Origin of the sequence: uncultured Legionella sp. (assembly GCF_937871865.1) — a bacterium.
Classification (GTDB): domain Bacteria; phylum Pseudomonadota; class Gammaproteobacteria; order Legionellales; family Legionellaceae; genus Legionella.
The window spans coordinates 1-41,622 of record NZ_CALMPD010000077.1; the positions used below are offsets into that span (position 1 = coordinate 1).

The window sequence follows — 41,622 nt, forward strand, 5'->3', positions numbered from 1 at the left end:
CAATTGATGTACTCACTTCGTTCTAAATGTTTTATTATAATTACATCGGAACGATTGTCATACTCTTGCAACGCGTCTCTAATTAATTGTCCACCAGCATCAGAATTAGGTTCCAGGCAAAGGATCTGCAATCCTGCATTTAATGCGGCTTTCATCACATTGAGAAATTGCAATTTAATATCATTATATTCTTGCACCACAGGATGATAAATTAATAAAGCCGTCTTTTTCTTAAAATCGAGTTTATAGTGCTGATAAAATTGCTCGCGAGTTGAGGCTCGATATTGGTTGATTTCATCAAGTCCAGGAGCGCCAATCACAGAGATTGTATCTTCTCGTTCACCCATTTTGATCAGTCGTTCTTTTGAAGCATCAGTCGCAACAAAATGGTAATGAGACAATTTTGAGATAGCATGTCGAATCATCTCATCTACTGTCCCTGAGCGCTCTCCACCATGCAAATGGGCTACAGGTATATTCAAATGAACCGCTGTAATTGCAGCAGCAAGCATTTCGCCTCTGTCCCCTAACAATAAAACCAGATCAGGCTGTTCTCGCTTAAAAACCTCAGTCATTCCAATTATTTCATGGCCGACAGATTGTGCCATTGATTCATGAGTACTTTGCTCTACATCAACGGGTATAATGCCACATATTCTAAAATGGTCAGCTTCGATTTCTTTAATGGTGCTGCCATAAAGGCTGGAAAGGTGCATTCCTGTAACACAGAGAGACAACTCAATATCTTCAGCAGAATTCAGCTTTTTAAGCACTTCTCGCATAAGACCATAATCAGCTCTCGTTCCGCTAACATAAATTATTTTTCTTAAACTCATGCTTCAATATAATCCCATAATAAGGTGCTGCCCTCTGGTAAATTCAGGCTTACTTTAGCACCAATTACTTTAGGTAATTCAGCAGGACTAATTCCAAAACCAGGTCGCAGTAATATCAAATCATCTTTTGAAATCCGTGTACCCTTGGTTAATGCATGCCTTAAAGTAAGACTTCGTCGCACTAAGGCTCTTATAGGAAGTTCATTATCAGCTGGTTTTTTTATACCATTTCCTAATGCCAACTCTGCATCTCTTATAGCCTGCATCATCTGTTTCATTTCTTCAGGCGTCATTGACGCGTTGTGATCTGGACCGGGAAGTGACTTATCGAGAGTAAAATGTTTTTCGATAACACAAGCCCCCATGCCAACGGCCAACGTTGGAACGAGTAATCCCAGAGTGTGATCTGAATAGCCTACCGGTAAATTAAATTCCTGGGCCAAAGTATGCATTGCTTTTAAATTAACATCTTGAAATAAGGCAGGATAATTGGAGGTGCAATGTAATAAAGTAAGCTTTTCTTTAATATGCTCACCATAAAAAGGGCTTACTGTTTCAACAGCTTGTCTTACTTCCTCAAGATCGCACATCCCTGTCGAGATGATCAATGGAAGACCTGTTCGCGCAACATGCTCTAAATAGGGAATATTAGTAATTTCGCCTGATGGAATTTTAAGACGCTTGACGCCAAGAGCAATCAAAAAGTCGATTGTTCCTTCATCAAAGCCAGTAGACATAAACTCTATACCCAAAGCGGCAGCCAAGTCACTTAATTGATAATGAGCCTCTTCTGAAAGTTCCAGGTTTTTAAGCATTTCGTGCTGTGTTGATGAATTAGAAGCATTATTTTTTTGATATTCTGCTTTTTCAGCCGCTTTAGTAACGATCGTATCCGCTTTAAAGGTTTGAAATTTAACCGCATCAGCACCAGCCTCCTTTGCAGCGTGAACCAGCTCTTTAGCTAATTGAATATCTCCATTGTGATTGACACCAGCCTCAGCGATAACAAAGCAACTCATGTAAAAACCTCTTATTTATGTTTTTATAATAATATTAAAAACTGTTTATATCTAATAAAAATGAATTAACGCATTGCTTTTAATAAAATCCAGTTCGTACGAATTAAAGCAACGGCCGAGCCGCATATCAATCCACAAATCAATCCCAACATTAAAATCAAAGAACTTTTAGGTTGTATAGGTGATTCTGGTAAAAAAATTGCACCATCAAAACGAAATGACTTTATAGAGTCTTCTGTTACGTTCAGATTATTGTAAACTCTGTATTCATTTTCTAGTTCACGTAATCTCGGAGTAAACGCATCGTTCGATTTTCTTGCGAGCAAAACATCCAGCTCAGATTGTAACGACTTGCTTCCTCGCATATATAACATGGAATCATCATCAAGTGCTCTCTTGTTTACAGAATCTATAATTCCTGACGATTTTGAAATAACTAACGCGTCTTTCAATTGGACGATTCGGTCCTGTTTTGTCTTTTCAGCAATTACTCGAGCACTTTCTATTTCTTGTTTCGCATTTACAGCTAAAGCGTGATTTTGAGTATTTATCGCTTGCACAAGCTCATTCGCTGTTCTTTTTTCTATTATGCCAAAAAATTGTTCTAACCACGCCTTTGCTTTTTCAGGACTGTTTGCATCAGCAGTAACAATAAATTTAATTGGACTTGTTCTCGGAATTTCTTTGATAGTAATAATTTTTAAAAAATTAGCATAAAGTTTATCTTTAGATAATTTTGTTCTTTGTTCCTCTGTTAGAGAAGGCAAATAGATTTGATTAAATAAATCCACTCTGACAGCCTCAGACAAGAGAATATTGGCAAAAACACCATAAACATCTTTAACGGTCAACGCACCAAGAGGATAATCAATCAAAGAAGAACGACCAACGTTTAGTTGAGAAATATCGCGAAGAGTAGGAGGAACAGTAACAACTTTCGCTTCATAAACAGGTTTCTTTTGCGCAAGATATACTGCGCTTAGCCCAAAACAAAATACAGTAATAACCAAAATCCACCATTTTTGCTGCCAGAATGTTTCCATTTGGTGCATAAAGGAGAATTCATTATTTTGATTTCCCGTTTTCAGCCCGTCCATATCAACCTCAATCTAAATTTAATTTAAATGGTTATGCATTCATTTTATTATTAGGAAATGCAAAAGCATGTGTGCGGCAAAGTATAATATGGATATGCAGGAAAATATATATGTATAATATACAGATAAATTAAGAATGTGATCTTAACAATTTCCTAAAATATCCATCGCCAACCCCAGAGATTAGGGATATACTTGAAAAATAAGTATTAAACAGGAACTTTGCATGTCCTTGAAGGCCATGTATAACCAAATCGCTGAAAATTATGCTACTGCCAATCGCTTTGGGGCGATTAGTGAGAGCCATCATGTCGCTATTCAACAGATGAAGAAATGTAACCTGGGTTTAAAACCCAATTATAAAGTTCTTGATCTGGGGGTTGGCGATGGGGCATTTTTACGTGAACTCCAGCAAATTATGCCTCTGGCTGAATTTACTGGCATTGATGTTTCATCAGAAATGTTAAAGCATGCCAGCGAAACGCTCACCTTAAAAACGATTGAAAGCAGTGCTGCCGAAGCGAGTAAATATTTGCCGCCTCACAGTCAGGATCTGGTACTGGCACATTTTATTAATGCCTATATCCCGATTAATATATTATTTGATGAGGCCAAACTCCTCACACGTGCTACTGGTCATTATTCAATGATCACCACAACGTATGATTCCTTTCCGGTAGCACAACAACAATTGGCTGAGTTTATTGCGCAAGACTCATTACTTAGCACCGTAGTAGGGCATTACTATAAGTCAATCGTTAGAAATACTACTGTTGCTGCAAATCTTGATGAACTGATGCTGGCCTTTAAGCAACACCAGTTTGAAGTGGTAGAACATCAACGATTGGAAATACCAATTACACTTAACAATATAGATGAGCTGGCACTTTTTGGTATTGAAGGTACCTGGTTCCTGAATACGTTATCGATTCGAATGTTACCAAAATATTTTTTAATCCAAAGATTAAAACGATTATTCAGTAAAATTTTTACCTTCCCTTATCACGATACCCATATAATTGATGTAGTCCTCGCCAAGAAGTGATAATCTGATTATTTATTGAAGACTGGCTTATTTCAGTTTTATAAAAAAACGGAGCTTATTATTTGGCAGGCTTGAATCACGCCAGCCGAAAAGTCCTGATTATTTCACTGTGTATGTTACGGATGAGGTGCGCAATTGATTTCTGATGCATTTAAAAATTGTCTTCCTGAATTAACCCTGAGACAAAAACAAGCCAATAACATTATCTTCATTACCTTCTGGAGCCAATTTTCAGTTTATGCTCTTAACACCGTGTTAATTTTATTCTTAACTCGTCCTTTATTGTCACAAGGTTTGGGCTATAGCCAGGCAAAAGCTTACGCATTTATAGGAGTGACACAGGCGGCCGGTTATCTGATGCCAGTTTTAGGCGGCTATATGGCTGATAATATAATCGGCATCCGGAGGTCCATACTGCTTGGCAGTATCATGTTGGCCTGCGCGTATTTATTAGTAATGCTAAGCGGATATACTATAGGTACATTAAGCGATCAATTATTTATTGCAGCCTTTGCCTTTATACCAGCAACAAACTCCTTATTGATAGGAACTGCATCAAGCATGGTGTCTCATATTTATTCTGATGACGCGATAAAAGCCAAATCAGCCATGACATATTACTATATGGCAATTAATGTTGGGGCCCTGCTCGCAACCTTAATCGCCCCGACATTGCTAGACAGCCGTTATGGCCCCTTATCTGTTTTAACTCTGGCGTTTACAGGCAAATCAATTGCCGCTCTAAATTTTGCCAGAAAATACTCAATATACGATAGTGTAATCTGGGGTAAAGACACCTCGAGATTATCAAGACAAGGCATAACTCGTTTAATTATTTATATTACCGTCATTTATGCGCTTACGTTATACGCTTATTCTCATGTACACATTGCCAGTAGCTTGATTACCGTGGGCTGCGGGATGGGAATACTCTGGTTCATAAAAAAGACCTTATTACTTACAGGAGAAACACGTAGCAAACAGATGATAGCAGCGTTGCTTATTATCGAAGCCGTAGTATTTTTTATTATTTATAACCAGATGAATAGTACTTTAGTCTTATTCGCCAACAGTAATTCAGACCATAATTTATTATGGTTTCACTATTTCAGCAGCTCAATACCAAATGTTAAATCCGTTGTTAATTTTAATCATAGGCAGTCAATTACCTCGTTTCTACCAATACTTCTCTCGCTTTACCATTCCGTACCAATTTGCTGCGGGAACGATGCTTGCCGGTGTTGCTCTCTTAGTTATGGCATTTGCTGCTTGTGGGGCAAGCGAAGGCATAGTCAATGGTAATTATATTGCCTTGACTTACATTTTAATTACCATTGCCGAATTGTGGGTAAGTGCCATAGGCCTTAGCATGATTGGTCTGTATTGTGATGGCCGTGCCATTGCCTTCGCCATGGGAGTCTGGTATTTATCCAATTCCATGTCTAATGCAATATCTGGAAGAATTGCCGGATGGGTAGCAATCCCTGAGAACATCTCATTACCAATAGACAGCCTACCCTATTACAAAAACTATTATTCCATTATGGGAGTTAGTGCCTTGGGAATAGGGATATTCATGTACGTATTGGCTTATAGTTTACATAAAGTAATGAAAAAACGCGGTATTGATTTGGTATAAATACAAATAGACAGTGTCAGTACTCAAAAAATACCAAGAGACACATCAGAGCGGGAATGTTGCTTAGTAGCCCGCAGCTATTTTCTGTTCGCACCTATTATCTTCTAATATTAACGATTTTGATAGCGCACCAAAAAACGTATTTTTATTTGATGCTAATACTTGTGCTGCTCCGGTGGTATCCTCAATCTGGACTGCATTCACTGGCGAGAAACGGGAAATAGATCGTTGTAACAGATCAATTTTTCCACCAATATACTCCAAATACTGCTGGGCATTGTATACCTGCATAAAATTAGTATGTAACGCACATAGTTCATTACCGATAATAGTAGCAACCAAACTCTTCAATGAGAAAATAAGACAACTGCCTCCTTCCTGAACATATCTTCGTTGATTACATACTGTACGTTGATATATCTTGGATGAGTCCAGAGGATTCTTGCTGTAAAAGCTGACAGGGTGAAGATAAATCCGACCACTGAGATATTCTTTAATTGCATTTAGCCGAGCCCACTCACTGTTCTCAGGCCGTATGAGGGGTGGCTTATGAAATAATAACTGACGCTCTACCAAGATTAATCCTTTCAAAGTACACTCCATACCGTGCTGATATGCCGCTGCATCAGTATAGGGATCAATGTCTAATTTAATATAAGCGTTATTTTCTATAGAATGAGGCTCCAGTTTTGTAACATAAGTTCCTGTACATGTTTTATTGAATTCATCAATCTCATGAGCCCCATTTCCCAGATTATCTTCCACTTTATAATATTCATAAAAGTGTGGTATTTCATTAGGTAAGGCTCTCGAACCATTTTTAAGAATCCCCACTTTTATTATTCTAAATATTGCGGAATGCCCTCTCCTCCCTCCTCCCTGAAAAATGAGTTCATCTGTATCTGAGGGCCTTGGCCTTCCCGGAAGAAAACGCCCCATACTAATGCTGGCACCTTTTTCTAATGTAATACACGGAGCACCATAAAGTACCCCATTCAAATTTTGGCTTATTAAAGAAAAAATGAGCTCTTTCACCTCCTTGGGCAGCTCATCCATATAAGAGAGTGATTTTGAATTTGCCTTAAGAAAAGGGCCAATCAAAGCCAACTTTAGATAGGAAATGAATTTTGCATCAGTTATCAAACTTTGTTGTAGCCCTCCTTCCGGTGTATATGCGGCCAATAGTGATGCGGTATAGTTAAGATTATCATAGTGTATCTGAGCCAGATTATCCCGATTTACTTCTGCGAACACTTTTAAGGAAAGCGAATAAGCACTGACTGCCTGTGTAAATTCAAGGCATATACCATTTATAGGGGTATTACTAAAATCCATGGCCAGATATTTTGCGCCATTTAACCGCTGAGGACGTGAGATTAGTTGTTCTAATTGTAGCAAACTATCCATATGGATTTGCATGGAGGATAAGTTGCATACCTGATTTATTAGGGCAGAGTCATCACTGTAATACAATTGAAACAAGTGCTGGATGATACCAGAAGTTGCGAGCATAAGGGTTTCGGCTCCTGAAATGGGATGATTGTCATATTCAGGAGAAAAATTGTTGAATTGAATAGCAAAAGACTCTTCTGTCTCGCTGCCTTCGAAGGTTAGATGAATTGATGAGGGGTCTTTATATTCGTACAACAACGTGGGATTTAAACCTAAATTCAAGAAATACGAATTGAGCCACTCAGGATAGACTTCTTTTGATAAATTGAACGAATAAAATGCCTGTTTGAAGCTATTGATCATACTTAAAAGATTATCGTAAGGAATTATAATTCCGCGTGCATTTGAAGTCTCGATAAACCGTCCACCTGCTTTAGAAATGGCAGAAGATACAGTAACAACATGTTGAGGAAGTGCCGGAATGAACACACAATTAATGATCTTCCCCTCTGTAAACTCAAGAATACCAAACCGCTGATAACACCAATCTTTAAAATTCATTTTAGTCAAAATATCCTTAATGCAACCTAATTGCGAACATTATACTCAGGATCGACCAAAAACAAAACAAAATGACTTGTTTTTGGTGCAAAGCATTTATAAAAAGGCTTAATTAAATTGAAGATATGAGAGGTTCGCGTAAAAACAGCCGACAAACTTTAATGATAAAAGGATTTGGCCGTCATCCAGAGGAGCTAGCGACGAAGGATCCTCCTAGATTCAGGAGCTCCTTCACTATGTTCAGGATGACGTACTGTTCTTAACTTAATGACAGTGTCTCCACCAAGGAGATGAGAGGAAATCACGGACTTCGAATCAAAATGTTTTTTTAAGTTGGCGCCATTTTCCGTTCAAGGAAGGATGTTGAATATTGACACACGCGGACTAACGATTATTTTGCTTCATCCAAACCCAAATTATCACGTTTGAATACCCGATCAGCTCTATAACTCGATCGCACCAACGGGCCAGATGCCACTTCAAAAAATCCTTTCTGCAAACCAATCTGTCTTAATTCTGCAAATGTTTCTGGAGTGACGTATCGCTCTATTGATAAATGATTTTTTGTCGGTTGCAGATATTGTCCCAAAGTTAATATATCAACATTATGGGCACGTAAATCATCCATAGTCTGAATGATTTCTTCATCAGTTTCCCCCAAACCCAGCATCAAGCTGGTTTTAGTTAAAACCTCAGGTCGGTATTTTTTTGCAAAGGCCAGCACATTCAATGTCTGCTGATAACCTGCCCTGTTATCTCTGACTGGATGAGTTAACCGTTCGACAGTCTCAACGTTTTGCGCAAAAACATCAAGCCCACTGTCTAACAATACTGCCACATCCTTTTCAATGCCTTGAAAATCAGGAGTTAACGCTTCAACTTTAGTACGAGGAGAACGTCGCTTTATTGCTCTAATGGTTTGAGCATAATGATTCGCTCCGCCATCAAGTAAATCATCTCTGTTTACAGAGGTTAGAACAACGTAATCAAGGTTCATTAAGGCAACCGTATTCGCGGTATTTTCAGGCTCTTCTGAATCAAGCCAACCATGAGGATTTCCAGTATCTACAGCACAAAAACGACAAGCCCGAGTACAGACAGCCCCCATTAACATAATAGTTGCCGTACCATGAGACCAACACTCGGCAATATTAGGACATTTAGCTTCTTCACATACTGTGGCAAGGCGATGCTTCTGCACCTGCTCTTTGACCTGGTTATAGGCGGGCGTTGTATGATTTACAATGCGTAGCCATTTTGGTTTTGGCAGGCGCTCATGAGTAACTCCTGTGGATTTCACTCCATCTTTAATTGCAGTAACACCATTTGAAGTTTTATATTTCTGTCCGCTTTCAACAACAACTGGGATATCAATGAGTTTACTCATAGTACTACCTTAAAAACCAAGAACTAGGATAATCCCAAATCATCGCGGCAAGATCAAGTCAAATTTACAATGAGTACAGTGTCAGTATGGTTTTTACCAATAAGCAAACAATCCATTATAAAACTTCAATACGGTTCCGCCCGGCATTTTTTGCTTTATACATGGCTTTATCTGCCCTCATAAATAATGACTCGATATCATCCTCTTCCACTATGGTGGTTAATCCAAACGATACGGTAACATCTACTTTCTTATCTCGATAACAAAATTGACAGTTTTCTATCAGCTTTCGTAATTTTTCAAGAATACTGTGAGCTCTCTTACCACTGGTATCCTCAAATAGAAAAACAAACTCCTCACCACCAATGCGAGAAATAAAATCAAGTTCTCGAACAGAAGATCTAAAAATCGTCGCCACTTTTTTAAGTACTTTATCCCCTGCCAAATGACCGAAGTTATCATTGATGTATTTGAAGTGATCTATATCACCTACTGCCAATGAGATGACCCGTGAATGCATCTTCCAGCGCTGAAATGAATCCACGATATGTTCATCATAAGACTCTCGATTAGGCAGCCCGGTTAAACTGTCGTGATTAATTCGATATTTTTGAAAGGAAAGTAGATTTTTTATTTCCTCGGCATTTTGCTCTGATTCAGAGAGTTTGACTTGTAATGTAGAAACCTGATGCTCAAACTCCTGCTCGCGTAGTTGCTCTTTCTCACGATATTCTCTAAGGCTATCCCCTATCATCTTGAGGTTTTCACTGACTTTAGCGGATAGCTCCTCAACTGTCGTTGACGAATCCAGATGTCCTTTAATTTGATTGATATTGTCCTGAATCCCGCTTTCTAACTGACGGCTTTCTTTTGAAGCATTTTTTCGAGTAAGGGCTGATGCTTTTAAATAAATATCAAAATCGTGTAATTGATTGGTCAATTGCTGTAAAAACCCTTTAAATCGATTCTGTTCCACATTAAACGCATCAACAACCAGTTCGGTTAATCCATCAATAATTTTACTTAAATCGTCCCCTGTTAGCTGACGATCCAGGATGGTGTTTATCTGCTCTCTTTTTCCATCCAAATCATGTGGTATGGATAAATGATTCAGTAATTGATGCAAGCTGTCATTTATTTTTAAGCTAATGGCTCCCTCGAAAGACGTTCTTATTTGCTTTCCTTCAGGAGTTAAAGATAAATCATCAATTTCTTTTATAACTGACGACACGCACTGAGTCAGTACTTGATTAAAATGAATAAGGATAGTCTGACTTTCAACCTCTGTATCCAGCATTTGCTGGAGTTTGGTCACGGCTCGTTTATCTTGTGATGTATTAGCAAGTCTTCCGACAGAATCAACCCCTTGTTTAATTAAGTCGGAAATAATACGGGTACTTCCAGATTTTTTCTTTTGATTTTCTGTGAATAGCTCGACTAAAGTAGCGACCTTTTTTTCTATTGCTTCCTGATCAAATTCCTGATCGAGTTGCTCTCGAAATTGAGACAGTTGCTCATCCATTTCATAATCTATACCAAGGGGAGAAATAATGAGATTATTGATGACATTTTTTAGTGCGTTTATTTGCAACTGCATTTTGTCACATTTCAATTCATAACGACCAATAGTATTAACTATCTTTTTCTTTAGCTCTTGATCGATCATTTAAGAATTCCTTTTCTTAATTCATTTAAGCTGTCGCTTTTTCACTGCTTCAAGCAGTAATCGTGCATGTGATCCATCACACAACGGGGGAGTTCTTGTTTCTTTGCAATTACAAAAATAAACCATTTCACTAAGATCTGCTAAAAAACAAACTCGATTATCCCCACAATTTTCCTGGTCGCAAAACGGTTGATTTTTGCTATCACCACAACCACACCAATAGTATTTTTTACCTTGCTCAACCTCTACTCCAATAGGAAATAAATGTTTGTACAGTGACTCATCTTCCATTTCAGAAGTTCTCCAGATACAACACACTATTTAATCCATTACCCCATCTAATTGTATTATATAAAACCAAAAATATTCAACAGGGCTCAATTATTTTTTAGTTCTGTTCATAAATCAGTTGATGAATTTTTGTATCTATCTAAAATCCAGCCCGCTGTAAATAACGCAACGACAACAAATAATGACAATGCCAAATTAGCCAATGCCAATGGATAAACAATAAGAATTAATCCGATGGCCATAATATACAATAGCCCCACCATATAGAATTTTTGTTTGAATCGGGCAAAGAATTCGAAGCGGATTAAATAAACATATAAGAACAACAGCACCAATAAAGAGACCAGATAAATACTTTGATAAGCCAATTGGTAAACTAGGTGCTGGCCGAAAGTTAATGGTTGATTATAAAGCCATTGACCAAAAATATAAGACCAGTTCATCACACAGGTTTGTTGGTAGATCTGAACCATAAAGGCCAATAAAAATGACAATAAAAATAATAAATTAGCGGCAGTTCTTTTCCGGTAATACTGGCCAGCAAGATAGAAGGAAAATAAACCGGTAGCTACTGCGGGTACTCGCAACCAAGGTAAAAGTCCAAAAAAAGCGCTGGCATGCGCTTGTTGAAAATAATGTACGACACCTACTGCTGCGATGAATAACAAGCCGGTAATCATCTGCTTTCTTCTGTTATCTTGTAGAAAAAGAAGGGCGAAAAATCCGGTGATGCAAAAGAACGAACATGGGTTATAAGCATCCATAATTGCTATCGTGGCAATGTATCGAGCAGCAGAAGGCTCATCTACCATTGCTGAATCAAATAAATTAGCATTTCCCCAACGCTTCAAGACATTAACTGTTACTGAAGTTAAGGCGCCCTTTTTCTCTATTTGGCTTTTGCAATAATTCAAACCACGTAGAAGATCTTTTCCTGTTGTTTCATTTGAAGAAAAACCAACCCAACGAGAATTACAGAAAAATACTGCGGGAACACTAAAATCATACACATTTTCTTCAGCCAACAATTCATTGAAACGAATCAATGCCTGTTTATCTTCATTAATAACATAACGTGTTACATGCACCCAGGGTGTGGTTTTCTCAAGATCGGTAAAAAAGGCATCCGCTTTATGACAATATTTACAGGTTGAAGAAACAAATAATTCAACATTAAGAGCCACCTCTTTATCGCCTTGTTGAGTATACCAGGAAGTAGGAGATGTATTTGCCCATAGAGATGAACAAAGGCTTATTAGAAATAAAATCGTCCTGAATGCTGTAGTCATGGTTTTAACACGAATAGTTAAAAGTTTACTATAGCACTCAGCGTTGGTTTTAGAAATGATGCGCAGTATAATTTATGTTGGATGAAACCATGCTTTTAAGTAATTTAGCCAATTCAAGACACTCAAGATGCAATTATCACATAACAAGAGAGATATTCTGAACTACAACTTCTCTCACAGCATCCTTAAAGTTTCAGTGGTCTTTCTTTTGCCTCATCATCAGAAAATGAATCACTCCAACTTGAATCTGAGAATGCTTGCGAATTATTCAATGCATCTTTCGCATAACCAGAACAAAAAGTCATGCTAGAGCCCTTAGAGAAAAATGCCCCACGGTTATGGGAGGCCATAAATTGCTCCATTTCATCTGGAGTTATTATGTTGGGCCATTGGTGCCGGAGCCCTGACTCACAGGCGTATTAGGTGGCGCAGGTGTGCTAGAATCAGTACGTTCTAATTTAAGCTGTTCTAGCTGTTTATATTCATGTTTGCCTTCCATTTTTCCCTCTCTGAATAAAATAATAAATACATCCTCTATAAATAGAGCGTGTTGACAATTCATTCCTAACTACCCGCCGTGACTGCTTCGTTGCATCCATGAAACAGTCGAGTTAACGGCGAACCCCACTCATTACTCTAATTAATTGATAAACCCAGGTAAACTCATGATATAACTAATGGAATATTAAATATAAAATAAGCCTGCAATAGCAAGACCGAAGTTCTGTGATCAAACTGTTGCCTAAGCCAGAGACAATCATGCTACAACATCAGATTTATAACAAGTCTAATCTTGTATGATAATTAAGACAATGCAATACAACCCTCATGCCGGCTATTCTTGGCGGCAACACGTTTAATCAAGTATGGATGTAGTTTTCCAAATGCTCAATAACCCGAGCGTTGTCATCCAGTAAATGGAATAGCAAGTCACCTATTGATACTATTGCCAGAAACTCGCCATTTTCGCGAATTAAGACATGCCTTCTTTTCGTCTGAGTAATAACCTGCATCGCTTTGTCTACAGTATCATGCGGACTAAGAATACTCACGTTAGTATACATAACATCGGAAACTTTCCCAGTATTCAGATCAACACATTGATGCAAACAAGAACGCACAATATCCCGCTCACTTACAATCCCTGCTAATTTCTGTTCATGATCAAGTACAACCACTGCACCTATATCCAGGTCAGCCATTAAATCAATACATTTTTTTACACGTTCATCAGGATGAATAGTTACAATTTTTCGAGGTGGCATTGATAATACGCTATAAATTAACTGAGCCATTTCCACTCTCCATGAGTACAAATAATTAATTATGCTAGCTTACTGTATAAATATAGCACAAAAGGAATGTGTGATTGGGGACTGAGAAATATTATTTAATAGCGAAAAAAAATAAGAGTAGAACAGGAAAAAAATGTAACGAATGAAAGAGCTTCACCTTAATGCAGTGAAGCCCCGAAATTGTAGAACGGTAATTAAAAAAATTAATTCACTACACGCCATGAGCCATCAGCTTGGCGGCATGCTTTGCCGTAAATTTGCTGTGTTTTTCCACCAATTATTGCTTTAGTGATGTACTCGCGGCATGGTTGTTGTGATTGATAATAAGTTCTCGTTGGTTGAACGGTATAACGATTTCCATTATCAGGATTAGACCAAACTACCGCTCTTCCTGTAGGAGCTGTCTCTAAAGCTCTTTGCATTTCAAGTCGATCTTGTCTGTCCATAGTTTTACCTATCTGACCACCTAAATAAGCCCCTAGCAGCGCGCCTCCAGCAGCAGCCATCACTTTTCCTGAACCACTACCAAATTGGCTACCAAGTAATCCACCAACAACACCACCAGTCACAGTGCCGACACCTTCGTTATTGATTGGTGCACAACCAACTAATAAAAACGACAAAGACAATGATGCAACAATTAATTTTTTCATTACAGTTCACCTGATTAATGAGTTACAAATCGGTTGGCATTCTACCATCACGACCAGATATTATCCATACTTTGGGATCACGGTCCTTAAGTTAAGGATTTTGCCTGTCATCCTTAAGAGCCAACAATGAAGAATTGTCGGGGTTCAGGAGAACCTTCGCCAGGCTCAGGATGACATGTTTTTTTCAACTTAATGGTAGTGAGTGTTAGCGATTTTTCTTTGTTTTCTATTTAATAACTTAAAAAAACACTAGGTTATTTTCTTTGTACAGCACCTCTAATCATGACGCACTCGTTCAGAGATTTGACACAACAATTCATAACCAATGGTTCCTGCGGATTGAGCAATCCGTTCAACCAAGATATTCGGGCCCCAAAGTTCAACCGCATCCCCCAGCTCCACATCAGGATGATCGGTTAAATCTACCGCCATCATGTCCATTGATACCCTGCCAACAATAAATACTTCCTTACCTCGAATCCATACCGGAGTATTAGGGGAAATATGCCGAGGGTAGCCATCTCCATAGCCTGCTGCAACAATCCCTATAATCGAATCTTTGTTGCTTTTCCAGGTGCCGCCATATCCGACTTGAGCGGCAGGAGGATTATGATGAATCGCACTGATTGCAGACATAAAACGCATCACCGGGATTAACCCTAAATCAGGTGCTACTTGATGAGCAAAGGGAGAAACACCATAAAGCATAATGCCCGGACGTATGACATCAGCATGAGTCTCAGGAAAAGAAATAATGGACGCTGAATTCGCGATGCTGCGCTCACTAAATCCAGCTGTAGTGATCTGATTAAATTGAGTGATTTGCTGCACATTTTCTATTCTTCCTGATTCATCAGCACAAGCCAGATGAGTCATCAAGCCAATATCCTTTTCAACCCAAGAGCAGGATTGCAGTGTGTTCATGATGTCTTGTAGTTCGTGAACTTTAAAACCTAAACGATGCATGCCTGTATTTACTTTGATCCATAATTTAATTGGATGGGGTAATGGGGTATTAATGAGCCATGCCAGCTGGCTGGGGTGATGAAGAACGCAGCCGAATTGATGTTGAGCAACTACTGAATACTCATCCGCACTGAATACTCCCTGAAAAAGAATACATTGAGTTTGAGCACCCATTGCGCGAATAGCCAAAGCCTCCTCGAGACAGGCTACCCCAAACCCATCAACCTGACCTTCCAACACAGGTACTACAGCTTTAACACCACAGCCATAAGCATTAGCTTTAACCATGGCAATTATTTTTTTACCTGGTGCATAACGTCTGATTTGTATTACATTATGTAGCAAAGCACTTGGTTCTATTACCAGTCTGGTGGGTCTTGACACCTTAATCTACCCCTTGATACCCATTAAAAGCCAAATCTTCAAAACGGGTGTACTTACCAATAAACGCGACTCGAACTCTACCAATAGGTCCATTCCTTTGCTTGGCTATAATAATCTCGGCAACCCCTTTATCAGGGCTGTCATCATTATATACTTCGTCCCGGTAAATAAAGCAGATTAAATCCGCGTCCTGCTCGATCGCACCTGATTCCCTTAAGTCTGACATTACAGGGCGTTTGTCCGCTCGTTGCTCCAGGCTTCGGTTTAACTGAGAAAGAGCAATTACAGGAACCTGTAATTCTTTGGCCAAAGATTTCAAACTACGTGAAATTTCTGAAATCTCCGCAGTACGGTTATCCGCACCAAAGCCCGGTGCTTTCATTAATTGCAAATAGTCCACAACGATTAGGCCTAAAGCCCCATGTTCTTTTGCTAAACGTCTGGCTCGTGCTCTCATCTCCCCCGGACTTAAAGCAGGGGTATCATCAATAAATAATGGCGCTTCAGAAAGCATATGCACCGCTGAGGTGACTCTGGGCCAATCATCATCATCAAGCTTACCTGTTCTGATTTTATGCTGGTCGATACGGCCTAAAGAAGACATCATCCTCATGGCCAGAGAATCTGAAGGCATCTCCATAGAAAACACCAAAACAGGCTTCCCGGCTTTAATGGCGGCATGTTCTGCCATATTCATAACTAAAGTTGTTTTACCCATCGAAGGACGACCTGCAACAATCACCAAATCCGAGGGCTGTAAACCAGAGGTCATTTCATCCAAATCAGACAAGCCGGTAGCCATACCAGTGATGGCATCACCACTATGGTACAGAGCATCGATTTTCTCAACTGCACGTACTAATACCGATTTGATGCTCTCAGGTCCGCCATCACCGCCAGTTTGTTCACCAATCGCAAATACTTTAGATTCAGCCAGGTCTAATAACTCAGGCACTTGTCTTCCAACTGGGTTATATGCTGAATCAGCAATTTCTGTAGCTACTGCAATTAATTGTCTTTGTACTGATTTTTCTCTGACAATATCTGCATACGCTGATACGTTTGCAACACTGGGGGTATTGTTTGCCAGTTCAAATAAATAGGCTTCGCCTCCAGCATCATCCAACCCGTTATGAGTTTTCAATGCATCAAGTAAGGTCACTACATCGAATGGCTGTTCTTTTTTTGCCAAATCGACAATCGTTTTGAATAAAATTCGATGCTCCGTCCGATAAAAATCGGCCTCGCATAATTTGGTACTGATTTTATCCCAAACCTGATTATCCAGCATTAATCCACCGATAATGGATTGTTCTGCTTCCGCGGAATGGGGAGGGCGTTTTAATGGGTCAACTGATTTCTTGGGAGTTTGCTGATCGAGCATAGTAGTAACACAATAGTTAGGTTATAAATATTATTCATTGATACTATTGTAATGTGCTTTTAACAAAAAAGGCACACCTTAGTGCGCCTTTTTTAAATTAATACTTCAAAATAACTTATCTAACCCAAGTTTGAGTACGGCCTAGCATAGAAACACCAACATATCCTCTTACATAAAGCTTATTGCCTTGTAAGGTAACTTTAGCTTTGTATACTTTGCCAGTTTTAGGATCCAGGATAGAACCACCACCCCATACTCCATTACCTTCATCCTTCAAGCCCCAGATAAAACCAAGACCCTGGATTTTTTTACCTTTAAATGCACCTGGACATTTAGAGCAAATTCCAGTATCTCCAGCCTGTGGGTATACTTTAACGATGTATCCATTCAAAGTACCATCGGAAACTGAGAGTTTAACTATTGCTCTTTTCGCACCGGTTTTGTCATCAATTGTTGTCCACGTACCAGCAGGTGAACCAGCAGCTAACGCTAAAGGCAGGTAACATACAGCAATTACAAAACTACATAGTACTTTCCAAACGTTCATAAGTTCTCTCCATGATTTTCAATCAATAAAAGCATATGTCATGATTCTCACATTTGCCAATATTTTTTTAAAATTAACAAATTAAAATCCGATGCGACCAAATATACAGCAAATAATTCAGCGATAAATACTTAAAAAGCGTGCTTGCAGAATTATTTCCTTCAATCCAACTCCTCAAACAAAATTCATGGTATAATTGCACCAAAAATAGTCACATTGAATTGGATAAACAATCTGTTTGTCGTGAACACCCTGCAAATTTAAGGAAATATAATGAGTTTTTCATCATTGGGATTAATAGCTCCCCTACTCAAAGCCGTTAAAGAATCAGGCTATACCCAGCCCTCCCCTATTCAGGCTCAATCTATCCCTGCTGTTCTGCGTGGCAGTGATGTTCTGGCATCAGCACAAACCGGGACAGGAAAAACAGCCAGTTTTGTTTTACCCATATTACAAAAATTAAGCGATAAGCCACGAGCAAAAAATAATCGTACTCGTGTATTAATTGTAACCCCAACTCGCGAACTTGCGGCGCAGGTACATGACAGCATCATCCAATACGGGCGCCATCTGACGCTTCGTTCTGCCGTTGTATTTGGTGGAGTAAAAATAAATCCTCAAATGATGAAATTACGCAGTGGCGTTGAAATTCTGGTTGCAACTCCCGGACGCTTGCTGGATCTGCATCAACAACGAGCCATCCAACTGGATGAAGTAGATACCCTGGTTTTGGATGAAGCAGATCGCATGCTGGACATGGGCTTCATTCATGACATCAAACGCATCATCAAGCTGTTGCCAAGAAACAGACAGAATTTAATGTTTTCTGCAACGTTCTCTGAAGAAATACGCGCGTTGGTCAAAGGAATACTCAATCAACCTGTTGAAATTGATGTGGCGCCACGAAATACAACGGTTGTAGCCATTAAACAATTAGTACACCCGGTAGATAAAAGCCGTAAATCAGCGTTATTAAGCCACCTGATTCATACTAATAAATGGGGACAAACCCTCGTATTTTCCCGCACCAAACATGGTGCAAATAAATTAGTAAAACAATTGGCAGAAGATCATATTTATGCCGCAGCCATTCATGGCAACAAGTCACAATCACAACGAACCAAAGCGTTAGCTGAATTTAAATCAGGGGAACTGCATATTTTGGTAGCTACAGATATTGCAGCCAGAGGAATAGATATAGATCAACTCCCTTGCGTGGTTAATTTTGATTTGCCTCAGGTTGCAGAAGATTATGTACACCGTATTGGCAGAACCGGTCGTGCTGGAGCCTCAGGGCTTGCCGTATCGTTAGTAAGTGCGGATGAAATAGGTCAATTAAATTCAATAGAGAAATTAATTAAACGCAAATTAGAACGCATTGAAGTTGACGATTTTGAGCCGAATCATAGCTTGCCCAGCACGTCATCACCATCAGCTCCCAAAAGGAATTTCCCTTTTAAAAAGAAACCCGCTCAAGCAGCTAAAAAACCAGAAAGAAAACCTTTCGCAAAACGCGCGGGCAAATAATTGCACCCAGTTAATGGCCCCGCTTAGCTAGAAAATCGTTATAAAACTCAGGCTAAATAAAGATATTAGCCTGAGTCACCACTGTTTTCTCATGATACATCTTCCCAGGCAGAAAACCAGAAGGAGCAATAGCCCCCATAATCCAGCCCCAACAATGACCATTGTTTTATCCTTCATATAGTTCCCTGCAAGACCTATTGATCCTATTTGTGGGAACTGTGAAACCAAAATGAGATGCTATCGCGTTTGAGAAGCATCAAGATGTTCTTTTAAATGATACCACTTGAAACTGAACATCGTTGATAGCCCAAGAAAAAATGAGAACACTAACTCATCAGACAATTTTTGCGACAATACCTTATGACTGAAATTGTAAGGGTGTTATCTCATGCACTTGTTTGCAAAACGTCTCTTTTATAAAAAATAAACCTAATACAGTTCCAGCTGAAATTAAGACGATGAGCAGTGAGAAATTCTTTTGATAATGCATCAATGTTGATATATAGGGCGGTTTTTTATCCAGCATCCAACCAAGCAATGGTGCACTGAATGCGGTATAAAGCATGATAAGCATGTTATTAAAGGCCAATCCGATACTTAGGTAGCTGGATCGACAATTTTCACTCATTATGGAAAAACCAATGCTTTGGCCGCTGGCGCCAAATCCAAATAAAAAAAAGCAGGCTAGGAATCCCCACTTATACAATGAAACATAGATAATTGTCAGCAGGCTTAATAAAACAGAAAAGATACAAAATACCATCATCGGCTTTCGAAGCTGATATTTATCGGAGAAATATCCTAAAACAGGGCATCCTAACGCGTAGCCAAGCCAGGCAATAGAAATAAGATAAGCAGCAAATTGGATGGAGAGCCCCTTTGCCATTAAAAAAGTGATTCCCTCGCTTTCTGAAAAATATTCCAGAGAGAAATAAACGAGGGCAGAATACAGGCCTATATACCATACCTGCTTTTGAATTATTAATTGTCGTATGTTGGAATAAAAAGAAGCTGGTTTTGATAAAATGAAAAATGAGTCATTTTGAGAGCGATTGGATTCCACGCAATAAAAAACCAGGAGAGTCAAACTGGCACCAAGGCATGAGAGTATAATGAATAAACTGCGCCAAGCATGTAGCTGAGTAGCCAGAATGGAACTTAGAGGGCCTGCAGCAGCTAAGGGCCCCATCGTCCCGATAAATTGAGACAGCCCGATAAAAAAAGCTGTATTCTTTTTGGGTAACCAATCATACACGGAGAGTAACAGGCAGATAAATCCGAAAGAGGAACCTAATCCCATTAAAGATCTGAAAAATAAGGCAGAACCATATCCATAAGAGAAGGCAAATCCCAAAGTTGCAATAGAACAGGTAATAGTCGCGAAAAGTAAGGTCTTCTTTAAACCATAACGTATTACAATAATGCTTACTGGCAATTGCATTAGTCCATAAATTACCTGATAAGAAGTGGCGCTTAACGTAGCAAACTGGACTGCAGACAAGTGTAGTTCGCTCATGAGGGGAACCTGAAAAATTCCTAGCACTGTCCGCAAAAAGAATTCATAAAGAAAAAATAATGCGCAAACAAGCCATATAACAAGGCCTCGAAGAGTCATCTTTTATTCTCTCTATAATAATAGGGAAGCAATACGATATTTATTTTTCACTGTATTGCTCACCCCAAGCTTCAATGGCAGTTTCAGCTCTATTGTTATCCAAAAAGGAAGCTATTTTAAAAATTGATTGTCCTTCGTAAATCAATGGGTGGCGATTAATTCCAACCACAATACCGTCGGAAGATGACTTAATGGCTTCTGAATTTCCTGCACCAAAAGGATCATTAATGAGACCAATGACTTGCTTTTTGCGGATCAACTGCCCTAATTCTACTTTACTGGTTAAAACACCGCTCTTATGAGAATAAATCCAGTCTTGATCTTCTGAAAAAATCGGTTTGAATGGATCAGATAACAAATCAGAAGAAACTTCCAGCATGTCAAGGATATGCAAGACTCGATAAATTCCGTTAAGTCCTACTGAGATGGCTGACTCATTAAATCGTAATGCTTCTCCTGCCTGATAAATCAGTAAAGGAATATTTAATTTTTCAGTGGTTTGACGTAATGAATTTGATTTTACGGGGGTATTAGTAATTACTGGAGCAGCAAAATGTTGGGCTAAAGTCTTACATTGAATATCGGATATATCACAATATATTTGCGGTAAAATGTCATGATTGATTGAACCGCTTTGCAATTCAATACAATAATCAGCCTTTGATAATATTTCTTTAGTGAAAATATGAGCAATCCGTTCTCCATAAGTCCCATCTGCCTCTCCAGGAAAACATCGTTCAAGATGAATTTCGTACGATAAGGTTTTTAGGTGATTCACTAAAGACAATACATTGAGTACCGGAATGGCAATTAACGTACCTTTTAAATACCGCAGCTTTTCCGGATCAAGTAAGCGGTTAATGATTTCCAGGCCATTCAGTTCGTCACCTTTTAATGCAGAAAAGACAAGCACACAAGGACCAGCCTGCTTCCCATGCACTACTTTAATGGGCATGTAGAAGGAGGTACATGAATAAAGTTCAGGAAGAGGCAAAGCCAGATTTGCGATTTCACCAGGATGTATTGTTGCGTTACAGATTGTTAAATTCGAATTTTTCATATCATTAACGGAAGGAAATTAACCTCATAAAATTAAGGAACGTTGCAGGCATTGTAACAAAATGGCAGTGATGGTGCAAAAAACAGCAATTTAACCAAGACAACCTCCTCTTAATTAAGCCCTTTTATCAGTACCATACGCACATCATCATTAAGGGTTGCCATGCCTTTTGCGACAAAGCCCCAACCAATCAAAATTAAGAATTGATGATAAATTAGAAAAATACAACGCCCCAAATTGGCATCAACTTTTCAGGATGAACAAGCAGGAAAAATAGAGCCCTCAGGCTAGGTTCTGTGAACGAAATATTAGTTCGTTCACAGAACCTAGGGGATTTCTGTCTCAAAATAGCCTTGCGGCCGCGAAGTAATAACCATCCTGATATTTAATCAATAAAGTGTTCTATAATTAACGAAGCAGTATTCTTACTGATAAGGAAGCGCTTTGAACAGGATGTTATATGACTCACATACTGCTTATTTAAATCATACAGATACTGGACTGAGCCGCTGCTTTTGTGAAGACGGCCCATCGGAGCAAAACATCGTAAGTAAACGCTTAATAAAAACTACTCGTGGTTCAAATTATAAACAGTACAAAAAATTACAAGCAGTTCAGACAACACAACTAAAATACCTCAGTGGATTCACGCTCATAGAATTATTGGTCACTTTATGCGTGCTTGGTATTTTACTCATGGTAGCCATCCCTTCTTTTTGGACCATGATATTAAATAATCGTATTTCAACCAACGCAGACACTTTGGTAAATGCCCTTAACTACGCACGAGGAACCGCATTAACTCAGGCAATGAACATCAAAGTATGTCCGGTAGGTTCCCCTGGCTCGACAACCTGTGGAACAGATTGGAGTAATGGATGGATAGTAGTTGCTGAGCCCGCCTCCGGCGCATCGACTCTGCTCAAATGTCAACAGAATTCAGGAAACACTCCGTTAGTATCAGCCAGTTCTACTCAAGTATTGTTTGACCGATACGGACTATCAACGACTCAAAGTAATTTTACATTATGCGACAGTAGGGGCAGTGCTTTTGCTCGTTCTGTAGAAGTGCTTGCAACAGGCTATGTTCAGTCAGGAACCACCCCCGGACAGGCAGTTTGGAACAATGGTGCCTTAAGCTGCCCTTAATGGAGAGTTCAGTATGCATGAAGAATTACCAGCCTGGACACAACAAGATGGAATGACCCTTCTGGAAGTCCTAGTGTCTGTTGTAATTCTGGCGGTTGGTTTATTGGGTATAGCAAGTATGCTCATGCTATCAAACAAAGCGAACAATTCAAGTTACTCCAAGCTTCAGGCTGTTCAGGCAGTATATGATATATTTGACCGGATTCGCGCTAATTCGCAAGCAGCAATTAATGGTAATTATGATATAAGTAATATCGGGAGCAATGGATTGCCCACAGCAGTATCAGCCCCATCGGTGATGTGTAACACCTCAACCTGCACTCCAGCACAAATGGCTGCTTACGATACCTGGTATTGGTTGACCAAAGACGTTTCTCAATTACCTAATGGCAGCGGTTCAATCGCCACCTCTCTATCGGGAGTAGCCGGAAATACCCTCATTACAGTCACCATACAATGGGATGACAGCCTGGCACAAGATAAACTGGGAGCGGCTAGTGCTGCTTCATCAAATACTAACTTTGTGCAATTAAGTATACAGAGCCAAATATGAACAATGACTCCAGGCATCAAAGTGGTTTCTCTTTGGTTGAATTAATGGTAGCAACCGTTATAGGGCTTTTGCTTAGCTATGCCGTGCTGGAAATATATCTGGCGCAAAGCCAGTTATATAAAACAGCCAATAGTCAGGATCGCATTCAAAGCTCTGAAAATGCGATCGCCAATTTGATTGCTCCGGTTATTCGCTCCGCAGGCTTCACTGGATGTGGCAATATAGTCAATTCAGTATCTATTTTAAATGCTGGAGGCCCATCGCCGATTGGTAGCATTAATACCAACCCTACCATGATTGCAGGATACAGTGGTGGCACCTCAAGCATTACTCTTTCGCAAAGCAATCCTGCAAACAGCAGCAACGCAAATCAATGGACACCGACACTGGATGCATCTTTGGTAGGCTCCGTTCAACAGGGCAATGACGTACTTGTTATCCTGGGCTCAGCTCCGAACAGCATTCCACTTAGCATTGCAACGATTGATTCAGGAAGCAGTTCTCTTACAGTACAGAGCATGAATGGCACTACTGTAGTAAATGGACAATTTGGAGCAGTATCTGATTGTATTAAATCGGTTATTTTTAAAATTACAGGAATTGCAGGCACAACCATAGTTCATGATACGGGCACTGGTGTTTTGGAAAATTCATCAAGCAGTTTCCCGGTTAATTTCCAGGTCGGATCTCAATTTGTCCAGATGCAACAAACCGCTTTTTTTGTAGGACAAGGTCAGGGAGGACAGAGTGCTTTAATGCGTGCCCGGCTGGTTGGAAACAGTTGGAATGTCGAACCACTGATACCGGGTGTTAGCTTAATGAAAATTCAATACGGTATTGGCAGCAATGGTGTTGCAAATAGATATGTAACTGCCAATGCAATAACTGACTGGAGCCAGGTCTATTCTGTTCGATTAGGTTTTTTAATTGAAGGGCAAGTAGGTTCCGGTATGACTACAGATCAACATAGAGTACTGGATACCGTAGTCAACGTGCCAGCGGATCATCGGCTTCGTCATGTATTTGAAATGACGATTAATTTGAGGAATGCCATATTATGAGCACTTTATCGTCACAGAAACAAAAGGGTTATATCCTTATTACTACTTTAGTTCTGATGAGTTTACTCACTGTAATGGCCTTAACTCAAGCATCACATAATACAACTCAAACACGCCTGGCTACGAATGCTGTTGATTCAGAAATCAGTTTTGAGAAAACAGAAGGAGCTCTTAATGAAGCAGTAAACAAAATATTCAATGCAACATACACCCCTCAAAGCTTCCTTAATGACACGAATGGCCTTTATATTTTTGATGCAACAAAAGCTCCTGTCTGGAACACCGTAAACTGGTCAAGCAGCTCAGCAGTAATTAATAGTTTTCAGGGTAACTCAGGGGAGCAATCAAGCTATATAATAGAACAACTTCCTTCCGTCATTCAGCCAGGTCAAAATATGAAATCCCCTACTCGGGTTTACAGAATAACTGCGCATTCAACAAATGCAGGTGGAAATTCGTCTGTGTTAATCCAAAGCACAATACAACTTCGACAATAGGCAATCGAAATCATGGGCACGCGAATACAGAAGATGCACTACAGAAGAAATTCCTTCACGATGCCATGTCTGGCAATTGTGTCAGTCTTGATTTATTCATTGACGTCATTATGTTCATTGGCTTTTGCAGGTCCATCTTTAGCTATTCCCAACATCCCAATTATCATGGCCAGCCCAATACACCCTCAGGTATTTATCGCCATAGGTAATTCCGAATCCATGGACGGCAATTTAAGTGGTGCCATCATGACTGGTTCTGGTTCACTAGCGACGGCCTTAAGCTCATTGAGTAATTCCAGCTCGCCATTAAAATACTTGGTACCAACAGGTTTTACCCCCCCTGTACAGGCCGCTGATGGTACAGGACAAGCTCTTTATACGGTAACCCAAAGTGGGGTTCTTGTTGATAACAGTCCAAGCAGATTAAATGTAGCCAAGCAAGGAGTTTATGCTATTATAGAAAATTACATGCCAACCACCGATTTTGCTTTAGCAGCATACAGCACCAGTAATGTACAAACATATAATACCTGGGTTTATTATATGTCACCGACTGGTAGTGATTTTGTCTTTACTAACACAAAGATAAATGGAAATCGCTATGTTACCAATCCTTGTTATAATTACAGCTCAGCCTCTACTACGGTATCAAGTAATTGTGCCTCTATAGCTACATATTATGGTGCATCTGTGGTTTCGAACAATCAGTTCATGCAAATAAGTGCATCAAGTGATGATCCAAGTATTAGTGACGTACTTTATTCCTCTGGCACTCTTGCCGGGGTGTTTCTAACGTATAATGGCCCCAGCCCTGCGAGTCCCTATCCGCCTAATTTTTCTTTAGCCAACTACAATGCAGGAAGTGTACAGCTTTCCTATTCCAAATCATTACCCAATATAGGCAGTTTTGCGACAGGCCCGACCAATGCTGGTTTTGTTCCCTATTCCAAGCAGGTAATCTACGCACGTCGAGGATTTGGTTATTATGGCAACCAATCCGCATCAACAGGGAATGTGCTGGTACCGATGACTTCAGCGGGAACAACCCCAACTACAGCCAGTGTCACCAATGCAATTAATACGTTTTTACCTTACTTAAAACCAGAAACTAACTCGACGGCAACAACAGAAATAAAAGCATCGGCATTACAATCACCAATTGCAGGCTTGCTGAGTAAAGCAAATACCTACTTGACTACCCTTGGCTCAACCAGCGGAAACGGTTGCCCTCAACAAAAATTTGTTATTTTAATTTCAGATGGTTTACCTACAATGGATCTTAGTGGAAAGCGTTGGCCTCCCTTAGGGAGTGCAGCATCTACCGGCTATGGAGTGACAGCAACATTTAATGCTAATGGCTCATTAAACACAACAAATAATCAAGCATTAACTGACGCGATTAACACCATAAAAACATTAAAAAATAATGGAATTCTAACTTATGTTATTGGCTTGGGAGCTGGTGTTGATCCGACAATAAATCCACAAGCAGCTTCTACACTTACAGCAATGGCAGTTGCTGGAGGCACAGAAAATTATTATCCAGCAACTGATCCTTCAACACTGGTAGACAGTCTTAATACGATTATGGTTGCCATACAAAATGGGACCTTCACTACCTCCGCCGCAGCAGTCAGTTCAACTCATCTGAATGGAGAGACAGTAGAATATCAAGCTCATTTTGTATCCAGCGATCTCCCCTATCTGGATTGGACTGGAAACTTGTTTGCGATACAACTTGATCCCGATACCGGCACTCCAACATCAACAATAAACTGGTCGGCCCAAACTCTGCTTGATAGCTTGGTTGCAGGTATTGGTTGGTCAAGCAATCGCTTGATTGTGACCTGGAATGCAACAACCGCTAACGGAATCCCTTTTAGATGGGCTGATATTGACGCTACTCAGAAAGCCCAACTGCAACCCACAGATCTATTAGGCCAAAACCGCCTGGAATATATTCGTGGAAATGCGGCACAAGAAAAAAGAAATGGCGGCACTTTTCGCAATCGCTCCCATTATCTAGGCGACATTGTGGACAGTCAGGTTATCTATGTAGGTCCCCCGGAATCTCCATATCTGACTCCCAGCTATATTACCTTTGCAAAGGAACAGAAAAACCGTGAAGCAATGCTTTATGTTGGAACTAATGATGGCATGTTACACGCATTTAATGCTTCAAGTGGAAAGGAACTCTTTTCTTTTATACCCAATGCAGTATTTAGTAATCTCTACAAATTAACGGCTCCTCTCTACAACCAAAGTCATCAGTTTTATGTTAATGGTTCACCTCAAAATGGTGATGTTCAATTTACGGATACCAGCTGGCACACTATTCTGGTCGGTGGTGAAAATGCTGGGGGAAGCAGTATTTATGCTTTAGATATAACAGCGCCCTCCTCCCTCATTTCAGAAGCCCTGGTCGCGAATACAGTTCTTTGGGAATTCACTGATGGAGATATGGGGCTCAGTTTCAGCCGCCCTCAAATAGGCCAAATCGGTTCCGCTACGTCAACTCCTCTCACCTTCGCTGTATTTTTTGGTAATGGCTATAACAGCCCCACCAATTCATCAATACTTTATGCGGTTAATCCAGAGACAGGAACCGTGTTAAAAAAAATAGATCTCTGTGCCGCGGTATCTGGTAGCTGTGATGCAACCTTGCCGCAAGGGTTGTCCTCAGTAGCTTTAGCACACAAAGATGGCTTGCAAGGTCTGCCTATTACGGTAGTTTATGCAGGTGATCTCCAGGGAAATCTTTGGGCTGTCGATGTAACAGATGCAAACACGGATAATTGGACCGTTCGTCTCTTGTTTCAGGCTCGTGATTCAGGAGGTACACCACAAGCAATTACAACGTCGCCAATAGTTACTCTTAACCCGAATTATCCGAGAAAACAGGGGCTGTTCATTCTGTTTGGTACGGGACAATTAATAGCCTCCAGCGATCTGCTCAATGCACAAACTCAAACAGTCTATGGAGTCTGGGATAAACCATTAACGTCATCAACCTATACACGTTCTGATCTACAGCAACAAACGCTGACTTTGGTGGCACCAGCTACTTCTGGTTTATCAGTATCAATCCTTACCGTCACGGCGAATACAATTAACTGGAATAATAAAGTGGGTTGGTTTACTGATTTTGCAGTTGCAGGTCAACGTATTGTAACCAACCCGGAGCTGATTAATGGGGCATTTATCGCAACCCTCAATACCCCCCCGCTGACCACTTGTGGCATCGGATTCTCTTCCATGCTCCTGGAATTGAATTACCTGACAGGAGGCTCTTTTCTCCGGGCTCAAATTGATACTAATGGAGATGGTGGCTTTGATATTCAGGATCAATACAACGGAGCGTATCCTGTTGGTATTTCTTTATCCAGCAGCTATGCAAATTCCCCAACAGTATTAGGGCCTAATAAAGATAATAATATGGTGATTTTAATCACGCAATCAAATGGTGTACAAACATCAATTATCAATCCTAACACAACACCTCGTAAAATCGGTTGGTGGCAACTCCAATAAAAGGATTAACATGAATAAAAATAGAAACCGAAATTACATCGGATTAAATAAAACTTGGGGCTTTACTTTGTTAGAGCTTCTGGTGACTCTTGTTATCATTGGGATACTGGTGGCAATAGCATACCCTTCCTACTTGCACTATATACAGAAATCACGACGCACCGATGCTTTAGCAATACTGACTCAGGATCAAATAATTATGGAACGTTGTTACTCTCAAAACTTCTCTTATGTGGCCGCCTGCAGTGCCATGCCAACCTTTCCCCAAACCACCCCTGAAGGCTTTTATTCCATCAATATATCAAACCAAACAGCCACAACCTATACCTTAACGGCAACACCACAAGGCAATCAGGCAAACGATACTACCTGCGCCAGCATGAGCATCAATCAGGCGAATGTTAAAACAGCCACGGATGCAACCGCCACAGCACAAACAGAATGTTGGAATCCCTGAGATTGTTGAATAAATGACCCAATAATTTAGAGCACTGCGTTAGCTCTTGATATGATTCTTGCGGTGGCGTTCTAAACATATCGTACTACTTTGCAGGAGATTCCTCGCTACGCTCGGAAAGACGTCACTTTTTTAATGGGACAACCTTGTATATAAAGACGAAGATCTTAAAACCTATCTTATAAATTGGTTGCTCCCTTGCTTCCTTGCTTCCTAAAGACATGTCACTGAAAAAATTAGAAGAGACTTTTGTTATGAGGCAACTCGCATTTAACAAGAGAGCTGGATACTTTTATGACCATACTGTATAATAATATTTCATATTAATAAACAAGGAAGACAATATGAAAAAAATAATTACGGGCTTATTCGTAATTCTACCAGCAATGTTTCTCAGTGGTTGTGTTACGGAAACCACCACGAGTACCTCAGGATATAACGCCACTACTTACAACTCTGGATACACTAGTTCCTATGTATACGGAGGGTATTATCCAAGAGTATATAATGTAGGTTATTATGGTAATCGCGGATGGTATGACAATAGGGGATGGTACGGCAATAGAGCATGGAATCGTGGATGGGGTTATCGCGGATTAGGCCATCGTGGCTGGCGTAGATAAGCCTCATTATTTGATATGGTGTCTTACATATACTCCTCACCGTTGAGGGCACAGCCATTAAGTTAAGGACAGCACGTCATCCTGAGCAGAGCGAAGGATCTCCTAAATCCCGGAAGTTCCTTCGTCACGAGCTCTCTGGATGACGAACAGAATCCTTAACTTAATGACAGTGTGCACAAGGCGGGTAGGTTTTATCATGAAATGGCAACAGCCTCTGAATTTATCATTGTCTTCTTAGACCTGCGGTCTGACAAATTAAGCATGAACAATAAATAAGCCATAAAAACTTCTTTACTTCATCAGTACGTTGTTATTAAATTCACACTTCAATGGAAAGTCCAACACAAAACTAAATGGAAATTTTTTGCTTCTTTGCAGGTGTACTCTATTTGTATACCGCCAATCATTATTTATTCGCTATTCCGCTACTTCTTTTTTACATCACTCCTCGTATTCAGATACCATTATTCTTTGCCTTGGGCATTATGATTGCCTGGTTTCACCAATTAAGCATTGCGCCAACAGGAATGCCGGACGTTTCAGTGATACCTAATGCCTTGATTACAGGAACTATTGCGTCCATTCCGATAAAGAGCCCGGATAAAACAAAATTCAATTTTTTTATTGAACAACTTAATGATCAACCGGTCAAAGGACTGATTCAATTAGCCTGGTATAATAAAGCTCCAGTTTTACATCCAGGTCAAAAGTGGCAGCTGGCCGTTAAATTAAAAAAACCGCGAAATTTCCTTAATCCAGGAGGATATGACTACGTTAATACTCTTGCTGCACGTCATATAGTATGGACGGGTTATATTCGCTCAGGAATGAATAAATTAATCAAAGAAAACGATTCTTCATTCAATTGGTTACCACTTCGCGAACGGCTAGCAGCCTCGATGGCCAAACGTGCACCCGATAAACAAACAGCAGGAATTCTGGAAGCATTAACGTTAAATCTAACGACTCAAATCAGCCAGGATAATTGGGAGTTATTCCGACGCACCGGAACCACTCATCTATTTGGAATATCAGGAGAACATATCGCCCTGGTATCCGGGTTGATATTTGTCGTTTTACGTTGGTTGTGGTCTCGAAGTGTTCGTTGTTGTTTACTCTATCCCTCCGTATCAATTGCCAGTATTGGAGGATTCATCGGTGCGCTTGGTTATGCTTTTTTAGCAGGATTTGAACCACCGGCACAAAGAGCATTGATAGGTTGTTTTTTTTATACCTTGTGTTGCATCGGGAAGCAGCGATTTACTGCATGGCAAGTATGGCGTTATGCGTTAGTTGGTGTATTGTGTATCGAAGCTCATGCAGTATTTATGCAAGGATTTTACTTTTCTTTCCTTGCTGTGGCCTGCCTGCTATTAACTCAGCAACGTTGGCGATTAAAAGGACTAAAAGCCAAAATGGCCTTGCAATTAAGCTGTTTAATTGGCCTGATGCCACTCACTTTGTACTGGTATTCCTACGGCTCCATTAATGGATTTCTCGCTAATGCAATGGCTATTCCCCTTGTTGGATTTCTTATTGTGCCTTTAGCATTAATCACAATGCTGGTTAGCTCATTTGATTGGTCTTCATTATTAATGATTCCCCTATCATGGTTTATTGCCCTCTTGTTTCAACTATTGGTTTGGACCGAACACCTGGAAAAAATAAATGTCACCTACTCGATTAGCTCTATACTATACGTCCTTTCTTTAATGGGAGCCTTATTGATGTGGGTTTTATTTCCACACAAATCATTAAGATACCTGGCTCTTCTTTGGATTATCATTCCTTTATTTCCTTACAGAGAAACAATTAAATCAGGCGATGTCCTGGTGCAGGTTCTGGATGTTGGGCAAGGGCTGGCAGTGTCCATTCGCACGAAAGAGCACGTATTACTTTATGATACTGGGGATCAATTGTTTCAAGGCAGCGATTTCGGCCAAATGGTCATCCTACCGTTTTATGAAGCTCAAGGAATTAAGAAAATAGACACCATAGTAATCAGCCACCCAGATAAAGATCATCGCGGTGGTTTAAACTCTGTTGAGGCCAAAATGCAGGTAGGCCAATTATTGGTAAATAACCCGCGTTATTATCGCCATGGCCTTAATTGCCATAACTATCCCCAATGGCAGTGGGATGGAGTACAATTTCAGTTTTTCCCCATTACAATGAATTTTAATGGCAAAAATAATAATTCCTGTATTTTAAAAATAAGCACGAAGAACAATAGCATTCTATTAACTGGAGATATAGAAAAGATTGCAGAAGATTATTTAGTGAGATCTTATGGTGAACAACTCAAATCGAATGTATTAATAGTCCCTCACCATGGCAGCAAAACATCTTCTTCCTATCGTTTTCTCTTGGAGATAGAGCCACGTTACGCCGTAGCGTCTTTAGGATTTGATAATCGTTTTCGTTTTCCTCATCCCAAAACAGTGACAAACATGAAATTATTAGACATTCCCTTCTATAGAACCGATGAATGCGGAATGGTGAATTTGTTATTACCCGCCAAAGGAGAAATGAGTAAACCTCTGTGTTTTAATACCTCCCATAAATTATAGAGTTCTGCTAAAAAATCACGAACATCAACAAACGAATTAAACAAATTATTCAAAAATACAACAAAGCCTGATAGAATCTCATGCTCCTGATTTTTTGATGAATATCATGTCAAACACACGCAACTCCATCTTTTTTCTTGGCTTGCTCTCAGCCTTTTCATTAATGACCTTTGATTTATATCAACCGTCATTGCCCTACATCATTAATTACTTTGGGACCACTCATAGCCTAGGCCAATTAACCCTGAGCATTTATTTGCTTGTTTTTGGACTAACCCACCTCTTTTGGGGGCCATTAATTGATCATTTTGGGCGTAGGCGGCTTCTGCCAGGAAGCCTGTTATTAGCCTTGGCAGGCAGTTTAATCTGTGCTCTTGCGCCTAACATAGGCATTCTTATTTTAGGGCGTGCATTGCAAGGATTTGCCCTGTGTTGTTCCAATTTAGTTGCCATTTCAACATCCCGCGATTTTGAAGATGAAGTCGAACGCGCTAAAGTATTGTCTTATATTTCGATGATCGTTTCTGCATCCCCCATTTTTGCTCCTGTATTGGGCTCTTTGATTTTCACCTACTTTGGCTGGCAATCTAACTTTATCATAATGACAGGGATGGCGTTCCTTCTCTTTATGCAATCACGTAAATCCTTAATTGAATCTCCTTTCTGGGCACCGCCAAAATCGGCGTTTAACGTTGGGAAGATCATTAAAGACTATAAAGAGATACTCAACAAAGCCTCAATATGGTCCGCGTCGATGATTATGATGTTCAGCTTTACTGCGGTCATGCTTACGATAATTAATTCATCGTACCTCATCATTAATGTGCTTGGTTTCTCACCACTAACTTTCGGAATCATCTTTATATTTAATGGATTGAATATTATCGTTGGAAATTATATAGGCATTTGGCTGCGCAATCGCTTTAACATGACCGCCACTATTTTTATGGGGAACTGGTTAATTATTATTGGTGGAGCCGCAATGCTACTCAGCTCCAAGATGTATGGATTTAGTCTGATAGCTCTGTCTTTCTCTTTAATCTGTAATTTAGGTATCAGCGTGAGTGCCGCACCAACGATGTCCCTGGCTCTTTCTGAGTTTAAAGAAAACGCGGGTATGGCTGCTGCTTTTATAAGTACAGTTCGTCTTTTTGGTTCGTCTCTCCTGTCTATGTTTACAGGATACTTATTAGTAACACACCTTGATGCCTTACCCCTTGGGCTCATCGGTTGCGGACTGGGTGCACTCTATTATTCATGGCTATTTAAACGACAAATTACATCGACTGATGATGATACTGAAGTGGATGGTCTGCAAGCAAATGCTTAAGCAGTGATGCCCTCAATTAAAATTTAATGCCTGAATTTCGGTCGCTGATTTTTATAATCTCGCTATAGTTAATATTAAAGCTATAGCGAGATTTAGAGAAGCACATGTTTACTACAGAAAGAAACCATGAGTATTACCAAGCTCTTCTTGAGAAAAATACTGCCTATGAGGGGGTGTTTTATGTGGGGGTAAAAACAACAGGAATATTTTGCCGCCCAAGTTGTCCTGCACGAAAACCCAAATTTGAGCATTGTGAATTTTTCAATTCAGCACAAGATGCACTACTGGCATCTTACAGGCCCAGCAAACGCTGTCGCCCGCTCTCACACCCCCAACAGGTCTCTGATTTGATTCAAAAACTTGTTGCCGCAGTTGAAGCAAATCCGGAAAAAAGATGGAAAGATAATGATTTTGATGCATTGAGTGTTGATGCCTCAACAGCACGCAGACAATTCAAAAAACGATTTGGCATGACCTTCGTAGCCTATGCCAGAGCAAGACGGATGGGTATTGCGATGAAGCACATTAGAGAAGGTCATCAAGTCATAGAAGCACAACTCAATGCCGGATATGACTCAGGCAGTGGTTTTAGAGATGCCTTTGCAAAAATCATGGGCACAACACCTGGCAATATTTGCCAACACCCAAACATATTGAAAACGTCCTGGATAGATTCACCTCTTGGACCAATGCTTGCAATTGCTGATGAGCAAGAACTCTATCTGCTGGAATTCGTCGATCGAAGAGGTTTGGAGCGCGAAGTAGAACGATTACGCAATAAAACGAAAGCAGCTATTATCCCAGGAACGACTCCCCCTATTGCTTCTATCGAAAAAGAACTTAAAGCTTATTTTGACGGCCAGTTAAAAGAATTCAAGACACCAGTACATTATATGGGTAGTGAGTTTCAAAAAAATGTATGGCAGGAATTGACACGTATTCCCTATGGTGAAACCAGAAGCTATTCCAGACAAGCCGAGGTTTTAGGCAAACCTACCGCATTTAGGGCGGTTGCCAATGCCAATGGCGCTAATCAACTGGCTATTATAATTCCTTGCCACAGGATTATTAATCTTAATGGTGAACTTGGTGGTTATGGTGGCGGATTAAGCCGTAAAAAGTGGCTGATTGAGCACGAACTACGAAACAAATGATGAGCCAGGTACTCCATTAAAAAGTTACACTAATGATAGACATCGTTTTTTACAATAAAACGACTATAATGAAAGACATAGAAATTATAAATAACATGGTCAGAACAACTTATTCTGACAAAGACAAATCACCCTATTTATCTTTAGAAAATGGATGCTAATTTGAATAAAATAAATCAAAAAATTTTTCAATGGACCATCATAGGCGCAGGGCCTGCTGGAATCGCGGCAGTAGGTAAATTATTGGATAATGGTATTTCTCCTGATTCCATTCTATGGATTGACCCTTATTTCCAAGTGGGTGATCTGGGTATGTACTGGCAGAATGTATCAAGCAATACCAAAGTAAGACTGTTCAATGCCTTCTTGCTGAACTCCCCCTCTTTTTCTTATAAAAATGCCGCTGAACAGTTTGAACTGACCCAATTACCGGCGGAAGAAACCTGCACATTGAAATACATTGTTGAACCATTACAATGGGTTTCAGAGCAACTGATCCAAAAAGTTGAAATACAACGAACGCACGTTACGACAATGCATTTGTCGGAACGTACATGGTTTATTGGCTGCCACTCTCAAACATTTAAATCACGAAATGTGATTCTCGCCACCGGAGCTTCTCCATCCAGCCTTAATTATCCAGAAGTTGAAGTAATACCTTTTGACTACGCTATAGATAGGGAGAAATTGGCGAGTGTAATAAACATCAATGAAACTTATGGTGTTTTTGGCTCCTCTCACTCTGCAATTATCATTGTACGTTATCTGGTTGAGCTCGGAGTGAAACAGGTAATTAACTTTTATCGCTCACCATGCCGTTATGCTATAGAACTCGATGATTGGATACTCTTTGATAATACAGGATTAAAAGGAAATACTGCCACTTGGGCAAGAGAGCACATCGATGGTGTTTTACCTGAAAATCTGCTTCGTTGCGATACAAGCCCCCCAAATATCGCACGTTATTTACCCGAGTGCAGCAGAGTAGTGTATGCAGTAGGATTTGAAAAACGTCAGAATATTGTGATTAAAGATTATGAAGACACAAAGCATAATCCCTACGTAGGAATTATAGGCCCAGGTCTTTTTGGATTAGGTATCGCTCATCCTGAGGTGAAACCAGACAGACTAGGCAGTGTCGAACCTCAAGTGGGATTATGGAAATTTATGGTGTATTTAAATAAAGTGATGCCAATCTGGCTTAAGTACCACACTTGAGCCAGAGTTGGTCACAAACAATGCAATCATCATCTATTATGTTGTTAAATACAGCTCGCTTCTATTAAACATAAGTCCCCCAGAGGGCGAGCGACGAAGGCTCTCCCTGGATTCAGGAGCTCCTTCGCTACGCTCTGGATGGCATATGCTTAATGGCGACGAGTCATAGAATCAGCTAAACACATTATTAGTATGTAAGAGAGTAAAATTGATTTAAAATTGACCGGATTAATGTTAATCTACACGTTATTTTTAATCATAAGTGATCTAATGAACGCAAACCATACCGAACAACAAAATGAAAATGTCCTCGTATCCTTCTCGCAACTCCCCCTACGTGAAGAATTACAAAAGAGTATTGCTTCACTAAATTATGAAGTGATGACTCCTATTCAGCTACAAAGCCTGCCACTCATGCTTAAGAATGAAGACGTTATCGCTCAGGCAAAAACGGGCAGTGGAAAAACAGCAGCCTTTGGATTGTCCTTATTAAATTATTTAAAGATAGAGTTTTTTGGCGCTCAAGCACTCATTCTCTGCCCCACACGAGAATTAGCCGAACAAGTAAGCCAAGCCCTACGCCGCCTTGCCTGTATGATGCCCAATGTAAAAATAATTAATCTGTCCGGTGGTATTCCCATGAAACCCCAATTAGACTCATTAAGGCATGGTGCTCATATCATTGTAGGAACACCAGGACGTATCCTGAAGCATTTAAATAAAGAATCATTAAACTTGGCAAAGATTAAAACTCTGGTTTTAGACGAAGCAGATAGAATGCTGGATATGGGATTTCTGGATGATATCAAAATGATTATTTCAGCGTGTCCCAAACAAAGACAAACATTATTATTCTCGGCAACCTATCCAGATGAGATAAAAGAGCTGTCAAAGCAATTCATGCACAATCCGCAACAAGTGCATATAGAAACACCTCATACTGAAATTGACATTGAACAACGATTCTACGAAGTAAATAAGCAATCCAGTAAATATCCTTTATTAAAATCCATGTTGTTACATTACAAGCCCTCTTCTACCATCATTTTTTGCAATACGAAACAACAAACTGCTGATGTAACTGACCAGCTAATCCACGATGGCTTTAGTGCAGTCGCCTTAAATGGTGATATGGAACAGGTTGACCGGGATCTCGCTGTTCTTCGTTTTGCCAATCAAAGTTGTTCTATTTTAGTAGCCACCGATGTGGCCGCACGTGGGTTAGATATTAAAGAATTGCCTGCCGTTATCAATTTTGATCTTGCTTTTGAGCAGGATGTACATATCCATCGCATTGGCCGAACCGGGCGTGCAGGAAATAAAGGATTGGCGTTGAGCATTACGACCCCGGGAGACGCACAACGCATTTTGGCAATTGAAGATCAGTTAAAGCAGCAATTAACCTTTGGCAACAGCAGTGAGTTTGTTGTAGAAAATAGCACGATACCCTCTCCAGAAATGGTCACTTTGTGCCTGGCCTCTGGTAAAAAAGATAAAATACGTCCCGGTGATATTCTGGGCGCGTTAACTAAAGACGCAGGATTAGAAGGAAGCACTATAGGTAAAATCGACATTACCGCATTTCACTCCTATGTTGCAATTCACAAAAATCAGGTGAATAAGGCATTATCTTATTTACAGAATGGAAAACTAAAAGGCCGGAAGGTTAGTGCAAGAAAGATAAGTTAAGTTTCAGCAAGTCTCCGTATCCCGGAACATGACTTAGTCTAATCCGGGTGAGATTCTTAATCAGCTGTATTGAAAACTTCCTCAACCCTCTCCCGCGAACCAGAATAGCGCACAATTTCCGCACGTTCGCGGGCGAAGGAGCTTATTGCTCAATATCCAGGGCAAAACTCCTCCCTCCCGATATTAACGAGAAGAAACAAATAACGTCGTAGCCCGCATTTGTACAACGTCGAGTAATTCTGACATATTATTACGCACTCCATTTGGTTTTTTATAAATTCACTATGAGCTTTATTGTATCATTCCCGCGCAGGCGGGAAACCATTTCTCAAGTTACTTCCTTACTTTGTCGGAAGAATGGATTCCCGTCTGCACGGGAATGAAATAATTGAGATCAATTTGTTCAATACCATACACTCTGTTGATTGTGCACAAATATGCCAGGCCACTCAGAGCACGGCGTAATACAAGAGATAATTATTCTCACAACAACCTAGCCTCTTAACTATTTACCGGCCACTCATTATCACCAAATAAAGGACCAAAAACAGTAGGTTGATTCATAACACTGCTCCAAAATACAGTACCGAGATCATAATGCCACCATTCATATTGATAAGAAGTAAAGCCTGCCTGCTCCATTGCCAAACGAAGTAAATGACGATTATTCCTTATATCCTGTTCCTCAACGGTTAGCTCGGCCATCTGATCAAAATAGTCCAGATGCGCTCTTTCAGAACATTCATCAAGAGGTGTTCCCATCTCCAGCACCTGACCAGATAGCAAGTTAATAATCGTTAAATCAATGGCTCCCCCACTTAAATGCGGTGCACAATATTCGTCCCCGACAGGCGAAGGAAGGGAGGCGTATTTGCGCGTTTCAGCAAAGCTCTCCTCATCACTCAAAGAAGGCATCTTTTTCCTGATTTCGTCGCGCATCCAATTAAATACCTTTGCTTGAACAGCTCTTGGCCTATAAACATCCCAAACCAAAAAACCATAATGTTCAGGAAGATTATCCAATGCTTTAAATAAACTATGGAGCACAATAGCTCTGCCATAAATATCAGGCCTAGGGCTAAGACCCGAATTAAAATAAACAGGTTCCACCTTAATGCGCGGATGCAATTGGTTATGAAACTCAACAACCTCAAAATCAGCTTGAGAAAAGGGATAAAAACTCATTGGATTGCTCATAAAGAAAGCCCTCTAATTTAGCTCGACCACAATGACTTTAATCGTATGCTGGCTCACGTTTTCATCATTATGAAGCTCACCAGGCATATCTTTAGTCAAATAATAGGCCTGGTCCTTTTTTAATTTCAAATGATGAACCGCCCCTTTGTCATTCGTTATTTTAAGTACACCATCAGTCAGGGCGACAAGCACTCGGTCATGCTCATGTCTGTGCATAGGTAAAACCTGTTTGGATGAAGGATAAATAATCGTTTTCCAAACACGAACTTTATTATTGGCAAATTGATCTATCCTCTTGGTTATAGGACTTTCTGCATGCAAAAAAGTACATAAAGAAAGTAATATAATTCCAAAAACTATTTGAAAACAGCTCTTCATGAATAACATCCAGGTGATAAAAGATAAGATAGTGTAACACCAAACCAGCCTGGATTTTATCTCTGTTTTTATTGAGCATAGCCGAAATAAAAGCCTTATTATTCAATAATAAACTGTTAAAAGTACTATACTTATAATAGGGACTATTATTGGGAGATATATCATGGTTACGCTATTTCTGGCTACAGTGATCGGATGGTATCTTGTCATCGTCAGCCTATTTACTTTATGTCGATACGAGCAGGTAAAGTCCATTTCATCTGAAATCCTGGGTAATCGTGGCTTATTTTTCATTGTAGCTCTGATTACTTTGATTTTAGGCTTGTTGATGGTCGTGAGTCATAATATTTGGGTTATGGGATGGCCTGTACTTATTACCCTTATCTCTTGGCTCGTATTAATCAGTGGCTTGCTGCGATTACTATGCGCTGGCACAGCAAATAGAATGGGACAATCATTTCTGGCAAATCCAACACGAATGAAAACAGTTTCCCTGATACTTCTGATAATAGGTGTATTCTTGTTGCTGCAAGTGTATTATCCTCTAGCCTAGCTAATCTATACTAGCCGCGTGTATCGACACGCGGTGGTGTATTTTATTGTTCTATATATATCCCAAATAAATGAGTCAGAAATTCAGGATGAACCTAGCAAATAAATTAAACAAGATACAATGGGCATCCACACCACAAAAACTGATAGATATCGGACTCAAACTCAGTTTGTTGCTCATATTAATTCTGGTATTCGTCCCCTTCTCACCCAAAATGCCAGCTCCAGGCCTCGATGCCTCCTGGGCTTTAGGTTTAAACCAAGCCGTTGCTCAAGGGCTCAATTTTGGCAAAGAAATCATATTTACCCTAGGACCATATTCTGCGATTTATACCAAATTCTATCACCCTGCCACAGACTTGATGATGATAGGCGGCAGTCTTTATTTGGCTTTATCCTACTGGTTGGGTATAGTCCTTCTCATAAGGGGAATCAAATGGAGATGGTCTATCGCATTTGCCACTCTTCTTTTTGGTATGATCTACGCAAGAGACTCGTTGTTTTTTTCCTATCCTTTACTCATCAGCCTGCTGTGCTTCAAAAATGAGTATCAAAATGACAAAAAAGACAATCATCCTTTACTTACCTTACCCTTAATCGCGTTTCTGTTTGCACCGCTAGGATTACTGACACTGATAAAAGGCTCGTTATTAATCATAGGTATTGCCTTATCCCTATTATGTACTGTCTTCTTTGCTCTTCATCAACAAAGAAACAAGGCATTGCTCTGTCTGACATCCCCCTTAGTGTCGCTTATCTTATTCTGGGAGCTTGCGGGACAATCGCTTTTTTATTTACCGCATTACCTCTTTAATTCAATTGTGATGGCCTCCGGATTTTCAGAATCAATGGCGTTAGATGGTGATAACAAAGAAATTATTTTGTATTTAATCGCCTCATGTCTCGTCTTGTTTACCATTATCCGCCAGAAAGAACTACTTCCGGTGATCCGATTATTTTACTTTATCGCGTTTTTCTTATTTCTCTTTCTCTCATTTAAAGCAGGATTTACCCGTCATTTGGGCCATTCTTTTATTACAGGAACCTCTATTCTGATTGCAGCACTACTGCTGCCATTCCTTTTTCATTCAAAAAAAATCATTCCGGTATTGATTTTTGCACTCTATACAACAAGCTACATTGATGGACAGCATACCAAAATTTCGTTACTTAATAATTTTATCTCAACCTACTCTTCATCATGGTACGGCTTAAAAAACCGTCTGGCAGATAAAACATGGGTAAAACAAAATTATATGGCCATCATGGGTTATTTGCAGGATCAGGCGCAATTTCCGGCATTGAGTGGTACTACCGATGCATATTCTTATGATCAAAGCTATTTGTTTGCCTCAGACATGAACTGGTTACCCCGCCCGATTTTTCAAAGCTATACCGTATTCACCTCGAAGATGGCTCATAAAAATAAAGATCATCTTTTACGCCCAAACAGCCCGGATAATATTATTTTTAAAGTGCAACCCATTGATGGCCGTATACCTTCACTGGAAGATGGTGTCAGCTGGCCAGCGTTGCTGCATCATTACCACCCTGTTCAATTGGTGCGTGATTATTTAGTTTTAAGAAAAAATAGCACAATGACAATAGAGCCAACGATGCCGATTCTAAAAAGTGAACATCACGTTTTAGGAGAAAAGGTTTTATTACCTGATTCTAATCTCCCTTTATTCGTTGAACTCAATATAAACTCCACTCTTTGGGGGCATACGGCCACCATATTATTTAAACCAAAATCATTGGAAGCAACAATTGAACTCAATAATGGAGAAAGAAGGCAGTTTCGTATTATTGCCAGCATGGCTCGTTCAGGATTCCTACTCTCTCCTCTGATTGAAGAAACCGCAGAGTTTGGTTTGTTATTCAGCAATAATGACTTTTTAGAAAGGAAGAAAGTAAAATCGATCATGATTGCCTCCACTCCCAACAATTCAAACCAATGGAACACTGAATATGACATTATTTTTAAAAAAATAATAATGAAGTAGTGCA

Annotated in this window: 35 protein-coding genes and 1 pseudogene; 17 read left to right on the forward strand and 19 right to left on the reverse strand. The window is 39.9% G+C overall.

Annotation, left to right across the window (positions count from 1 at the left end):
• The 3 genes from neuC to Q0495_RS04555 all read right to left on the reverse strand — a co-directional run.
• A partial coding sequence (neuC, locus tag Q0495_RS04545) for a UDP-N-acetylglucosamine 2-epimerase (RefSeq protein WP_298623590.1) occupies window positions 1–836 on the reverse strand: 836 nt, incomplete at its 3' end.
• Entirely contained in the window at window positions 833–1,855 is a 1,023-nt protein-coding gene (gene neuB, locus Q0495_RS04550; RefSeq protein WP_298623592.1) for an N-acetylneuraminate synthase, read from the reverse strand. The genes neuC and neuB, both read right to left, overlap by 4 nt.
• Before the next feature lie 65 nt (window positions 1,856–1,920).
• Window positions 1,921–2,952, reverse strand: coding sequence for an LPS O-antigen chain length determinant protein WzzB (locus Q0495_RS04555; protein ID WP_298623594.1), 1,032 nt, complete (start codon window positions 2,950–2,952; stop codon window positions 1,921–1,923).
• A 226-nt stretch (window positions 2,953–3,178) separates the two neighbouring features.
• Here Q0495_RS04555 and Q0495_RS04560 point away from each other — a divergent pair, with 226 nt between their 5' ends.
• The gene (locus Q0495_RS04560) at window positions 3,179–3,997 is read left to right on the forward strand and encodes a class I SAM-dependent methyltransferase (RefSeq protein WP_298623597.1); all 819 of its coding nucleotides are present in this window, start codon (window positions 3,179–3,181) and stop codon (window positions 3,995–3,997) included.
• A 135-nt stretch (window positions 3,998–4,132) separates the two neighbouring features.
• Window positions 4,133–5,636: pseudogene (locus Q0495_RS04565) on the forward strand (peptide MFS transporter).
• A 63-nt stretch (window positions 5,637–5,699) separates the two neighbouring features.
• On the opposite strand, the gene Q0495_RS04570 reads toward Q0495_RS04565, so the two are convergent.
• The 12 genes from Q0495_RS04570 to Q0495_RS04625 form a co-directional block, all read right to left on the reverse strand.
• The gene (locus Q0495_RS04570) at window positions 5,700–7,589 is read right to left on the reverse strand and encodes a hypothetical protein (protein ID WP_298623599.1); all 1,890 of its coding nucleotides are present in this window, start codon (window positions 7,587–7,589) and stop codon (window positions 5,700–5,702) included.
• Between the two features lie 391 nt (window positions 7,590–7,980).
• Window positions 7,981–8,976 carry a lipoyl synthase gene (lipA, locus tag Q0495_RS04575; RefSeq protein ID WP_298623601.1) on the reverse strand — a complete coding sequence of 332 codons (996 nt, stop codon included), beginning with the start codon at window positions 8,974–8,976 and terminating at the stop codon, window positions 7,981–7,983.
• A 115-nt stretch (window positions 8,977–9,091) separates the two neighbouring features.
• The gene (locus Q0495_RS04580) at window positions 9,092–10,642 is read right to left on the reverse strand and encodes a GGDEF domain-containing protein (protein WP_298623603.1); all 1,551 of its coding nucleotides are present in this window, start codon (window positions 10,640–10,642) and stop codon (window positions 9,092–9,094) included.
• 21 nt (window positions 10,643–10,663) lie between these two features.
• Window positions 10,664–10,933, reverse strand: a complete 270-nt coding sequence (locus Q0495_RS04585; protein ID WP_298623605.1) for a CDGSH iron-sulfur domain-containing protein — start codon at window positions 10,931–10,933, stop codon at window positions 10,664–10,666.
• A gap of 107 nt (window positions 10,934–11,040) precedes the next feature.
• Complete coding sequence (locus tag Q0495_RS04590) at window positions 11,041–12,222, reverse strand: hypothetical protein (RefSeq protein WP_298623607.1); 1,182 nt, start codon at window positions 12,220–12,222, stop codon at window positions 11,041–11,043.
• A gap of 185 nt (window positions 12,223–12,407) precedes the next feature.
• On the reverse strand, window positions 12,408–12,572 hold the full coding sequence (locus Q0495_RS04595) for a hypothetical protein (RefSeq protein ID WP_298623609.1): 165 nt from the start codon (window positions 12,570–12,572) through the stop codon (window positions 12,408–12,410).
• A 26-nt stretch (window positions 12,573–12,598) separates the two neighbouring features.
• The gene (locus Q0495_RS04600; protein ID WP_298623611.1) at window positions 12,599–12,784 is read right to left on the reverse strand and encodes a hypothetical protein; all 186 of its coding nucleotides are present in this window, start codon (window positions 12,782–12,784) and stop codon (window positions 12,599–12,601) included.
• Between the two features lie 298 nt (window positions 12,785–13,082).
• Entirely contained in the window at window positions 13,083–13,517 is a 435-nt protein-coding gene (locus tag Q0495_RS04605) for a CBS domain-containing protein (protein WP_298623613.1), read from the reverse strand.
• A 203-nt stretch (window positions 13,518–13,720) separates the two neighbouring features.
• A complete protein-coding gene (locus Q0495_RS04610; RefSeq protein WP_298623615.1) occupies window positions 13,721–14,170 on the reverse strand; it encodes an RT0821/Lpp0805 family surface protein in 450 nt (149 codons plus the stop codon).
• Window positions 14,171–14,446: 276 nt separating this feature from the next.
• A complete protein-coding gene (gene alr, locus Q0495_RS04615; RefSeq protein ID WP_298623616.1) occupies window positions 14,447–15,520 on the reverse strand; it encodes an alanine racemase in 1,074 nt (357 codons plus the stop codon).
• 1 nt (window position 15,521) lies between these two features.
• Entirely contained in the window at window positions 15,522–16,904 is a 1,383-nt protein-coding gene (gene dnaB, locus Q0495_RS04620) for a replicative DNA helicase (RefSeq protein ID WP_298623618.1), read from the reverse strand.
• A 115-nt stretch (window positions 16,905–17,019) separates the two neighbouring features.
• Window positions 17,020–17,451 (reverse strand): DUF2147 domain-containing protein, encoded by a 432-nt coding sequence (locus Q0495_RS04625; RefSeq protein ID WP_298623620.1) that lies wholly within the window; start codon window positions 17,449–17,451, stop codon window positions 17,020–17,022.
• A 273-nt stretch (window positions 17,452–17,724) separates the two neighbouring features.
• Here Q0495_RS04625 and Q0495_RS04630 point away from each other — a divergent pair, with 273 nt between their 5' ends.
• Window positions 17,725–18,978, forward strand: a complete 1,254-nt coding sequence (locus Q0495_RS04630) for a DEAD/DEAH box helicase (RefSeq protein WP_298623622.1) — start codon at window positions 17,725–17,727, stop codon at window positions 18,976–18,978.
• Between the two features lie 358 nt (window positions 18,979–19,336).
• Here the strand turns inward: Q0495_RS04630 and Q0495_RS04635 are convergent, their stop codons facing one another.
• Window positions 19,337–20,593 carry an MFS transporter gene (locus tag Q0495_RS04635; protein WP_298623624.1) on the reverse strand — a complete coding sequence of 419 codons (1,257 nt, stop codon included), beginning with the start codon at window positions 20,591–20,593 and terminating at the stop codon, window positions 19,337–19,339.
• Between the two features lie 40 nt (window positions 20,594–20,633).
• Window positions 20,634–21,653, reverse strand: a complete 1,020-nt coding sequence (locus Q0495_RS04640) for a succinylglutamate desuccinylase/aspartoacylase family protein (RefSeq protein WP_298623626.1) — start codon at window positions 21,651–21,653, stop codon at window positions 20,634–20,636.
• A 453-nt stretch (window positions 21,654–22,106) separates the two neighbouring features.
• Here Q0495_RS04640 and Q0495_RS04645 point away from each other — a divergent pair, with 453 nt between their 5' ends.
• The 12 genes from Q0495_RS04645 (at window position 22,107) to dbpA (ending at window position 37,485) form a co-directional block, all read left to right on the forward strand.
• Window positions 22,107–22,802: a GspH/FimT family pseudopilin gene (locus tag Q0495_RS04645; RefSeq protein WP_298623659.1), complete on the forward strand. Its 696-nt coding sequence runs from the start codon at window positions 22,107–22,109 to the stop codon at window positions 22,800–22,802.
• Between the two features lie 13 nt (window positions 22,803–22,815).
• Window positions 22,816–23,355: a type IV pilus modification protein PilV gene (gene pilV / locus Q0495_RS04650; RefSeq protein WP_298623628.1), complete on the forward strand. Its 540-nt coding sequence runs from the start codon at window positions 22,816–22,818 to the stop codon at window positions 23,353–23,355.
• Window positions 23,352–24,416 (forward strand): PilW family protein, encoded by a 1,065-nt coding sequence (locus Q0495_RS04655; RefSeq protein WP_298623630.1) that lies wholly within the window; start codon window positions 23,352–23,354, stop codon window positions 24,414–24,416. Before pilV ends, Q0495_RS04655 begins: the two co-directional genes overlap by 4 nt.
• On the forward strand, window positions 24,413–24,913 hold the full coding sequence (locus Q0495_RS04660; RefSeq protein WP_298623632.1) for a pilus assembly protein PilX: 501 nt from the start codon (window positions 24,413–24,415) through the stop codon (window positions 24,911–24,913). Before Q0495_RS04655 ends, Q0495_RS04660 begins: the two co-directional genes overlap by 4 nt.
• Window positions 24,914–24,946: 33 nt before the next feature.
• Window positions 24,947–28,444 carry a pilus assembly protein gene (locus tag Q0495_RS04665; protein WP_367274385.1) on the forward strand — a complete coding sequence of 1,166 codons (3,498 nt, stop codon included), beginning with the start codon at window positions 24,947–24,949 and terminating at the stop codon, window positions 28,442–28,444.
• Window positions 28,445–28,454: 10 nt separating this feature from the next.
• The gene (locus Q0495_RS04670) at window positions 28,455–28,901 is read left to right on the forward strand and encodes a type IV pilin protein (protein WP_298623636.1); all 447 of its coding nucleotides are present in this window, start codon (window positions 28,455–28,457) and stop codon (window positions 28,899–28,901) included.
• Window positions 28,902–29,245: 344 nt separating this feature from the next.
• Window positions 29,246–29,524 carry a hypothetical protein gene (locus tag Q0495_RS04675; protein ID WP_298623638.1) on the forward strand — a complete coding sequence of 93 codons (279 nt, stop codon included), beginning with the start codon at window positions 29,246–29,248 and terminating at the stop codon, window positions 29,522–29,524.
• Window positions 29,525–29,877: 353 nt separating this feature from the next.
• Entirely contained in the window at window positions 29,878–32,094 is a 2,217-nt protein-coding gene (locus Q0495_RS04680; protein WP_298623640.1) for a DNA internalization-related competence protein ComEC/Rec2, read from the forward strand.
• 106 nt (window positions 32,095–32,200) lie between these two features.
• On the forward strand, window positions 32,201–33,424 hold the full coding sequence (locus Q0495_RS04685) for an MFS transporter (protein ID WP_298623642.1): 1,224 nt from the start codon (window positions 32,201–32,203) through the stop codon (window positions 33,422–33,424).
• A 104-nt stretch (window positions 33,425–33,528) separates the two neighbouring features.
• A complete protein-coding gene (locus Q0495_RS04690) occupies window positions 33,529–34,578 on the forward strand; it encodes a bifunctional transcriptional activator/DNA repair enzyme AdaA (protein WP_298623644.1) in 1,050 nt (349 codons plus the stop codon).
• 171 nt (window positions 34,579–34,749) lie between these two features.
• Window positions 34,750–35,796, forward strand: a complete 1,047-nt coding sequence (locus Q0495_RS04695) for an FAD-dependent oxidoreductase (RefSeq protein WP_298623661.1) — start codon at window positions 34,750–34,752, stop codon at window positions 35,794–35,796.
• A 270-nt stretch (window positions 35,797–36,066) separates the two neighbouring features.
• Window positions 36,067–37,485, forward strand: a complete 1,419-nt coding sequence (gene dbpA / locus Q0495_RS04700) for an ATP-dependent RNA helicase DbpA (protein ID WP_298623646.1) — start codon at window positions 36,067–36,069, stop codon at window positions 37,483–37,485.
• A gap of 501 nt (window positions 37,486–37,986) precedes the next feature.
• Here dbpA and Q0495_RS04705 read toward each other — a convergent pair.
• Window positions 37,987–38,682: a M15 family metallopeptidase gene (locus Q0495_RS04705; RefSeq protein ID WP_298623649.1), complete on the reverse strand. Its 696-nt coding sequence runs from the start codon at window positions 38,680–38,682 to the stop codon at window positions 37,987–37,989.
• Between the two features lie 12 nt (window positions 38,683–38,694).
• Entirely contained in the window at window positions 38,695–39,069 is a 375-nt protein-coding gene (locus tag Q0495_RS04710) for a hypothetical protein (protein ID WP_367274384.1), read from the reverse strand.
• Between the two features lie 154 nt (window positions 39,070–39,223).
• Here Q0495_RS04710 and Q0495_RS04715 point away from each other — a divergent pair, with 154 nt between their 5' ends.
• Together Q0495_RS04715 and Q0495_RS04720 are read left to right on the forward strand one after the other, a co-directional pair.
• On the forward strand, window positions 39,224–39,613 hold the full coding sequence (locus Q0495_RS04715) for a hypothetical protein (RefSeq protein WP_298623653.1): 390 nt from the start codon (window positions 39,224–39,226) through the stop codon (window positions 39,611–39,613).
• Window positions 39,614–39,701: 88 nt separating this feature from the next.
• Window positions 39,702–41,618, forward strand: coding sequence for a hypothetical protein (locus Q0495_RS04720; protein WP_298623657.1), 1,917 nt, complete (start codon window positions 39,702–39,704; stop codon window positions 41,616–41,618).
• The last annotated feature ends 4 nt before the right edge of the window (window positions 41,619–41,622 follow it).

Excerpts from the sequence above, each read along its gene's own strand:
- neuB (WP_298623592.1), bottom strand. The coding sequence starts at position 1,855 with ATGAGTTGCTTTGTTATCGCTGAGGCTGGTGTCAATCACAATGGAGAT.
- Q0495_RS04555 (WP_298623594.1), bottom strand. The coding sequence starts at position 2,952 with ATGGACGGGCTGAAAACGGGAAATCAAAATAATGAATTCTCCTTTATG.
- Q0495_RS04560 (WP_298623597.1), top strand. The coding sequence starts at position 3,179 with ATGTCCTTGAAGGCCATGTATAACCAAATCGCTGAAAATTATGCTACT.
- Q0495_RS04570 (WP_298623599.1), bottom strand. The coding sequence starts at position 7,589 with ATGAATTTTAAAGATTGGTGTTATCAGCGGTTTGGTATTCTTGAGTTT.
- lipA (WP_298623601.1), bottom strand. The coding sequence starts at position 8,976 with ATGAGTAAACTCATTGATATCCCAGTTGTTGTTGAAAGCGGACAGAAA.
- Q0495_RS04580 (WP_298623603.1), bottom strand. The coding sequence starts at position 10,642 with ATGATCGATCAAGAGCTAAAGAAAAAGATAGTTAATACTATTGGTCGT.
- Q0495_RS04585 (WP_298623605.1), bottom strand. The coding sequence starts at position 10,933 with ATGGAAGATGAGTCACTGTACAAACATTTATTTCCTATTGGAGTAGAG.
- Q0495_RS04590 (WP_298623607.1), bottom strand. The coding sequence starts at position 12,222 with ATGACTACAGCATTCAGGACGATTTTATTTCTAATAAGCCTTTGTTCA.
- Q0495_RS04595 (WP_298623609.1), bottom strand. The coding sequence starts at position 12,572 with ATGGCCTCCCATAACCGTGGGGCATTTTTCTCTAAGGGCTCTAGCATG.
- Q0495_RS04600 (WP_298623611.1), bottom strand. The coding sequence starts at position 12,784 with ATGAATTGTCAACACGCTCTATTTATAGAGGATGTATTTATTATTTTA.
- Q0495_RS04605 (WP_298623613.1), bottom strand. The coding sequence starts at position 13,517 with ATGGCTCAGTTAATTTATAGCGTATTATCAATGCCACCTCGAAAAATT.
- Q0495_RS04610 (WP_298623615.1), bottom strand. The coding sequence starts at position 14,170 with ATGAAAAAATTAATTGTTGCATCATTGTCTTTGTCGTTTTTATTAGTT.
- dnaB (WP_298623618.1), bottom strand. The coding sequence starts at position 16,904 with ATGCTCGATCAGCAAACTCCCAAGAAATCAGTTGACCCATTAAAACGC.
- Q0495_RS04625 (WP_298623620.1), bottom strand. The coding sequence starts at position 17,451 with ATGAACGTTTGGAAAGTACTATGTAGTTTTGTAATTGCTGTATGTTAC.
- Q0495_RS04630 (WP_298623622.1), top strand. The coding sequence starts at position 17,725 with ATGAGTTTTTCATCATTGGGATTAATAGCTCCCCTACTCAAAGCCGTT.
- Q0495_RS04635 (WP_298623624.1), bottom strand. The coding sequence starts at position 20,593 with ATGACTCTTCGAGGCCTTGTTATATGGCTTGTTTGCGCATTATTTTTT.
- Q0495_RS04640 (WP_298623626.1), bottom strand. The coding sequence starts at position 21,653 with ATGAAAAATTCGAATTTAACAATCTGTAACGCAACAATACATCCTGGT.
- Q0495_RS04645 (WP_298623659.1), top strand. The coding sequence starts at position 22,107 with ATGTTATATGACTCACATACTGCTTATTTAAATCATACAGATACTGGA.
- pilV (WP_298623628.1), top strand. The coding sequence starts at position 22,816 with ATGCATGAAGAATTACCAGCCTGGACACAACAAGATGGAATGACCCTT.
- Q0495_RS04655 (WP_298623630.1), top strand. The coding sequence starts at position 23,352 with ATGAACAATGACTCCAGGCATCAAAGTGGTTTCTCTTTGGTTGAATTA.
- Q0495_RS04660 (WP_298623632.1), top strand. The coding sequence starts at position 24,413 with ATGAGCACTTTATCGTCACAGAAACAAAAGGGTTATATCCTTATTACT.
- Q0495_RS04665 (WP_367274385.1), top strand. The coding sequence starts at position 24,947 with ATGCACTACAGAAGAAATTCCTTCACGATGCCATGTCTGGCAATTGTG.
- Q0495_RS04670 (WP_298623636.1), top strand. The coding sequence starts at position 28,455 with ATGAATAAAAATAGAAACCGAAATTACATCGGATTAAATAAAACTTGG.
- Q0495_RS04675 (WP_298623638.1), top strand. The coding sequence starts at position 29,246 with ATGAAAAAAATAATTACGGGCTTATTCGTAATTCTACCAGCAATGTTT.
- Q0495_RS04680 (WP_298623640.1), top strand. The coding sequence starts at position 29,878 with ATGGAAATTTTTTGCTTCTTTGCAGGTGTACTCTATTTGTATACCGCC.
- Q0495_RS04685 (WP_298623642.1), top strand. The coding sequence starts at position 32,201 with ATGTCAAACACACGCAACTCCATCTTTTTTCTTGGCTTGCTCTCAGCC.
- Q0495_RS04690 (WP_298623644.1), top strand. The coding sequence starts at position 33,529 with ATGTTTACTACAGAAAGAAACCATGAGTATTACCAAGCTCTTCTTGAG.
- dbpA (WP_298623646.1), top strand. The coding sequence starts at position 36,067 with ATGAACGCAAACCATACCGAACAACAAAATGAAAATGTCCTCGTATCC.
- Q0495_RS04705 (WP_298623649.1), bottom strand. The coding sequence starts at position 38,682 with ATGAGCAATCCAATGAGTTTTTATCCCTTTTCTCAAGCTGATTTTGAG.
- Q0495_RS04710 (WP_367274384.1), bottom strand. The coding sequence starts at position 39,069 with ATGTTATTCATGAAGAGCTGTTTTCAAATAGTTTTTGGAATTATATTA.
- Q0495_RS04715 (WP_298623653.1), top strand. The coding sequence starts at position 39,224 with ATGGTTACGCTATTTCTGGCTACAGTGATCGGATGGTATCTTGTCATC.
- Q0495_RS04720 (WP_298623657.1), top strand. The coding sequence starts at position 39,702 with ATGAACCTAGCAAATAAATTAAACAAGATACAATGGGCATCCACACCA.